Origin of the sequence: Sinorhizobium psoraleae (assembly GCF_013283645.1) — a bacterium.
In the GTDB taxonomy this organism is placed as follows: Bacteria; Pseudomonadota; Alphaproteobacteria; order Rhizobiales; family Rhizobiaceae; genus Sinorhizobium; species Sinorhizobium psoraleae.
The window spans coordinates 1,374,323-1,430,919 of the sequence record NZ_JABEKV010000001.1; the positions used below are offsets into that span (position 1 = coordinate 1,374,323).

At 62.7% G+C, this 56,597-nt stretch carries 45 protein-coding genes, 1 pseudogene and 1 riboswitch (2 of these 47 running past the window's edge); of the genes and pseudogenes, 19 read left to right on the forward strand and 27 right to left on the reverse strand.

Annotated features, from left to right (window positions below; genetic code table 11):
* Together ILFOPFJJ_RS06340 and ILFOPFJJ_RS06345 are read right to left on the reverse strand one after the other, a co-directional pair.
* On the reverse strand, nt 1-1,249 hold the 5' portion of the coding sequence (locus tag ILFOPFJJ_RS06340; protein ID WP_173509678.1) for a CocE/NonD family hydrolase. It extends 749 nt beyond the left edge of the window; only the first 1,249 of its 1,998 coding nucleotides appear in the window; it begins with the start codon at nt 1,247-1,249; its stop codon lies beyond the left edge, outside the window.
* Between the two features lie 181 nt (nt 1,250-1,430).
* Nucleotides 1,431-3,014: an ABC transporter substrate-binding protein gene (locus ILFOPFJJ_RS06345; RefSeq protein ID WP_173509679.1), complete on the reverse strand. Its 1,584-nt coding sequence runs from the start codon at nt 3,012-3,014 to the stop codon at nt 1,431-1,433.
* A gap of 129 nt (nt 3,015-3,143) precedes the next feature.
* Here ILFOPFJJ_RS06345 and ILFOPFJJ_RS06350 point away from each other — a divergent pair, with 129 nt between their 5' ends.
* A complete protein-coding gene (locus ILFOPFJJ_RS06350; RefSeq protein WP_173509680.1) occupies nt 3,144-3,938 on the forward strand; it encodes a helix-turn-helix domain-containing protein in 795 nt (264 codons plus the stop codon).
* A 111-nt stretch (nt 3,939-4,049) separates the two neighbouring features.
* On the opposite strand, the gene ILFOPFJJ_RS06355 is transcribed toward ILFOPFJJ_RS06350, so the two are convergent.
* The 9 genes from ILFOPFJJ_RS06355 to bcoG all read right to left on the reverse strand — a co-directional run bounded on the left by ILFOPFJJ_RS06355 (nt 4,050) and on the right by bcoG (nt 16,630).
* Entirely contained in the window at nt 4,050-5,681 is a 1,632-nt protein-coding gene (locus tag ILFOPFJJ_RS06355; RefSeq protein WP_173509681.1) for an ABC transporter ATP-binding protein, read from the reverse strand.
* Nucleotides 5,674-6,501, reverse strand: a complete 828-nt coding sequence (locus ILFOPFJJ_RS06360; protein WP_173509682.1) for an ABC transporter permease — start codon at nt 6,499-6,501, stop codon at nt 5,674-5,676. The genes ILFOPFJJ_RS06355 and ILFOPFJJ_RS06360 overlap by 8 nt, the downstream gene beginning before the upstream one ends.
* Entirely contained in the window at nt 6,498-7,610 is a 1,113-nt protein-coding gene (locus tag ILFOPFJJ_RS06365; protein ID WP_173509683.1) for an ABC transporter permease, read from the reverse strand. The genes ILFOPFJJ_RS06360 and ILFOPFJJ_RS06365 overlap by 4 nt, the downstream gene beginning before the upstream one ends.
* The gene (locus ILFOPFJJ_RS06370; protein ID WP_173509684.1) at nt 7,610-9,199 is read right to left on the reverse strand and encodes an ABC transporter substrate-binding protein; all 1,590 of its coding nucleotides are present in this window, start codon (nt 9,197-9,199) and stop codon (nt 7,610-7,612) included. The genes ILFOPFJJ_RS06365 and ILFOPFJJ_RS06370 overlap by 1 nt, the downstream gene beginning before the upstream one ends.
* 323 nt (nt 9,200-9,522) lie before the next feature.
* Nucleotides 9,523-10,305, reverse strand: a complete 783-nt coding sequence (locus ILFOPFJJ_RS06375) for a carnitinyl-CoA dehydratase (RefSeq protein ID WP_173509685.1) — start codon at nt 10,303-10,305, stop codon at nt 9,523-9,525.
* Between the two features lie 5 nt (nt 10,306-10,310).
* A complete protein-coding gene (locus ILFOPFJJ_RS06380) occupies nt 10,311-12,374 on the reverse strand; it encodes an acetate--CoA ligase family protein (RefSeq protein ID WP_173509686.1) in 2,064 nt (687 codons plus the stop codon).
* A 293-nt stretch (nt 12,375-12,667) separates the two neighbouring features.
* The gene (locus tag ILFOPFJJ_RS06385; protein ID WP_173509687.1) at nt 12,668-13,828 is read right to left on the reverse strand and encodes an acyl-CoA dehydrogenase family protein; all 1,161 of its coding nucleotides are present in this window, start codon (nt 13,826-13,828) and stop codon (nt 12,668-12,670) included.
* A gap of 253 nt (nt 13,829-14,081) precedes the next feature.
* A complete protein-coding gene (locus ILFOPFJJ_RS06390) occupies nt 14,082-15,572 on the reverse strand; it encodes a carnitine 3-dehydrogenase (RefSeq protein WP_173509688.1) in 1,491 nt (496 codons plus the stop codon).
* Between the two features lie 155 nt (nt 15,573-15,727).
* The gene (gene bcoG / locus ILFOPFJJ_RS06395) at nt 15,728-16,630 is read right to left on the reverse strand and encodes a 3-dehydrocarnitine:acetyl-CoA trimethylamine transferase BcoG (RefSeq protein WP_173509689.1); all 903 of its coding nucleotides are present in this window, start codon (nt 16,628-16,630) and stop codon (nt 15,728-15,730) included.
* 108 nt (nt 16,631-16,738) lie between these two features.
* Here bcoG and ILFOPFJJ_RS06400 point away from each other — a divergent pair, with 108 nt between their 5' ends.
* On the forward strand, nt 16,739-17,710 hold the full coding sequence (locus ILFOPFJJ_RS06400; protein WP_173509690.1) for a GlxA family transcriptional regulator: 972 nt from the start codon (nt 16,739-16,741) through the stop codon (nt 17,708-17,710).
* A gap of 83 nt (nt 17,711-17,793) precedes the next feature.
* Here ILFOPFJJ_RS06400 and ILFOPFJJ_RS06405 read toward each other — a convergent pair whose 3' ends face one another.
* Nucleotides 17,794-19,032, reverse strand: coding sequence for a LysR family transcriptional regulator (locus tag ILFOPFJJ_RS06405; protein WP_173509691.1), 1,239 nt, complete (start codon nt 19,030-19,032; stop codon nt 17,794-17,796).
* A gap of 50 nt (nt 19,033-19,082) precedes the next feature.
* Here ILFOPFJJ_RS06405 and ILFOPFJJ_RS06410 point away from each other — a divergent pair, with 50 nt between their 5' ends.
* The 6 genes from ILFOPFJJ_RS06410 (at nt 19,083) to ertB (ending at nt 26,595) form a co-directional block, all read left to right on the forward strand.
* On the forward strand, nt 19,083-20,648 hold the full coding sequence (locus tag ILFOPFJJ_RS06410) for an aromatic amino acid lyase (RefSeq protein WP_246299480.1): 1,566 nt from the start codon (nt 19,083-19,085) through the stop codon (nt 20,646-20,648).
* Between the two features lie 31 nt (nt 20,649-20,679).
* Entirely contained in the window at nt 20,680-22,062 is a 1,383-nt protein-coding gene (ertD, locus tag ILFOPFJJ_RS06415) for a hydantoin-5-propionate amidohydrolase (RefSeq protein WP_173509692.1), read from the forward strand.
* On the forward strand, nt 22,059-23,327 hold the full coding sequence (locus tag ILFOPFJJ_RS06420) for a Zn-dependent hydrolase (protein ID WP_173509693.1): 1,269 nt from the start codon (nt 22,059-22,061) through the stop codon (nt 23,325-23,327). The genes ertD and ILFOPFJJ_RS06420 overlap by 4 nt, the downstream gene beginning before the upstream one ends.
* Nucleotides 23,328-24,425, forward strand: a complete 1,098-nt coding sequence (gene ertC / locus ILFOPFJJ_RS06425) for a thiohydantoin desulfurase (RefSeq protein WP_173509694.1) — start codon at nt 23,328-23,330, stop codon at nt 24,423-24,425.
* 12 nt (nt 24,426-24,437) lie between these two features.
* Complete coding sequence (locus tag ILFOPFJJ_RS06430; RefSeq protein ID WP_173509695.1) at nt 24,438-24,767, forward strand: TfoX/Sxy family protein; 330 nt, start codon at nt 24,438-24,440, stop codon at nt 24,765-24,767.
* Between the two features lie 169 nt (nt 24,768-24,936).
* Complete coding sequence (gene ertB / locus ILFOPFJJ_RS06435) at nt 24,937-26,595, forward strand: thiourocanate hydratase (protein WP_173509696.1); 1,659 nt, start codon at nt 24,937-24,939, stop codon at nt 26,593-26,595.
* A gap of 240 nt (nt 26,596-26,835) precedes the next feature.
* Here ertB and ILFOPFJJ_RS06440 read toward each other — a convergent pair whose 3' ends face one another.
* The 5 genes from ILFOPFJJ_RS06440 to ILFOPFJJ_RS06460 all read right to left on the reverse strand — a co-directional run bounded on the left by ILFOPFJJ_RS06440 (nt 26,836) and on the right by ILFOPFJJ_RS06460 (nt 31,790).
* Entirely contained in the window at nt 26,836-27,597 is a 762-nt protein-coding gene (locus ILFOPFJJ_RS06440) for an SDR family NAD(P)-dependent oxidoreductase (RefSeq protein WP_173509697.1), read from the reverse strand.
* 4 nt (nt 27,598-27,601) lie between these two features.
* Entirely contained in the window at nt 27,602-28,420 is an 819-nt protein-coding gene (locus tag ILFOPFJJ_RS06445) for an ABC transporter permease (protein WP_173509698.1), read from the reverse strand.
* Nucleotides 28,420-29,286 (reverse strand): ABC transporter permease, encoded by an 867-nt coding sequence (locus ILFOPFJJ_RS06450; RefSeq protein ID WP_173509699.1) that lies wholly within the window; start codon nt 29,284-29,286, stop codon nt 28,420-28,422. The genes ILFOPFJJ_RS06445 and ILFOPFJJ_RS06450 overlap by 1 nt, the downstream gene beginning before the upstream one ends.
* A 212-nt stretch (nt 29,287-29,498) precedes the next feature.
* A complete protein-coding gene (locus ILFOPFJJ_RS06455) occupies nt 29,499-30,659 on the reverse strand; it encodes a polyamine ABC transporter substrate-binding protein (protein WP_173509700.1) in 1,161 nt (386 codons plus the stop codon).
* A gap of 51 nt (nt 30,660-30,710) precedes the next feature.
* Nucleotides 30,711-31,790 (reverse strand): ABC transporter ATP-binding protein, encoded by a 1,080-nt coding sequence (locus tag ILFOPFJJ_RS06460; RefSeq protein ID WP_173509701.1) that lies wholly within the window; start codon nt 31,788-31,790, stop codon nt 30,711-30,713.
* A gap of 186 nt (nt 31,791-31,976) precedes the next feature.
* Between ILFOPFJJ_RS06460 and ILFOPFJJ_RS06465 the strand changes: the two are divergent.
* Both ILFOPFJJ_RS06465 and ILFOPFJJ_RS06470 read left to right on the forward strand, forming a co-directional pair.
* Nucleotides 31,977-32,778, forward strand: a pseudogene (locus tag ILFOPFJJ_RS06465) (helix-turn-helix transcriptional regulator).
* Between the two features lie 203 nt (nt 32,779-32,981).
* Nucleotides 32,982-34,259, forward strand: a complete 1,278-nt coding sequence (locus tag ILFOPFJJ_RS06470; protein WP_173509702.1) for a low temperature requirement protein A — start codon at nt 32,982-32,984, stop codon at nt 34,257-34,259.
* Between the two features lie 99 nt (nt 34,260-34,358).
* On the opposite strand, the gene ILFOPFJJ_RS06475 is transcribed toward ILFOPFJJ_RS06470, so the two are convergent.
* From ILFOPFJJ_RS06475 to ILFOPFJJ_RS06510, 8 genes are all read right to left on the reverse strand, one after another.
* Nucleotides 34,359-36,584 carry a TonB-dependent siderophore receptor gene (locus tag ILFOPFJJ_RS06475; RefSeq protein WP_173509703.1) on the reverse strand — a complete coding sequence of 742 codons (2,226 nt, stop codon included), beginning with the start codon at nt 36,582-36,584 and terminating at the stop codon, nt 34,359-34,361.
* Nucleotides 36,585-36,770: 186 nt separating this feature from the next.
* Nucleotides 36,771-37,655 (reverse strand): helix-turn-helix domain-containing protein, encoded by an 885-nt coding sequence (locus ILFOPFJJ_RS06480; protein WP_173509704.1) that lies wholly within the window; start codon nt 37,653-37,655, stop codon nt 36,771-36,773.
* Between the two features lie 199 nt (nt 37,656-37,854).
* On the reverse strand, nt 37,855-38,328 hold the full coding sequence (locus tag ILFOPFJJ_RS06485) for a 6,7-dimethyl-8-ribityllumazine synthase (protein WP_173509705.1): 474 nt from the start codon (nt 38,326-38,328) through the stop codon (nt 37,855-37,857).
* A 90-nt stretch (nt 38,329-38,418) separates the two neighbouring features.
* Nucleotides 38,419-38,592, reverse strand: a riboswitch (FMN riboswitch).
* 122 nt (nt 38,593-38,714) lie between these two features.
* Nucleotides 38,715-39,776: an ABC transporter ATP-binding protein gene (locus ILFOPFJJ_RS06490; RefSeq protein WP_173509706.1), complete on the reverse strand. Its 1,062-nt coding sequence runs from the start codon at nt 39,774-39,776 to the stop codon at nt 38,715-38,717.
* Nucleotides 39,777-39,780: 4 nt separating this feature from the next.
* Entirely contained in the window at nt 39,781-40,569 is a 789-nt protein-coding gene (locus tag ILFOPFJJ_RS06495) for an ABC transporter permease (RefSeq protein ID WP_173509707.1), read from the reverse strand.
* Nucleotides 40,566-41,441, reverse strand: coding sequence for an ABC transporter permease (locus ILFOPFJJ_RS06500; RefSeq protein ID WP_173509708.1), 876 nt, complete (start codon nt 41,439-41,441; stop codon nt 40,566-40,568). The genes ILFOPFJJ_RS06495 and ILFOPFJJ_RS06500 overlap by 4 nt, the downstream gene beginning before the upstream one ends.
* Before the next feature lie 172 nt (nt 41,442-41,613).
* Nucleotides 41,614-42,717 (reverse strand): ABC transporter substrate-binding protein, encoded by a 1,104-nt coding sequence (locus ILFOPFJJ_RS06505; protein ID WP_173509709.1) that lies wholly within the window; start codon nt 42,715-42,717, stop codon nt 41,614-41,616.
* A gap of 212 nt (nt 42,718-42,929) precedes the next feature.
* Nucleotides 42,930-43,808: a MurR/RpiR family transcriptional regulator gene (locus ILFOPFJJ_RS06510; RefSeq protein ID WP_173509710.1), complete on the reverse strand. Its 879-nt coding sequence runs from the start codon at nt 43,806-43,808 to the stop codon at nt 42,930-42,932.
* 174 nt (nt 43,809-43,982) lie between these two features.
* Between ILFOPFJJ_RS06510 and ILFOPFJJ_RS06515 the strand changes: the two genes are divergently transcribed.
* The 7 genes from ILFOPFJJ_RS06515 (at nt 43,983) to ILFOPFJJ_RS06545 (ending at nt 51,778) form a co-directional block, all read left to right on the forward strand.
* Nucleotides 43,983-44,756 (forward strand): N-formylglutamate amidohydrolase, encoded by a 774-nt coding sequence (locus ILFOPFJJ_RS06515; protein WP_173510172.1) that lies wholly within the window; start codon nt 43,983-43,985, stop codon nt 44,754-44,756.
* 110 nt (nt 44,757-44,866) lie between these two features.
* On the forward strand, nt 44,867-46,414 hold the full coding sequence (locus ILFOPFJJ_RS06520; RefSeq protein WP_173509711.1) for an amino acid permease: 1,548 nt from the start codon (nt 44,867-44,869) through the stop codon (nt 46,412-46,414).
* A 93-nt stretch (nt 46,415-46,507) separates the two neighbouring features.
* Nucleotides 46,508-47,872, forward strand: a complete 1,365-nt coding sequence (locus ILFOPFJJ_RS06525) for a glutamine synthetase family protein (RefSeq protein WP_173509712.1) — start codon at nt 46,508-46,510, stop codon at nt 47,870-47,872.
* 167 nt (nt 47,873-48,039) lie between these two features.
* Complete coding sequence (locus ILFOPFJJ_RS06530; RefSeq protein ID WP_173509713.1) at nt 48,040-49,425, forward strand: aldehyde dehydrogenase family protein; 1,386 nt, start codon at nt 48,040-48,042, stop codon at nt 49,423-49,425.
* Nucleotides 49,422-50,567, forward strand: a complete 1,146-nt coding sequence (locus ILFOPFJJ_RS06535; protein WP_173509714.1) for an iron-containing alcohol dehydrogenase — start codon at nt 49,422-49,424, stop codon at nt 50,565-50,567. The genes ILFOPFJJ_RS06530 and ILFOPFJJ_RS06535 overlap by 4 nt, the downstream gene beginning before the upstream one ends.
* A gap of 195 nt (nt 50,568-50,762) precedes the next feature.
* The gene (locus tag ILFOPFJJ_RS06540; protein WP_173509715.1) at nt 50,763-51,482 is read left to right on the forward strand and encodes an AAA family ATPase; all 720 of its coding nucleotides are present in this window, start codon (nt 50,763-50,765) and stop codon (nt 51,480-51,482) included.
* A gap of 131 nt (nt 51,483-51,613) precedes the next feature.
* A complete protein-coding gene (locus ILFOPFJJ_RS06545; RefSeq protein ID WP_173509716.1) occupies nt 51,614-51,778 on the forward strand; it encodes a hypothetical protein in 165 nt (54 codons plus the stop codon).
* 260 nt (nt 51,779-52,038) lie between these two features.
* On the opposite strand, the gene ILFOPFJJ_RS06550 is transcribed toward ILFOPFJJ_RS06545, so the two are convergent.
* Both ILFOPFJJ_RS06550 and ILFOPFJJ_RS06555 read right to left on the reverse strand, forming a co-directional pair.
* Complete coding sequence (locus tag ILFOPFJJ_RS06550) at nt 52,039-53,328, reverse strand: NAD(P)/FAD-dependent oxidoreductase (protein ID WP_173509717.1); 1,290 nt, start codon at nt 53,326-53,328, stop codon at nt 52,039-52,041.
* Nucleotides 53,329-53,580: 252 nt separating this feature from the next.
* On the reverse strand, nt 53,581-54,990 hold the full coding sequence (locus ILFOPFJJ_RS06555; protein ID WP_173509718.1) for a L,D-transpeptidase family protein: 1,410 nt from the start codon (nt 54,988-54,990) through the stop codon (nt 53,581-53,583).
* Between the two features lie 383 nt (nt 54,991-55,373).
* On the opposite strand from ILFOPFJJ_RS06555, the gene ILFOPFJJ_RS06560 reads away from it, so the two are divergent.
* Together ILFOPFJJ_RS06560 and ILFOPFJJ_RS06565 are read left to right on the forward strand one after the other, a co-directional pair.
* Complete coding sequence (locus ILFOPFJJ_RS06560; RefSeq protein WP_173509719.1) at nt 55,374-56,213, forward strand: DUF4432 family protein; 840 nt, start codon at nt 55,374-55,376, stop codon at nt 56,211-56,213.
* A gap of 73 nt (nt 56,214-56,286) precedes the next feature.
* A protein-coding gene (locus ILFOPFJJ_RS06565) for a protein tyrosine phosphatase family protein (RefSeq protein WP_173509720.1) crosses the window boundary here: on the forward strand, nt 56,287-56,597 show its 5' portion. It continues 28 nt past the right edge of the window; 311 of the gene's 339 nt are visible here — the first part of the coding sequence; it begins with the start codon at nt 56,287-56,289; the stop codon falls past the right edge of the window.

The window sequence follows — 56,597 nt, forward strand, 5'->3', positions numbered from 1 at the left end:
GGACCGGCTGTCCGAGATAATCCTGCGCTTCGAGAAGCGGGTGCGTTTCGAAGGTGAGGGACCCGGCGTCATCCATGCGCTGGTCGCCTGCCATTTCGGCATCCGGCTTCAGCGTAAAATATTCGCCGGCAGCCGTGCCGGTGTCGAGCGGTGAGCGGAGGTAGACGTCGCCGACGCCCTTCGCCGAAGAAGCTCCGGCGGTCAGACTGCCGTCGCCCGCGATCGCAAAGTTGCGCATTTCCGGCGAGGTCCAGACGTCCTTGCCGATCCATCGCCCCGGATCCTCGTTTCGTCTGAGCGCAGGGCTCGGACCATCGAGGATGTAGGCGCGCATTTGCGGCAGCTGTTCTGCGTCGTTTTTCTCGTCCCTCAGCCAGCGGTTCCACCAGCGGATCGCCTCGCTGTGGAAATCGGCACGCGGCTTCGGCCAGGCGAAATGCGGGTATTTATGAACCCAGGGACCGATTAGCGCCTTTGCCTTGCCGCCGAGGCCCTCGACAGCCTTGATCGGGGTATTGCGATAGCCGTCCGCCCAACCGGCGATCACCAGGGCGGGGATCGGGAATCCGTCGAAATTCTCCGAGATCGAGCCGTGGCGCCAGAAATCGTCGCGGCGCTGGTGTTCGAGCCACTCCTCCATGAAGAAGGCCTCATTCTCCAGCCGCTCCAGCCACATCTCCTTCCATTGTTCACCGACGAGCACCGGATCCGGAGAACGCGATTGATAGGCGAGCATGGTCGCCGCCCAGGAGAGCTGCGCCGAGAGATGGCAGCCGTTCTTGTAATGGATGTCGTCATTGTAGCGATCGACGGTTGACGCGATCGAGATGACCGCCTTCAGTGCCGGCGGCTTGAGGGCGGCCACCTGCAGGCAGTTGAAGCCACCCCAGGAAATGCCCATCATGCCGACCTTGCCGTTGGACCAAGGCTGCGACGCGATCCATTCGATGATCTCGCACCCATCGGAAAGTTCGCGCGGCGTGTATTCGCCGTCGATCACGCCATCGGATTCGCCTGAGCCTCGGATGTCGACGCGCACGCCGGCGATGCCGGCAGCCGCGAAGACCGGATAGGTGGATTCGTCGCGTGCACAGGTGCCGTCGCGCTTGCGATAGGGCAGATATTCGAGCACGGCCGGCACCGGGTTCTGCTCCGTGCCTTCGGGCATCCAGATGCGCGCGGCAAGCCGCGTCCCGTCCTTGAGCGTGATCCATTCGTTCTCGATGACGGTGAAATTGCGATCGGCCACCTTGTCTACCTTCCATGCCTGACTATTGAGATGCGGGATGCGGGCGGAAAACCGCCCGCATCTTTTTCTTCATCCCGCTTTGCAGCGCCGCGCGTCCAATCGGACGCGCAAAGCTCGCTGTAGCACTTTGAATTGCTGCATTTGTGCGACGTCAGGTGATTCCACCTGACTGCAAAATGCTTTAGCTTTCGAACCAGACGCGGCTTCCGACATAGCCGTTCGAAAGGTCGTTGCCGATATCGTGCACGAAGCCCTTCAGCGAGGCGGAGGCGGCGTTCACGTAGTCGTTGAAGACGGGCAGGATCAGGCCGCCTTCGTCGCGCACCATAATCGCCATCGTATGATAGAGTTCCTTGCGCTTGGCGTCGTCAAGCTCGGACCTTGCCTGGAGCAGGAGTTTGTCGAAATCCTTCCGCTTGAAGCGCGTGTCGTTCCACTCGGCGCTGGAGAGATACGAGGTCGAGTAACGGGAATCCTGCGTCGGGCGGCCGCCCCAGTAGGAGGCGCAGAAGGGCTGGACGTTCCAGACATTGGTCCAGTAGCCGTCCTCCGGTTCACGCCGGACTTCAAGCTCGATGCCGGCCTTCTTGGCGCTTTCCTGGAAGAGAACCGCCGCATCGACGGCGCCCGGGAAGGCGGCGTCGGAAGTGCGCAGCAGGATCGGCCGGTCATGACCGGATTTCTTGTAATGGAATGCAGCCTTGTCCGGGTCATAGACGCGCTGTTCGATTCCCTCCGGCGCGAGCGCGTAGTTCTCGTTGACCGGGTAATCGTTACCGAGCTTGCCGTAACCGCCGACAGCCCGGTCCAGGATGGCCTGCCGATCGATCGCGTATTTCAGCGCCATCCTGAGGTCGTTGTTGTCGAAGGGCGCCGTGTCGCAATGCATCAGGAAGCTGTAGAAGCCCTTGCCTGGCGTCTGGAGGATCTGGACGCGCGGCGCACGCTTGAGAAGCGATACGGTTTTCGGATCCACGTTGTTGATGAAGTGCACCTGGCCGGAGGAAAGGGCCGCGATGCGCGCCGAGTTGTCGTTCATGACGATGATCTCGACGCTGTCGACATAGCCGCGGTCCGAGCGCCAGTCGGCTGCGTTCTTTTCAAAGGTGGCGCGGATGCCGGCCTCGTAGCTTACGAGCTTGTATGGACCCGTTCCGATCGGCGAGGCAGGATTTTCGACGCCGCCGCCCGGCTGGATGATCAGGTGGTAATCGGTGAGAAGCAGCGGCAGGTCGGCATTGCCTTCCGAGAGCGTCAGAACGAGATCGCCGGCCTTTTCCTCGATCGTCTTGATCGAGCGCATGAGGCCTAGCGCACCCGATTTCGAACCCTCGTCGGAATGGCGCTTCAGCGTCGCGACGACGTCCGCCACCGTCAGCTTGCGTCCGTCATGGAAGGAGATGTCGTTGCGGATCTTGAAGGTCCACACCGAAGCATCCGCGGAAGGCTCCCAGGAAGAAGCGATCGAGGGCAGGGGCGCGCCGGTCACCGGATCGGATTCGACGAGCTTGTCGCCCCAGAGATGGCCGATCACGAAGGAGACGGAGCCGGTATAGGCGGCGGGATCCAGGGAATCGGTTGTCGCGCCTCCCTTGAGGCCGAGCTTCAAGTGGCCGCCGCGTTTCGGCTCCTGTGCCTGGGCTTTGCCCGGCAAGCTACCGAGGCCGGCGGCGATGCCGAGTGCTGCGGTGCCCGCGAGGAAGCCGCGGCGGTTGATGCCGGCCGGAACGATAAGGCCGTCGGGACGCTTCGTGAATTCGGTCATTTTCGAGTTCCCCTTTGTGTGTTTGTTCAAGGAAAAACCTAGCGCCTGCCGGACAGCATGCAATTTCGCGACTTGACGTTGGTTTACGCTAGTTTACGCTGCCAGCATCAAAGGTTTGGGAATACCGACGTGGAGCAGGCCGATACATTCGTCATCAATTTGCGGTTCGCCTGCGCCACCCGGCGCTCGATCTCGCAGATTTGCCGCGAGATTGGCATCAATCGCCAGCAGTTCAATCGCTACATCAGCGGCGAGGCGCGGCCGTCGGCGCACAATGTCGCGCGGATCGCCGCCTTCTTCGGGCTTTCGGCACAGGATTTCTCATTGTCGCCGAAATTGTTCGAAGCGCGCATGACGCGCCCTGGGCGCGACCGCTCGGAGGCGCGGCTGCTGTTCGAAGGCTTTCCGGGCGACATCTCGGCGCTCAGGCGGCACATCGGCTATTACCAAACCTATCACATTTCTCCGTCGTGGCCCGGCCTTGTTGTCTGCTCTTGCGCGCGGATATACGAAGACGGCGGCTCCATCCGCGTGAAATCCATTGAACGCATCCGCGACGCCGCCAACGAAATCCAGCAGTTCTCGAAATATGTCGGTCTCGTCACTTTCTGGCGAAACCGCATCTTCATCACCGAGCGAAGCGTCGGTCGGGAGCCAATGCTTTCGCAAACGATCCTGATGCCGTTCGAAGTGCATCAGCGCATCTACCTCCGGGGTACGACCATGGGCGTTTCCTGGCGCAAGGAAAATCAGCCATACGCATCGCGCATGATCTGGCGCCATATCGGGCAGGAGCCGAATATCCGCCAGATGCTCGAGCGTTGCGGTGTGCTCGCCTTCGGCTCGCGGCAATTGCCAGCGACGGTTAGGAGCTTTCTCGACACACCGGCCGCCGAGGTGTTGACCGTACCGAGCGAATATTGAGGGGCGGTGCCGCGAGGGTGCCGACCGAACGCAGTTCCAGGAAAGCTGTCGCGGTTCCTGTCCGAGTTGCGTCTCGCCAACTTTCTCTCCCCGCGCGGGGAGAGAAAGCGATCAGTTTCCAGCGCTTTCCATGCGCCGGGTCTTCAGCACCTTTTCCAGCCAGCCGATTTCCATCTCCGGCACAGACTTCAAGAGTAGGTCGGTATAGTCGTCGAAGGGCGGCGAAAGCACCTTCGACTTCGGACCGAAACGCACCAGGCGACCGCGGTGCATAACCGCGACACTGTCCGCGATGGCCCGCACAATGGCGATGTCGTGGGTGATAAAGACATAGGAAACAGCGGTTTCCTCCTGAAGCCTGAGAAGCAGATTCAGGATGCCCTCCGCCACGAGTGGATCGAGGGCCGAGGTCGGCTCGTCGCAGAGAATGAGTTCCGGCTTGGCGGCAAGCGCCCGGGCGATGGCGACCCGCTGCTTCTGGCCGCCGGAAAGTTCGGCCGGATAACGGTCGAGGAAGCGCGGCCCCATTTCGATCTGGTCGAGCAGCTCCTTGACCCGCTCACTTTTCTCGGCGCCGTGCATGCCGAAATAGAAGGAGAGCGGCCGGCCTATGATGTCGCGCACCGTCTGGCGCGGGTTCATCGCCGTATCCGCCATCTGATAGATCATCTGGATGCGGCGCAGCTCGTCGCGCGTCCGGCCTTTGAGCGCTTTCGGCAATTCCTTGCCTTCGAAGGTGATGCGGCCCTCGCTCGGCGGCAAAAGGCCGGTAATGACGCGGGCAAGTGTCGACTTGCCGGAGCCGGATTCGCCGACGATCGCCAGCGTCTGGCCCTTCGGCAGGTGCATCGATACGTCGTGCAGCACCTTGAAGCCATTGGCATAGCCGGCATGAACATGCTCGATTTTGAGAAGCGTGCCGGACTGATCGCCCGCCTCGTCGCGCTTGGTCTGGCGGACGCTGACGAGCGCGCGGGTATAGTCTTCGACCGGTGCCTCGATCACCTGCTTGGTCGTGCCGTATTCGACGGTCTTGCCATGGCGCAGCACCATGATGTCGTCGGACACTTGCGCGACCACGGCGAGATCGTGGGTGATGTAGAGCGCCGCCGTATGCGTCTCCTCGATCGCGTGCTTGATCGCGGCAAGCACGTCGATCTGGGTGGTGACGTCTAGCGCCGTGGTCGGTTCGTCGAAGACGATCAGTTCGGGGTTCGGGCAAAGCGCCATGGCGGTCATTGCACGCTGCAATTGTCCGCCTGAAACCTGGTGGGGGTAGCGCTCGCCGAAAGTTTCGGGATTGGGAAGGCCGAGTACACGGAAGAGATAGAGCGCACGTTTCCGGGCTTCGTCCCGCGTCATGATGCCGTGTCGGAGTGAGGCCTCGATGACCTGATCGCCGAGCTTGTGGGCCGGGTTGAAGGCTGCTGCTGCGGATTGCGCCACATAGCAGACCTGGGCGCCGCGCACCGAGTTGATGCCGGAGCGATCGAGATTCAAGATGTCGCGGCCATTGAGCAGCACCTCGCCACCGATGATGCGGCAGCCGCCGCGGCCATAAGCAAGTGCCGAGAGGCCGATCGTTGATTTGCCGGCGCCGGACTCGCCGATGAGACCAAGCACCTTGCCCTTCTGCAGGTCGAAAGACACGCCTTCGACCAGGGTCACGACCTTGGGCGGCTCGCCCGGCGGATAGCTCGTCGCCTCGATCTTCAGGTTCTTGACGGAAAGCAACTCAGGCATCGCCGCGCCCTCCTTTCAGGCTCGAGGTCCGCTTCATCAGCCAGTCGACGACGAGGTTGACGCAGATCGCGAGCGTTGCGATCGCCGCGCCTGGAACGAGCGCCGCGGAAATGCCGAAGATGATGCCGTCCTTGTTGTCCTTCACCATGCCGCCCCAGTCAGCGGCCGGCGGCTGAATGCCGAGGCCGAGGAAGGAGAGGGTAGAGAGGAACAGGATCGAGAAGGCGAACCGCAGCCCGAATTCGGCAAGCAGCGGCGAAAGCGTGTTCGGCAGGATCTCCCGGAAGATGATCCAGAGCGAGCCTTCGCCGCGCAGTCGCGCCGCCTCGACGAACTCCATCACGGCGACGTCGAGCGCGACGGCGCGTCCGATGCGGAAAACGCGGGTGGAATCGAGCACCGCCATCACGAGGATCAGGATCCAAAGATGCTGCGGCAGAACGGCGAGGACGACGAGGGCGAAGATCAGCGTCGGGATCGCCATCATCAGGTCGTTGAAACGCGAGAAGAGCTGGTCGACAAAGCCGCCCATCACGGCTGCGGCGAAGCTCAGGATCATGCCGAGGCAGAACGAGAGGACGGTTGCTGCCAGCGCCACGAGAATGGTGGTGCGGGCGCCATAGATCAGGCGCGAGAGCAGGTCACGCCCGAGATTGTCGGTGCCGAGCAGAAAGTCGCCGCCGGCGGGCAGCCAGATATCGCCGACAACGTCCCGCTCGCCATAGGGCGCGATAACAGGCGCGAAAATCGCGCAGAGAATGGCGATCGCGATGCCCGCGATGCCGATCCAGGCGCTCAAGGGAATAGATCTCAGATTCATCGCGGGTGCCTCAGTCTCGGGTTGGCGAGAATGGCGAGAATGTCTGCCGCCATGTTGAGGAAGATGTAGAAGGCCGCAAAGATCAGGCCGCAGGCCTGGACGACCGGCATGTCACGCACGGTCACCGCATCCACCATGTATTGCCCCATGCCCGGATAGACGAAGACCACTTCGACGACGACGACGCCAACAACCAGATAGGCCAGGTTGAGTGCGATGACGTTGATGACCGGTGCCACGGCGTTCGGAGCGGCGTGGCGGGCAATGATGCGGAAGGTGCCGAGACCTTTGAGCTCAGCGGTCTCGACATAGGCGGAGGACATGACGTTGAGGATCGCCGCCCGCGTCATGCGCATCATGTGAGCGAGGACAACAAGAACGAGGGTTGCCACTGGAAGGGCGATCGCAGACAGTCGCTCGCCCAATGACATGCTGTCGTAGACGGTCGCCGGGAACGTCGCCACACCCCATTGGACGGCGAAGAACATGATCAGCAGGTAGCCGATGAAGAATTCAGGCAGCGAGATCGCCGCGAGCGATATCACATTGATGATCTTGTCCGGCATTCGATTGCGGAATTGCACGGCCAGCATGCCGAGCCCGACGGCGAGCGGCACCGAGATGAGCGCGGCGAAGAAGGCGAGGAACAGCGAATTGCCGAGGCGATTGCCGATCTGCTCGCTGACGGAGTTCTTGCTTGCCCAGGAGGTACCGAAGTCACCCTGGACGGCGCCGCCGAGCCAAGTGAGATAACGCTCGGTCCAGGGCCGGTCGAGGCCAAGGTCCTTGCGAATGTTTTCGACCGCCTGCGGCGTCGCCGATTGGCCGAGATAGGTGGTGGCGAAATCGCCCGGCAGGGCTTCGATGCCGCCGAAGATCATCAGCGACACGGCAAAAAGCAACCCGACACTCAGTCCGAGGCGCTGAAGGATCAGCGCCACGAGAGGACGGCGAAAGACGAAACGCCGCCAGAAGGTGCCACCGATCGCGCCAGTTGCTGCGGTGGGGTTGGGTTTTGCTGGCACTCCGGAAAGGTCGGCGGACCGCGGTTGCTCACCCGCGGTCCCATCCGTCAGAACCGGACCAGTCATTGGTCCGCTTTCCATCATCAGGCGTCCAGCCACACTCGGGTTGCGACATAGCCGTTCGACATGTCGTTGCCGATGTCGTGGACATAGCCCTTCACCTGCTTGCCAGCGGCGTTCACGAAGTCGTTGAACATGGGCAGGATCACGCCGCCCTCGTCACGCACCATCGTCGCCATGGTGCGGTACATGTCCTTGCGCTTGGCCTCGTCGAGTTCGGATCGCGCCTCGAGCAGGATCTTGTCGAAGTCGGCCCGCTGGAAGCGCGTATCGTTCCAATCAGCGTTCGAGAGGTAGGCGGTCGAATACATCTGGTCCTGGGTCGGGCGGCCACCCCAATAGGAGGTCGAGAAGGGCTGGACGTTCCAGACATTGGTCCAGTAGCCGTCACCCGGCTCGCGCTTGACCTCGATCTCGATGCCGGCCTTCTTGGCGCTTTCCTGATAAAGAACGGCCGCGTCCACCGCGCCAGGGAAGGCGACATCGGAAGTGCGCAGCAGCACCGGGCCGCTGTGACCTGATTTCTTGTAGTGGAAGGCGGCCTTGTCCGGATCATAGGCGCGTTGCTCGATCCCTTCCGGGAAGAGTGCGTAGGTGTCGTTGATCGGGAAGTCGTTGCCGACTTTGCCGTAGCCGCCGAGAATGCGCTCAACCATGGTTTCACGGTCCATCGCGTATTTCAGCGCCATGCGAAGGTCGTTATTGTCGAACGGCGCGGTGTTGCAATGCATGATGAAGACGTAATGGCCACGGCCGGACGTGTTGAGGATTTCGACGGTCGGCGCACGCTTGAGAAGGCTTACGGTCTTCGGGTCGACGCGGTTGATGTAGTGCACCTGGCCGGAAGAAAGCGCGGCGATGCGTGCCGTCGCGTCATTCATGGCGATCAGTTCGATCGAATCCACGTAGCCGCGATCCGTCCGCCAGTCGTCGGCATTCTTTTCAAAGGTGGCGCGCACACCCGGTTCGAAGCTGGCCACCTTGTACGGGCCGGTACCGATCATCGCGTCCGGATTGTCGAGGCCGCCATTCGGCTGGATGATGAGGTGGTAGTCCGTCAAAAGCAGCGGCAGGTCGGCATTGCCTTCCGTCAGCGTCAGGACAAGCTTGTCGCCATCCGCCTTGATTTCCTTGATCGACTTCATCACGCCGAGCGCGCCCGATTCCGACTTGTCGTCGGTGTGGCGCTGCAGGGTCTTGATGACGTCGTCGACTGTCAGTTCCTTGCCATCATGGAATTTGACGCCCTTACGAATCGCAAAGGTCCAGGTTGCCGCGTCGGCGGAAGGTTCCCAGGATTCGGCGAGTGCCGGAACGGGCGCACCGGTGGTCGGATGGCTTTCGACAAGCATGTCGCCCCAGTTACGGCCGACGACGAACATGAACTGCGAGAGGGCCTTAGCCGGATCCTTCGAGTCGGTTGCAGCAGCGCCTTCGAGGCCGAGCTTCAGATGACCGCCGCGTTTCGGCTCCTGCGCCGCGGCACTGGTCGCGAAAAGCGTGCCGGCGGTCGAGGCGGCAATGCCGAAAGCGGCTGTGCGTCCGAGAAACTCACGCCGGTTCATTTTGCCGAGCATGACCTGTCGTGTCAGATAATCCTTGTAATCGCTCATTCCCCTGTTCCCTTCTTTCAGTCGGCATTCGCCGTTCGTTGTGATTGGTAGAGACTGTTGCGTATCACCATCGTATGAAATGGCCTCGAGATGTCGTCCGCTTTCTCCTTCCTCCGCGATCTTTGACGGCGATACAGCTGTTCCGATCCATAAGGCTAATCGTTCGGAGCAGGCTTGTAACGTCCTAAATTATAAATCTTTTCCATAAGTTCGCCTCATGGAACGACAATGCATTCCGCGTGCGTCAATGCTCGCGGCGCGCCACGTTGAACGCCGGTTTTCGCCGGCCGAAACTTCGTTCCGCGGCCATTGGCGGCCGTGTCTCAGCGCCCCTTCCAGACGGGATCGCGCTTCTCGGCGAAGGCGCGTGCTCCTTCGAGCTGGTCTTCGCTCGAATAGAGGATGTCGACCGTCTTGAACTGCCTGCGGGTGATCTTGTTCATCGTCGTCTGGAAATCGCGGCCTTCCGCCTCGCGCACGACTTCCTTGATCGCGGCGTAGACGAGCGGCGGACCGCTTTCGAGCAGGCGGGCGAGTTCCCAGGCGCGTTCGATCAGCCGGGCGGCTGGCAGGATCTCGTTGACGAAGCCCCAGCGGTTCGCCTCGCTCGCATCGAGCCAGCGTCCAGTCAGCAGCATGTCCATGGCGATATGGTAGGGAATGCGCTTCGGCAATTTGATCGAAGCGGCATCGGCGACCGTGCCGGAACGGATTTCCGGAAGCGCGAAGGTCGCGTGTTCGGCGGCAAGGATGATGTCGGTCGAAAGCGCGATTTCCAGCCCACCACCGCAACAGATGCCGTTGACGGCGGCGATGATCGGCTTGTTGAGGTCACGCAGTTCCTGAATGCCGCCGAAACCGCCGACGCCATAATCGCCGTCGACAGCGTCACCTTCGGCGGCGGCCTTGAGATCCCAGCCGGGGCAGAAGAATTTTTCGCCCGCGCCGGTGATGATCGCCACGCGCAAGGTGGGTTCGTCGCGAAATTCGCGGAAGATTTCGCCCATGATCCGGCTCGTCTTCAGATCGATGGCATTGGCTTTCGGTCGATCGATCGTGACTTCGAGAATGCCGCCTTCGCGGCGGGTAAGGATCGGTCCGGTCATAGGCGTCATTTCCTCCGGCGGATCAGAGCGTCAGCGGCGATGGCCCCTTGGCCTTCCGCTAACACCATAACAGGATTGATATCGAGTTCGTCGAGCTTTGAAGCGTTTGAAACGACATAGAATGCCGCTGCGGCGACAGTTCTGGTCAGCGCCGCGATATCTCCCTTCGGGCCACCGCGATAGCCGTCCAGCAGCTTTCTGACTTTAAGGCTGTCGATCGCCTCCGAAATCGCCCTTTCGGTGGTCGGAAGCGTCAGGATCGCGGAATCATCGAGCAACTCCACGAGGATTCCGCCCGCGCCGATGGTGAGTACCGGGCCGGCAAAGGGATCGTGCATTGCCCCGATGATGAGCTCCGCTACCGGCTTCGCGACCATCTTTTCCACAAGATAACCGGAAGCGACGGCGGCCATCGCTGTTGCCGCGTCGTGAACCTCCTCGCGGCTCGCGAGGTTCAGCTTGACCGCACCGGCTTCGCTCTTGTGGGCAACACCGAGACCTTTGAGCACCACAGGGAAGCCGAGCGCCTCGGCGGCGGTGGCGGCTTCCTCGGGCGTGGCGGCCGTCCTGCCCCGAGGCACTTCGACGCCGGATTCGAGGAGCTCCGCCTTTGCTTCGGCCTCGGTCAGCGTGACGGCGTCGCCCGCTTCGGCGCGCACCTTGAGGAGGGGCGGTGGGACGGTCCGTGCCCAGGCGGCGCCGATCTCGGCCGCAGTTTCGGCGGCGGCGAGCGCTTCGTCGATGCCGAAGAAGGGAACAACGCCCGCCGCCATCAGTGACAGCGCGGTCGCTTCCGGCATGTTCTCGCCGAGGCTTGCGACGATGCCCGCGACAGCACCGGTCGCATTCGCCGAGGCGATGACGGCCTCGCAGGTCGTCACCCAATCGGCGGCGTCGCAACGGTCGAGACGCGGAAAATCGAGCACGATCAGGTTCAATGCGTAGTCGCCCTTCATCATCGCGGTGAAGGCGGCCGTCTGTTTCTCGCGATTGCCCCAGACGAAAGTGTGATAGTCGAGCGGATTGGCGATCGTCACCATCTCGCCCAGGCTTTCCTTGAGCGGCCGGCGCTGTTCCTCGCGAAGGGGCCGAAAATTGATTTTGCGGCGGACGCCGGCATCCGCCACCAGCGACGCTTCGCCGCCGGAGCAACTCATCGAGGAGATGTCGGCGCTGGGAAGGGGCCCGTGAAGATGCAGGAGCTTCAGCGTTTCAAGGAGCTCGGGCAGGGTGTCGACCCGGCCAATGCCGAGGCGGGCCAGCAGCGCCGATGAGACACGGTCATTGCCGGCGAGCGAGGCCGTGTGGGAGACGGTCGCAAGCTGCGCGGCCTCGGACTTGCCGACCTTCAGCGTCACGACGGGCTTGCGCAGTTCGCGGGCGCGGGTCGCCAGCCGCTCGAGCGCCTCGATGCTGTCGAAGCCTTCGATATGGAGGCCGACGGCGGTGACGCGCGGATCCTCGAGCACGGCGCAGGCGATGTCCGAGAGGCCGGTCTGGGCCTGGTTGCCGGCGGTCATGACATAGGCGAGGGGCAGCCCGCGTGTCTGCATGGAGATGTTGCAGGCAATGTTGGAGGATTGGGTGAGGATCGCCACGCCGTGATCGACGCGAAGCATGCCGTGCTGGTCCGGCCAGAGCAGGGCGCCGTCGAGCATGTTGATGAAACCGTAGCAATTCGGTCCGACGATCGGCATGTCGCCGGCAGCGGCAACCAGCGCCTCCTGTAGGTCATTGCCGTCGGCAAGCTCGCTGGCCGCCTCGCGGAAGCCCGATGCGTAGCAGACGGCGCCGCCGGCGCCGCGTGTCGCCAGATCCCGGATGATATCGATCGTCAGCGCCCGGTTGACGCCGACGAACGAGGCATCCGGCGCATCCGGCAGGTCGGCCACCGAGCGGTAGCAGCGGCGGCCGAGGATTTCTTCTTCACGCGGATGGACCGGCCAGATTTCGCCGGCAAAGCCCATCTTGTCGCATTGTTCGATGACGCGCCGCGCTTCCTTGCCGCCGAAGACAGCGATGGAGCGGGGGCGGATCAGTCGGTCGAGGGAGCGGGGGGAGGTGGTCATGCTGCGCCCTCGTTGAATGCGTCAAGGGGGCGCGATCCGCGGAATACCCCCCTCTGCCCTGCCGGGCATCTCCCCCACAAGGGGGGAGATTGGACGGGGCGCTGTCTTTGCCAGTCAGTGACCGTCGAGGAGTGGGGTGTTTTTAGTGGGCGATGGATTGCGGGAATGATGCGGCAGATGGCAGGGATGGCCTGCGGATCAAGAAGCTGGGTGGTCGCTTGCCAATCTCCCCCCTTGTGGGGGAGATGCCCGGCAGGGCAGAGGGGGGTGACTTGCGGAAACTCGCCCATCCCTCAAGCTCCCAGCGGCCGCAGCAGGTCGCGGCTGATGATGTGGCGCTGGATTTCCGACGTTCCGTCCCAGATGCGCTCGACGCGGGCATCGCGCCAGAAGCGGGCGAGCGGCAGGTCGTCCATCAGACCCATGCCGCCAAAGATCTGGATCGCCTCGTCGGTGACGCGGGCGAGCATTTCCGTCGCATAGACCTTTGCCGACGCGACCTCGCGGTTCGAGGGCAGGCCCTGGTCGAGCCGCCAGGCGGCCGAGAGCGTCAGCAGGTCGGCGGCGTCGATCTCGGTGATCATGTCGGCAAGCTTGAAGGAGACGCCCTGATTGGCGCCGATCGGCTTGCCGAACTGCTTGCGTTCGGCGGCGTAGGAGAGCGCATAGTCGAAGGCGCGGCGAGCGCGCCCGACCGAAGTGGCGGCGACCGTCAGGCGTGTCGCATAGAGCCAATCGTTGGCGAGATCAAAGCCCTTGTGGACCTCACCGAGAATCTGCGCGGAGGGCAGCCGGCAATCGTCGAAGGTCAGGATGCAATTCTTGTAGCCGCGATGCGAGACGGAGTTGTAGCCCTCGCGGATCTGGAAGCCCGGCGTGCCGCGATCGACCAGGAAACAGGTGATCTTCTTCTTCGGCCCGCGCGGCGTCTGCTCCTCGCCGGTGGCGATGAAGACGATGACGAAATCGGCGATATCGGCGTGACTGATGAAGTGCTTCGTGCCGTTGACGATCCAGTCGTCGCCGTCCTGCCTGGCGAAGCATTTCATGCCGCGAACGTCCGAGCCGGCGTCCGGTTCGGTCATGGCAAGCGCATCGAACTTTTCGCCTTTAACGGCAGGCAGCAGGTAACGCTCGCGCTGCTCATCGTTGCAGGCCATCAGGATACCGGAGGGGCGGCCGAAGAATACGGTCAAGCCCATCGAACCGCGGCCAAGCTCACGCTCGACGAGCGTAAATGTCAGGTGATCGAGCCCGGCGCCGCCGACTTCTTCCGGGAAATTGCAGGCGAAGAAGCCTAGCTCCCTGCACTTGCGGGCAATTTCCTCGCCGAGCTCGCGCGGTACGATGCCTGTACGCTCGACCTCGTTTTCATGCGGATAGATCTCGGTCTCGACGAAGGTGCGGACCGTGTCGACGATCATCTGCTGTTCTTCGGTCAGTGCGAAATTCATTGTTCTCCCTCGTATTCTTTTGGTCCGCCTGCCATCGGCCGATCTCCTCATCGGCCGGCGGCGTTTTTGGCTTTTCGCCCCTCACCCTAGCCCTCTCCCCGCGCGCGGGGAGGGAGAGGGGACGCTTTTGCTGGCCGCTCCCCACGCGCGACGGAAGAGGGGTGCGAGCGGCTGTCGCGAGTCCCTTCTCCCCGTCAGAACGGGGAGAAGGTGCCGGCAGGCGGATGAGGGGCGATCGTCCGCCCCATCACCTTCACCGTTTCTGCCCCACGTGCCGCCCAGCGCCCTCCGGCGCAGCGAGTTTGGCATGCCCTTCGGCAATCGGCTTCAGCTTCGCCAGCACTTCCGTCGGCGCCGGCACTGATTTGCCGGCCTTGGCGTCGACGTGCAGCATCATCTGCTCGGCGGTCGCGATCACTTCGCCCGATGCGGCATCGTGGATCCTGGTGAAGAATTGAATGCGCTTCTCGTCGGCGGCGAGAAGCTGCAGCGTCGTGTAAAGCGCCTGACCGAGCTTGGCCTCGCCGAGATGGCGGATATGCGTTTCTACTGTGTAGTAGCTGTGGCCGGCTTCGACATAGGCGAAGTCGACGCCGATCAGCCGCAACAGCGCATCGGAGGTGTCGCCGAAGAGCTGCAGATAGCGGTGCTCGGTCATGTGGCCGTTGTAGTCGACCCAGGCGGCGTTGACCTTGGTTTCGAGGAGACGCAGCGGGCCGGAGGCGTCATGGGTTTTCGCCTGATTGCCGCCCTTGGCCCAAAGACGCTTCTCGAAATCGGCGAGCAGCTTGCCGGCGCCCCAGCCTTCGCCGCCATTGCCGGCTTTCAGCGCATGCATGATGCCGACGAGGTTTTCGTCTCGGATGCGTTCGAGTTCGCGGATCGAGCGGCCGGCGGCTTGCGCATCCGACTGCGCGCCAATCTTTTCGACGAGCGCGTCGTCGAGATCGACGACGTCGGTAAACTTGGTCCAGGGCCATTTCAGGCACGGGCCGAACTGGGCGAGGAAGTGGCGCATGCCAGCCTCGCCACCGGCGATACGATAGGTCTCGAACAGGCCCATCTGTGCCCAGCGCATACCGAAGGAATAACGCATGACATCGTCGAGCGTCTCCGTATCGCAGATGTCGTCCTGGATCAGCCACAAAGCTTCGCGCCACAGCGCCTCGAGCAGGCGGTCGCCGACGAAAGCCTCTATCTCCTTGGCGATAACGACGCCCTTCATGCCGATTTCGGCAACGCCTTCCTCCGCCCGCTTGATCGTTTGCGCGGAGGTCTTCTTGCCGCCGACGAGTTCGACCAGCGGCAGCAGATAGACCGGGTTATAGGGATGCGCCACGAACATGCGTTCGGGGTATTTCATGTCGGCCTGCAGGTCCGACGGCAGGAGGCCCGAGGTCGAGGAACCGATGAGTGCGTCGGGGCGGGCAAAGGCGTCGATCTCGGTGATGACGCCGCGCTTCAGCTCCAGCCGCTCGGGAACGCTTTCCTGAATCCAGTCAACGCCTTCGACTGCTTGCTGGATGGTCTTGCAGAAGGTGAGCTTGCCGCGTGGCGGCAGCGGCGCCATGGTCAGCATGCCATAGGCCTTCTCGGCATTGGCCATGACCTCGCCGATAATGCGCTCGGCTTCCGGATGCGGATCGAAGATGTTGACGTCGATGCCGGCAAGCGCGAAGCGCGCCGCCCAGGCTCCGCCGATGACGCCGCCGCCGACGCAGGCGGCCTTGGTGATGATGCTCATTCCCTCTCCCCGATTTCTGAAATCTCAGTCTGCCCCTCACCCTAGCCCTCTCCCCGCAGGCGGGGAGAGGGAACTGGACGCCTACGGCTTGCATCCTTCTCCCCGTCTCTACGGGGAGAAGGTGCCGGCAGGCGGATGAGGGGCCGAACTCGCTCTTACCGCTTCTTCAGCTTCAGCTTCTCGCGGACCTCTTCCGGCCCGATGATCTTCGCGCCCATACCCTCGATGACCGAGACCGCCTTTTCGACGAGCTGGCCGTTGGTCGCGAGTTGGCCCTTGCCGACATAGAGATTGTCTTCGAGGCCGACGCGGACGTTGCCGCCGGCAAGGATCGCCGCCGCCGGGTAGGCGAGCGCATTGCGGCCGATCGAGAAGGCCGAGAAGGTCCAGTTCGCCGGTACGTTGTTGACCATCGCCATAAAGGTGTTGAGGTCGTCCGGCGCGCCCCACGGAATGCCCATGCAGAGCTGGATCAGCACCGGATCCTCGATCAGGCCTTCCTCGACGAGCTGCTTGGCGAACCAGAGATGGCCGGTATCGAAGGCCTCGATCTCGGGGCGGACGCCGAGTGCGGTCATCTGGCGCGCCATCTCGCGCAGCATCGACGGCGTGTTGGTCATGACATAGTCGCCGAGCGAGAAGTTCATCGTGCCGCAGTCGAGGGTGCAGATTTCCGGCAGGCATTCGGCAACATGGGCGACGCGCTCGGTGGCGCCGGCCATGTCCGTGCCTTTCTCGTTGACCGGCAACGGGCTTTCGACATTGCCGAACACGAGGTCCCCGCCCATGCCCGCGGTCAAATTCAGCACAACGTCGACGTCGGCGGAGCGGATACGGTCGGTGACCTCTTTGTAGAGATCGAGGCGGCGGGCCGGCGCGCCGGTTTCCGGATCGCGAACATGGCAGTGAGCGACCGCGGCACCCGCCTTGGCGGCCTCGATCGCCGCGTCGGCGATCTGTTTCGGTGTGATCGGAACGTGGCCGGATTTCGAAACGGTGTCTCCCGAACCGGTGACGGCGCAGGTGATGAATACCTCGCGGTTCATGCTGAGCGGCATTGCTGTCTCCCTTTTATTGAGAGCCATTACGAGCCAGAAAAGCCGTCTCTGCTTTTCATCATCAGCGACATTCTATACATTCTCGGAAGTTCGGGAGGAAGTTTCACAATGGATCAATCCGTTTCGCAGTCGCAGCATGTGGATCTGCTTGTCCTCCCGGAGACGAACCTGATCCTCGTCGCCTCGGTCATCGAGCCGCTGCGGGCTGCCAACCGCATTGCCGGACACGCGCTTTACACCTGGACAATCTTCAGTCCGGACGGCGAAGCAATCGAGACCAAGAGCGGCATCCCGATCCCCGTCGCCGGGCCCTTCCGGCCCCAGCGCGAGACGGCGCCGCTCTTCGTGCTGTCGAGCTACAGCTGGGAGCGCAGCGCCACCTCGCAACTCAGGATGCTGCTCTCGCAAACGGCGCGGCATCGGGAAGTCATGGCCGGGATCGAATCCGGCTCCTGGCTGCTCGCCGAGACCAGCCTGCTCGACAATTTTTCCGCCACCACCCATTGGGAGGACTTCGAGGATTTCGCCGCGGCCTATCCGCAGGTGACCATGGTGCGCGAGCGTTTCGTCATCGACGGCAAACGCATCACCACCGGCGGCTCGCTGCCGACGCTCGATCTGATGCTCGAACTGATCCGTCGTGCGCACGGCTATTCGCTGGCGCTCGAAGTCTCCCGCCTCTTTATCTACGAGCAGGAGCGCACGCGCGGCGATCTGCTGCAGGTGCCGGCGATCGGCAATATGCGCATTCTCGATGCCCGCGTCGGTGCGGCGGTCAAGCTGATGGCCGAGACGGTCGAGGCGCCGCTGACGCTCGCGCGCCTCGCACGCCGTGTCGGCGTCAGCGCCCGGCATCTGCAGGACCTCTTCAAGGAGGCGATGGGTGTGGCTCCGCACGAGCATTATCTCGCTCTCCGCCTCAATGCCGCGCGCCGCAAGGTGATCGAGACGCGGATGGAGTTTGCGGACATCGCCGCGATCGCCGGGTTCAATTCCTCGTCCTCGTTCTCACGCAGCTACCGCGCCCACTATCGCGAGAGCCCCAGCGAAACGCGCCGGCGCCTGAAGCTCAAGATTTGACCGGCAGCTTCAGGTCTTGATACACCCGGCGCCGGATCAGCGAGTCGGATCAGCGGCTTGTAGCGGCCGCGTACCAAGGTGATTCAAGTGCGGGCGGCTCCGCTTTTCATCATCCTGAACATGGCTTCGCCGGCCTGGGCCCAAAGCGCCTTTCGCGGCCAGACGAGGGTCAGGGATTGTTTGTAGGCGGGGGCGAGGCGGATCATCGCGGGCGGGCGATGGACGCGTGCGAGCGAGCTTTCCGGCAATATCGAGAGATAACCGTGATGGCTGACCAGATTGATGATCACCGGGATGGAGTCAACCTCGATCAGGGTGACGCGCCGGCGCTCGCTTTCACTGAGCGTGTCTTCCAGAAAGCGCGTCGCCTCGCGCCTCAGGCCGCTCTTGGCGCTTGGAACGGCGATCGGCGTGGTGCAGAGCAGATGGGCGAAGTCGCCGCTGATTTCGGACAATGTTGCCGCGGCGCCTGCGAGCGCCAGCGGCGTCTCCGACACGAGCCGGCCTTCGAATTCAGTCGGAAAGTCGGCGACGTCGAGGAGCGCGGCATCGAAGCGCCGGCTCTTCAGTCCGGCGATGAGTTCATCCGCAGTCGTGCTTGAAATGAAGAGGTGCTGGCGAGGGCGGGCCGCATGCCAGGCGGCCGTCAGCGCCGCCAGCATGCGCGCGATCTCGCTCTCGGGACCGAGCGGCATCACCGCACCGAGACGCCATGTCGTCGCGTCGCGGCGAAAGCGGTCGTCCGATGCGCGCATCAGGCGTCCCCAGGATTGAAGCAGCTTTTCCACGAGCGGGATGACGGCAAGCGCTTCCTCGGTGCAGACCATCCCATGATAAGCGCGCTCGAACAGCCGGTAACCGAGATGGCGTTCGAGGCCCGCCATCTGACGCGTGAGCTGGGGTTGGCCGAGACCGAGCATCCGCGCGACGGATCGTATGCTGCCGTTGCGGGCGATCTTCACGAAACGATCAAGCGCGGCCAGGCTAACCGGAGGAATTAAGCCTGTCCTCTGGCGCTCATGGCTCCCCACAAGAAGCCTTGCGGTTTCCGCTGCCTCTGCGATTTCCGCGATGCGTGCCTGGGCCTCGAGCGTCGGCACGAGCATGGCGCCTTCGCGGCGGAGCAGCGGCACGGAAATTGTCTGCTCGAAGCGCCGTACGGCGGCGCTGACACTCGACGGCGGGCGTCCGCTGTGTTTTGCCGCACGCCGTATGCCGCCTTCACGCAGCGTCGCGTCGACAAGGACGATCGTCGCAATATCCACGATATCTACCCACGCTTCGAACAGGGATGTCGATCTGCCCTGTTCGGATTTCGGCATCATTCGTTCCGAATTTGGGATATATCACGCATTGGCACTGTGCGCATAGCATGCTCGCAAAAGAGGTTCGTTCCGGCATGCTGCAATCGGTCAAGACCATCGTCCTGTGCGGAAAACCGCTCGACTTCGGGGTACTCGAAGAGATCGGCGTCGGGTTGGCGCGGCCGGTCGCCGACGATAGCGGCATGGAGCGGGTTGCCGCCGCCCACAAGGTGGTTGCCGACCGCGTCGCCATGGGGTTGCCGGTCTATGGCTCCAACACCGGCGTCGGTTCGATGAAGGACCGCCTCTGGACGGCCGACGATCTCGCCGAATTCAACACGTCGCTTGTGCGCGCCCATCACTTCGGCACGGGCGAATTCTTTGCCGCGCCGATCATCCGCAAGGCGATCGCCATCCGCGTGAACACCGCGATGCGCGGGCATACCGGATGCAGCCCCGAACTTATCAACGCCTTCCTCGCGCTTCTGGAGCGCGGAATCGTTCCGGCTGTGCGCCGCCACGGCTCGATGGGCTGCGCCGACATCGGGCTGATGGGGCAGGTGGCCTCAGTATTGACCGGTGTCGGCGACGCCTATTTCAACGGCCAGCTCATGACGGCCGAATCGGCGTTGAAAGAAGCGGGGCTGAGCCCTTTCGTCATGCGGCCGCGCGATGCGCTGGCCGCGCTGAGCGTCAATGCGATCTCCTATGCGGCCGCCGCAGATGTCCTGCGCGAGGCGGCGGCGGCGATCCGCGTCCTGCTCGTCACCGGCGTCATGTCGTCGCGCGCGCTCGGCGCCTCCGCCGATCCCTGGCTCGTTGCGGCGACGCTTTCGACCCGCGGCGAAGCGCTTGTCGGGTCCTGGCTCTACGGCCAGTCGGGCATCGCCGATTGGCCGCTGCCGACCGCGATCCACGATCCGTTGAGCCTTCGCATGACCGCCCAGGTCTTTGGCGCGGTCGTCGATACCCTGCTGGTGGCCGCCGGCCGGCTTGTCGAGGCAACCTATCTCTCGGATGACAACCCGGTGGTGCTTGGGGGGCAGGTGCATTCATCCGGCGCTTCCCTGCCATTGACGACGACGCTCTATATCGAGGCGGCGCAGGTCGCCTTCTCGCATGTGGCGCGCAATGTCTTGAACCGCTGTATCCTGCTTTCCAACGGCGGGCGGCGCAATCTCTCGGTCAATCTCGTCGCGCCCGGGGAGGTCGCCACGGGGCTTGGGCCGTTGATGAAGCTCGCGGTCGAGCTCTATATGCGCGTCCAGTCACTCGCCGTTCCCTTGTCCGCCCAATCGATCGTCGTCGCCGGAGGGCTGGAAGAGGAGGCGACCTTCCTGCCGCTGATTGTCGAGCGCATGGAAACGCAGGTCCGCGATCTCAGGCAGCTCGCGGCAATCGAGGCGATGCTGTCGGCGCAGGCGATGGATCTCGTCGGCGACGAGCCGTGGGGCGTCGTCAAGCTGGCCTACGATCGCACTCGCACGGTCAGCCCGATCTACCTCAAGGACCGGCCGCTTTCGAAGGAGATCGAAGCGCTGCAGGCGGCGTTCACTGATCACGACCTGTCGCGCGCTTTCGTCGAGACGGCGCCGATGCCGGAATTCGACGACTTTTTTGCGCTGGCCAAATAAGCGGGCAGAGTGAACGGGAAGGGAAAGAGCAATGTCCGATTTCGATCTCGTTCTGAAAGGCACCGTCGTCCTGCCGCACCGTATCGTCGAGGGCGGACACGTGGCGGTCCGCGACGGCAAGGTCGTGCATGTCGGGCAGGGCGCTGCACCGGCGGCTCGCGAACGGCACGACCTCGGCAAGGCGCTGATCCTGCCCGGCGCGATCGATGCCCAGGTGCATTCGCTGTCGCAGAAGAATCAGGAAGACTTCATCTGGTCGACGCGCTCGGCTGCCGCTGGTGGGGTGACGACGATTGTCGACATGCCCTACGACGAGGGCAATCTCGTCTCATCGGCGGAAGCGGTCAGGCGCAAGATCGCCCATGCCGCTCCGCGGGCCCGCGTCGACTTTGCGCTCTATGGCACCATTGATCCCGAGGAGGGACCGTCACGGATCGGCGAGATGGTGGAGGCAGGTGTTGCCGCCTTCAAGTTCTCGACATTTGGAACGGACCCGAAACGTTTTCCGCGAATTCCTGCCGCGCTATTGGAAGAGTGCTTCCGGGCTATCGCTCCGACGGGACTGACCGCCGGCGTTCACAATGAGGATGATGAGGCGGTGCGGGCCGCGATCGATAAGGTCAAGGCAGCAGGGATCACGGACTATCGGGCGCATGGGCTTTCGCGTCCGCCTCTGACGGAGCTGCTTGCCACCAACCAGATCTATGAAACGGGGGCGGCAACTGGCTGCCCAGCACATGTGGTGCATTGCTCGCTCGGGCGTGGCTACGAAATCGCTGCCGCCTACCGGGCGCTGGGTCATGCGGCGACGATCGAGTGCTGTATTCACTATCTGACGCTGGACGAGGAAAACGACGTGCGCCGCCTCGGCGGCAAGGCCAAGATCAACCCGCCGATCCGGCCGCGCGCGGAGGTGGAAAAACTCTGGCGGCATGTGGCTGGCGGCAATGTCACTCTGGTTTCGACCGATCATGTGAGCTGGTCGGAGGATCGCAAGACCAATCCGGATATGCTCGCCAACGCCTCCGGAGTGCCGGGCCTTGAGGTGATGGTGCCGCTTTTCGTCAAGGGTGCGCTGGAGCGCGGCATTCCGCTGACGCGCGCCGCCGAGCTTATGGCGCTCAACCCCGCACGGCACTTCCACCTCGACCATTGCAAGGGGGCACTCGAAGCCGGCAAGGATGCCGATATCATCGTCATGACGCCGGAATCCTATGTCTATGATGCGGCCGAAAGCGGTAACAATGTCGTCGGCTGGTCGCCCTATAACGGTATCCGCCTGCCGTGGCGGGTCTCCGCCACCTATCTGCGCGGCCGGCTCGCCTTCGATGGCAGCCGGGTCGTGGCCGAGCCCGGTACCGGAGCGTTCGTGCGGCCGTTGCCGAGCCTGCCACTTCAGGAGGCGCGGCAATGACCGCAACGCAAACCAATCTGCCGATCGATGCGCGGCGCATCGCCGAGATCGTCAAAGGGCTCGCGCGTATCACCGAGCCCGATCGCCCCTATACCCGGCGGGCCTTCACCCCGCTCTTCCTCGAAGGTCGTGCCTTCCTCGAAGAGCACTTCAGGGCGGCGGGCCTCGACACGAGGATCGATGCGGCCGGTAACCTCATCGGCCGGCGCAAGGGCCGCAAGCCGGCACTCGGCACGATCATGCTCGGCTCGCATTCCGACACGGTGCCGGAGGGCGGCCGCTTCGACGGGATCGCCGGCGTCGCAGCGGCGCTCGAAGTAGCGCGATCGCTCGCGGATGCCGGCATCGAGCTCGATCATGATCTGGAGATCGTTGATTTCCTTGCCGAGGAGGTGTCGATCTTCGGCGTTTCCTGCGTCGGCAGCCGCGGCATGGCCGGGCTTATTCCGGATGGCTGGCTGAGCCGCACTCACGACGAGCTGACGCTCCGCCAGGGTATCGTCGAGGCCGGCGGCGATCCTTCCCGTCTGCCGTCGTTGAAGCGGTCCGACATCAAGGCGTTTCTGGAGCTGCACATCGAACAGGGGCCGGTGCTCGAGGCCGAGCGCCTCGATATCGGCGTCGTAACGGCAATCTCCGGCATCACCCGCATCGAGATCATCGTCGAGGGGCAGGCGGATCATGCGGGCACGACCCCGATGGGCCGCCGCCGCGATGCGCTGGTCGCCGCCTCGCGGCTTGTGCTCGAGATCGAGAAGCTCGGCTTTGCCCATGCTGCAGGCGAGGGCCACTTCACCGCGACCGTCGGCGAATTCGAGATCGAACCCAATGCCGCCAATGTCGTGCCCTCGCGGGCACGGCTCTTGATCGATGCCCGCGCGGAACTGAGGTCGCAGATGGAGGTGTTCATCAGCGACATCGAGGCGCTTGCCGCCCGCATCGCCGAGGAAACCGGCGTCGCGATCACGCCGCCGAAGGTGATCTCCGACAATCACCCGACACCCGGAGACCCCTGGGTTCTTGCGACGCTGGAAGCGGCCTGTGGGCGCGTCGGCGCTCGACATCGGCTGATGGCTTCCGGCGCCGGACACGACACGGCATGGATGGGCCGGATAACGAAGGCCGCGATGATCTTCATTCCCTGTCGCGACGGCCGGTCGCATGCGCCCGAGGAATGGGCGGAGAATGACGACATCGCGCTTGGCGCGGCCGTGCTGTTCGAGGCCGTGCGACGGCTCGACGGGCAATTGCAGGAGAAGACGTAGATGGGCCGGATACTGACGGAAAAGGATGTCGAGGCGGCGGTCAAGGGCGGTTCCGTCTATGCTGCGGGCGGCGGCGGCTGGGCCGATCACGGGCGCATGCTCGGATATGCGGCCGTTTCGATCGGCAAACCGGAACTGGTTTCGATCAACGAGCTGGAGCCGGACGACTGGGTGGCGACCGCCGCTGCAATCGGCGCGCCGGCTTCGACGACGCCGTGGGAGATGCGCGGCGTCGATTACGTGAAGGCGGTGGAACTGCTTCAGGAGGCGCTCGGTGAAAAACTCACCGGCCTGATCGTCGGGCAGAACGGCAAATCCTCGACGCTGAATGGCTGGTTGCCCTCGGCGATCCTCGGAACCAAGGTGGTGGATGCCGTCGGCGATATCCGCGCCCATCCGACGGGAGATATGGGGTCGATCGGCCTTGCCGGTTCGCCCGAACCGATGATCCAGACGGCGGTCGGGGGAAACCGTGAGGAGAACCGCTATATCGAGCTCGTGGTCCGGGGTGCGACGGCAAAGGTGTCGCCGATCCTGAGGACCGCGGCAGACATGTCAGGCGGCTTCATCGCCTCCTGCCGCAATCCTGTCCACGCGTCCTACGTCAAGGCCAATGCCGCGCTCGGCGGCATTTCCATGGCGCTGACTCTGGGAGAGGCGATTATCGCTGCGGAAGGCAAGGGCGGCAGCGCCGTAATCGATGCGATCGCAAATACCACCAACGGCTCCATTCTTGCCGAGGGAACGATCACGGATAAATCCGTCGTCTATACCAAGGAGGCCTTCGACATCGGCACGGTCACGCTCGGGAGGGGCGATGACTCAACGGTACTTCATGTAATGAACGAGTACATGGCCGTGGAAACGCCGGACGGTGCGCGCCTTGCGACCTTCCCGGACGTCATCACCACGCTGTCGCCGGAGGGTGAACCTTTAAGCGTCGGGCAGTTGCAGGTGGGCATGACGGTCTTCGTGCTGCATGTGCCGAAGTCGGTGATCCCGCTCGCCTCCAGCGTACTCGACCCGTCCGTCTATCCGTCGGTCGAAAAGGCGATGGGGATCGATATTGCACGCTACGCCCTGGCGGGGAAGCGTTGACGGGAGGGCGATGTGGCGCGCGATACCGGGCTTGAGGAACTGGTGAAGCAAGACCTCGGCGATCAGCCGGGGCTTTCGGAAAAGCCGATGTTCGGTGGTTTGGCCTTTCTCCTGAACGGCAATTTGCTCTGCGGCGCCCGCGAGGATGGAATGCTGGTGCGGCTTGGCAAGGGCAACGACCACTGGGCCTTGGCGCTGCCCGGCATCGTGCAGATGGTGATGGGCGAGCGCCGGATGCACGGCTGGGTGCGCGCCGGGGTGGAGGCCTATGGCGATGATGCTTTGCGTCGGCGCCTGCTGGATGCGGCGCTCAGCTACGTGTTTTCGCTGCCGCCGAAGTGAATGAACGAGGGTGTTGTGGTGCGCCCCTCATCCGCCTGCCGGCACCTTCTCCCCGCAGGACGGGGAGAAGGGACATGCCTCGCCCTTCCCGTCCGATCTCCCCGCTCGCGGGGAGAGGGTTAGGGTGAGGGGCAAAGACACGACCGCCACGCACAAAGGAACGACCGCCATGCCCAAGCCCAATCCCCGTCATCCGAACTTTCCGATTCCCGGCGGGCCGGGCCTGCGTGCCAAGGGCTGGCGGCAGGAAGCGCTGCTGCGGCTTCTCGAAAACGTCCTTTCCGTCGGGGAGGATCCGGACAATCTCGTCGTCTACGCCGCCCTCGGCAAGGCCGCGCGCAACTGGCCGTCCCATCGGGCCATCGTCAAGACGCTCACCGAGATGGACGAGGACCAGACGCTGGTCATCCAGTCGGGCAAGCCGGTCGGTCTGTTGAGAACCCATGCCAAGGCGCCGCTCGTCATCATGGCGAATTGCAACATCGTCGGCCAATGGGCCAAAGCCGAGGTCTTCTATGAGCTGCAGCGAAAGGGGCTGATCTGCTGGGGTGGGCTGACGGCAGGCGCCTGGCAATATATTGGCAGCCAGGGGGTGATCCAGGGCACCTATGAGATCTTCATGCGGATTGCCGAGCGCCGCTTCGGCGGCGATCTTTCCGGACGTTTCGTGCTGACCGCCGGGCTCGGCGGCATGGGTGGCGCACAGCCGCTTGCCGGCCGCATGGCGGGGGCCGCCATCCTCTGCGTCGATATCGATCCGGAACGCGCAAAGAAGCGCCAGCAGGTCGGCTATCTTCAGGAGATCGCGCCTGACCTCGACGCGGCGCTCGCGATGATCGACGCGGCGGTCAGGGAGAAAAAAGCCCTCTCGGTCGGGCTCGTCGGTAATGCCGCCGAGATCTATCCGGAGATCGCCCGGCGCGGTGTCGTTCCCGACGTGGTGACCGACCAGACCTCTGCGCATGATCTCGTCTACGGCTACGTGCCGAAGGGGATGAGTCTCGACCAGGTGCGGTCGCTGCGCGAAGACGGACAGGGCCAGCTGATGGCGGCAAGCCGCGCGTCGATCGTCGAGCACGTGAAGGCGATGCTCGATTTTCAGAGAAAGGGCGCCGAGGTCTTCGACAACGGCAACCTGATCCGCACGCAGGCGCGGGAAGGGGGTGTTGCCAACGCCTTCGACATCCCGATCTTCGCCGAAGCATATCTCCGTCCGCTTTTTGCCCGCGCCATCGGCCCGTTCCGCTGGATGGCGCTTTCCGGCGAGGAGAGCGACATCGCGCGGATCGACGACCTGCTCCTCGAAATGTTCCCGGAAAACCGGATCATCACCAACTGGATCCGGCTCGCGCGGCAGCATATCCCTTTCGAGGGGCTGCCGGCGCGCATTGCCTGGCTCGGCCATGGCGAACGCACCGCGCTCGCGCGGAGCGTCAATCAACTGGTCGCCAGCGGTGAACTCAAGGGGCCGATCGCGTTTTCGCGCGATCACCTCGATGCCGGCGCGATGGCGCATCCGAACATCATGACGGAGCGGATGAGGGATGGCTCGGACGCGATCGCCGATTGGCCGCTCCTCGACGCCATGCTGCTCTGCTCCTCGATGGCCGACCTTGTCGTCGTCCATTCTGGCGGCGGTGGCTATGCCGGTTACATGACGAGCTGCGGCGTGACGGTCGTTGCCGACGGCACGAAGGCGGCCGACGAAAGGCTCGACCACGCGCTGACCAACGACACGTCGCTAGGGGTCATCCGTTATGCCGATGCCGGCTATGACGAGAGTTTCGAGGAGATCGCCAGCAAGGGCATCGGCCACGTGCGGGTGTGAGGGCCTCCGCAACATGCCGGCCCTCACCCCTCTGCTTATCACAGGGATCCAGCGGCGCCGCGTCGGCGGCGCGGGAGGCTCTGTCCTGTCCTGCAGCAAGTCATTCACGGCGCGGACGCGCCGTGGCTGGATTCCTGTGACAAGCACAGGAATGAGGAGGGGGCGGGCGGCCACGTTGCCCCATTTCAGGCCTCGCCAGCGGCATCGGAGCGATGGGCTGTAGCCGTGTGCGTCTGAAAATCAGACCACAGTCTCCCCGCCATCGACCACCAGAATCTGCCCGGTCATGTAGGACGAGCGGTCGGAGACCAGGAAGAGGATCGACTCGGCAATTTCGTCGACGCTTGCCCATCGGCCGAGCGGCACCTTCTCGCGGATATAGGCCTCGATGGCACTCCGTCCGCCCATCTGGGCGATGAAAGGTTCGTTGAAGGGCGTATCCACCCAGCCGGGGCAGAGCGCGTTCACCCTGATACCGTATTTCGCATAGTCGCCGGCCATCTGCCGCGTCATGGCGATGACGGCGTGTTTGGTCGTCGTATAGGCGATCATCTCGCGATCGTAGAGCACGCCGGAGGAAGAGGACGTATTGACGATCACGCCGCTGCCAGCCGCCTTCATCGACGGCATGACGAGGCGGGCGGCCATGAAGTGGGCGCGGACATTGAGGCTCCAGGAGCGGTCGAAGCCTGCCACTTCGACTCCTTCAAGGTCGCCGGCTACCTGCGCGCCGGCATGATTATGCAGGATGTCGATGCCGCCGTGGCGGTAGAGAATGTCGGCGATGCCGTCCGATAGCGCCACGTCGTCGGTGACGTCCAATGGGAGCGCCTCGGCGCTGCCTCCCTTTGCTGCGATCGCCCCGACCGTTGCTTCCGCGGCCTTCCGGCTGCGGTCGACGACAATCACATGGGCGCCTTCGCGCGCCATGATGGCGGCGCCCGCCTGACCGATGCCGGAGCCTGCTCCGGTGACGACCGCGACCCGGTCTTTCAGGATCATTGTTTCACTCCCCGGATTTGCTTTTCTTTTCGCGCATCAGAAGGCGCGCTGTCAGGATCAGGAGCAGCGAGGCGACCAGAACCAGGGTCGCGATCGCATTGATTTCCGGCGTCACGCCGCGGCGGATCGAGGCGAAGACATAGATCGGCAGGGTCGTCTTCGAACCCGCGACGAAGAAGGCGATGATGAAATCGTCGAAGGAGAAGGTGAAGGCGAGCAGGAAGCCGGCGAGGATCGACGGCAGGATCTGCGGCAGCACAATCAGGCGGAAGGTGGTGAGTGGCGTCGCGTAGAGGTCGCTCGACGCCTCGACGATGTCGCGGCCTAGGCTCGCGATCCGCGCCTTGACGATCATGGTCACCAGCGCCATCGAGAAGAGACCGTGGGCGGCGATGATCGAGCCGTAGCCGAGACCGAGCTGCGGTGGCCGATTGCCCGGCCAGATCGTCGCGAGGGCGGGATTGACGAAGGAGAAGACGGCGACCAACGCAACCAGCGTGGCAATGCCGATGACCACGCCTGGCACAACGATCGCCGCAGCGAACAGGGCATCGAAGACGGCGCGTGTGCGCGGCCCGAGCCGCTCCATGCCGAGTGCTGCCATGGTGCCGAAGATGGCGGCGAGCGCAGCACTCGTAAAGGCGATCATCAGGCTGTTTTGCAGGGCTGCGACCAGGAACGTATTGCCGAGGGCCTTGCCATACCAGGCTGTCGAGAAGCCGGTGAACTCGCTCGCATTGCGGCCGGCATTGAAGGAGAACAGCACGACCGGCGCGATCGGCGCGTAGAGAAAGAGATAGACGGAGAAGACGAAGGCGCGCATCAGACGAGATCCACCTGTCTTGTGCCGGCGACTTTCCAGGCGATCCGCATCGCCACCATCAGCACCACGACGACCACGGCGACGAGCGTGACGGCGATCGCGGACCCGAAAGGCCAGTTGCGCGATTGCAGGAAGAGGTCGACCAGCGCATTACCGATGAAGAAGACCTTGCCGCCGCCGAGGAGCTGCGGGATCAGGTATTCGCCAAGGAGCAGGATGGTGACGAGCGCGACTCCGGTCATCACGCCCGGCAGGGAGAGCGGCAGCGTGACGCCGAGGAAGGTGGAGACCGGTCTGCCGCCAAGATCGGCGGAGGCCTCGAGCAGCCGGCGGTCGAGCTTTTCCAGGCTTACATAAATCGGCATGATCATCAGCGGCAGATAGCCGTAAACGATGCCGAGCAGCACGGCGCCTGGCGTGTTCAGCATACGAACATCCTCGATGCCGATCATCGAGAGGAGATTGGGGATGCCGCGCGAACCGAGGATGTACATCCATGCGTAGGTGCGCACGAGCAGGCTCGTCCAGAACGGCACGACCACAAGCGAAACGAGGATGAGGCGATAGCGCGGGTTCGCCTTGACGGCGAGGTAATAGGCGACGGGGTAGGCGACCAGCAGGCAGAGCAGGGCGCCGGCGGGCGCCAGCACCAGCGTATTCCAGAAGGCTGCCGCCCGCGTTGGCAGGTTGGCGAACTGCGCGAAGGTGAAGGCGGCCTGGTAACCACCCTCCGGTGCGCGCTCGCCGAAGGCAAAGACCAGCATGGCGATGAAGGGGAGTACGAGAAAGACCGAAAGCCACGCCGCCGCCGGCGCCACCAGCGCCGCCGTCACCAGGTTTCTCTTCGTGTTCATTGCCGCTTGCATGAGATCCGGTCCGTCAGAATGCACTTGAAAGCCCCTCATCCGGCCTGCCGGCCACCTTCTCCCCGCAAGCGGGGCGAAGGGGACTCGTCGCGCCGCTTCGTTTCCTCTCGTCGCTGGCGTGAAGAGGGCTCTCGCGGCTTGTCCCTTCTCCCCGTCAGAACGGGGAGAAGGTCGCGGCAGCGGGATGAGGGGCAAACGCGCCCTATTCTCGCTCACGCCGACTTGAAGCGCGCCATCAGCTCGGCGCGGCCAGGGTCGGTCAACGTCACGGCGGCGCCAAATTCGAGCGGGGTCAGCGCCGCTTCGTCCGGATAGACGATCTTGTTCGAGGTTACCTCGGCCGGCAGCAGCTTCAGGACGCGACTGTCGGTCGTCGGTGCGCCGTTGGCGATGTGTTCCTTGACGGCGTTTTCCGGCGTCATCAGGTAGTTGAGCAGCGCATAGCCGGCGGCCTTGTTGGCGGCGCTCTTCGGGATGGCATAGAAATCCGACCAGATCTCGCCGCCGTCCTTGCCGAGCACGAACTGAATTTCCGGCATGTCACGGTTGAGCTGGGCGCCGTCATTGGTCCAGCACATGGTCATCCAGGCGTCGGTCGCGCGCATCGACGGCTGGTAATCGCTGTTGATCGCATAAAGATGCGGCTTCACCTTGATCAGGAGTTCCTCGGCCTTGGCAAGTTCGTCCGGCTTGACGGAGTTGAAGGAGTAGCCGAGCGAAACGAGCGCATTGCCGATAGTGGTGAGCTGGTAGTCGTGCACCATGGCGCGGCCGTCCGCCTCGGTCATCGCCACTTCGAAGAACTCCTTCCAGCTCGTGACCGGCGCCTTGATCTTGGAAGAGTTCACCGCGATGCCGGTCGTGCCCCAGTTCTTCGGCACGGCATAGGTCTTGCCGTCGACGATGCCTTCGTTGGTGAAGCGCGCGGTCTCGGTCGAGGCGTCATAGTTCGGCAGTTTCGACATATCGAGCTCATCGATGAGGCCGAGCTTCACATAGGTCGAAATCGTGTAGTTCGTCGGCACGAAGAGATCCCAGCCGGTGCCGCCCGCCTGGAGCTTCGCCAGCATTTCCTCGTTCGAGCCGAAGACATTGACCTCGACGGCAACGCCGGTCGCGGCCGTAAAGGCCTCGAAGGTGGCGGGATCGTGGTAGTTCGGCCAGGTCGCGATCGACATCTGCGTGCCGAGATCGCCGGCGAAGGCGGTGGAATTGAAGAGGCCGGGCTGGCGCGCGAAGACGGCGGTCGCAAGGCCGAGGCCGGTGACGCCGAGGAAGTGCCGGCGGGTGACCGAACCGCGCTTCAGACGCATCAACTCGTCGGCAAGCTTGTCGGCGGTAACCGGGGCATTCTCTCTGTACCACTTGGTCATGATGCTGTTCCCTTATCGTTGACGTGCAGTGATGGCAGCAGATCCGGCAGCTCAGGCCGGGAAGACGTGAAGCGCGTTCGGGTCGAAGGCGAGCCCGATTCTTTCGCCGGGTTCCGCGAGATCGTTTTCGTTGAGGCTCCGGCGGTCGGCAGTCACCAGAAAGTCGCCGAGGCCATCGACCTCAATCGAGTATTCAACCGACGAGCCCAGGAAGATGCGGTGCGTCACGGTGCCTTGAAGCGTCGCTCTCCCATTGCGGACGAGGCTGATCGCTTCCGGGCGGAGTGCAACCATGGCCGCGCCGAGCGTACCGTTTGCGCTCGCTGGTTTCGCAAGGCCGACGCCGTTCGCCAGCCGGATCGAATTCGTGCCGGCGTCAATGGTGGCGGCAATGCGGTTGGTCTTGCCGACGAAGTCGGCGACGAAGAGGCTCGCCGGGCGGTCGTATATCTCCTCCGGCGGGCCGATCTGGACGATCCGGCCGGTGCTCATGACGCAGACGAGATCACTCATCGACAGCGCCTCTTCCTGATCATGGGTGACCAGCACGAAGGTGATGCCGAGTTCACGTTGTAGGCTCTGGAGCTCGATCTGCATGGCCGTCCGCAGCTTCTTGTCGAGAGCGGCTAGCGGTTCGTCGAGGAGCAGCACCTTCGGCTTGTTGACGATGGCGCGGGCGAGCGCCACGCGCTGCTGCTGTCCGCCTGACATTTCGTGAATGCGGCGCTTGCCGAAGCCGCCGAGGCGGACCATCTCCAGCGCCTCCTGCGCCCGGCGGGCAATTTCGGCGGCGGCGATGCGCGGGCGCATCTGCTTCAAGCCATAGGCGACGTTCTGTTCGACATCGAGGTGCGGGAACAGCGCATATTGCTGGAACACCATGTTGACCGGCCGCCGATAGGCAGGCACGCCGTTCATCGGATGACCGCCGATAAAGACCGTGCCCTCGCTCGGTTGCTCGAAGCCGCCGATCATGCGCAGGCATGTCGTCTTGCCGCAGCCGGAGGGGCCAAGCAGCGCAACGAACGCACCCTTTGGTACAGCGAGGTTGATGTCCGATACGGCCGTGACGCTGCCATAGCGTTTGGCGACCGAACGGAATTCGATGTCGTTCGTCGAAGCGGATGTCACGTTTGTTCCCTGCGGTTATCTTTGGAGATCGCTTGCGGTTCTTACGCCGCTTCTTCCCGCCGCTATTACCATGCAGCCTAGTCAAAGGCGGCCGCGCCGGTATATACCCCAAGAGAGGTATTTCAACCCGGATTGCCCTGTGGAAGGAGTATACCCCGAAGCGGGAAAATCGGCCGGGAGCGCGATTTGAGTATCGACCTCGATGGACTTTTTCAGGCACTCGCACCCTTGATCGACGGTATGCCGATGGACGATGGGGCCGTCGGCGGCGCATTTCGCCGGCTGATGTCGACGCTGATGAATTTCGACTATGTCGTCGTCTTCGCCTATCGCGGCAAGGAGCGCCCGATCGATCTCTACAGCACCTTCGACGCGAAGGACCATGTCCTCTTCGTCAGCCTCTATCAGGCCGGGCCCTATCTGCTCGATCCTCTATCATGCCGCATGCGCACCGAAGCCCGGCGTCTGGCGGATGCGGGAGCTTGCGCCCGATCGATTCTTCTCCAGCGAATACTATCGGACCTACTATGTTCAGACAGGGCTCGCGGAGGAGATCGGCTTCTTTGTGCCGATCAGCGATCAGATCACCGTCGTTCTCTCGCTGATGCGGCGCGAGGCGACCGGCACCTTCAGCGCGGCGGAATTCGCGCTTCTCAAGAAGGCCGAGCCGCTGGTGGCGGCGCTGGTGCGCCACCACTGGGCCGATCTCGGCCGCCGCTTCGACGCGGCGCTGGCAAAAACGGGACGGAGCCGCCGCAAAGCGTCGCATCCGCCCGCCGATGGCGTCTGGCAACATCTGAACCTGACGGAAAGGGAGGCTGCGATCATTGAGCTGGTGCTCCAGGGGCATTCGTCGGAATCGATCGGCCTCAAGCTCGGCATCTCGACCGGAACGGTCAAGGTTCACCGGCGCAATGTCTATCGCAAGCTAGGCATCTCCTCGCAGACCCAGCTTCTTTCGCTCTACATCAAGAATCTCGGCCATTGAGGCGTTACACGCGTTTCGACGCCATTTCAAATGTGCGGCCTTGACTGGTTTCCGATGAATAATTGAGGATGGTCGCATTCCCTTCTGCTGTCTCCTCGAATCGGAGCCGATTTAAGGAAGAAACATGCAGTAATTCAAAGTGCTACAGCGAACTTTGTGCGTCTGAAAGATGCGCGGCGCCGTAGAAAAGCCGGAGCGCTTCAATGTCCGAGACCCCGCCGCCCAAGCCGCATTCGATTGCCCACCATGTCGCCAGGATGAGCGGGCGGGATCCGCACGAGGGGCATCGCGCCGCCACGCCGCTGGAGCTGCTCTTTGACCTGACCTTCGTCATCGCTTTCAGTCTTGCTGCCGCGCAGCTCGCCCATCTCCTGGCCGAGGGACATTTCAAAGCCGGCCTGATCGGCTTCGGCTTCGCGAGTTTCGCGATCTGCTGGGCTTGGGTGAATTTCTCCTGGTTCGCTTCCGCCTATGACACCGACGACTCGGCGTTTCGTTGCGTCACCATGGTGCAGATGGCCGGCGTCCTCATTCTCGCCATCGGGCTGCCGCCGATGTTCGAGTCGATCGACAAGGGAGAATATCTCGACAATCGCATCATGGTGCTAGGCTATGTCGTGATGCGGGTCGCCATGGTGTTTCAGTGGCTCAGGGCGGCGCGACAGGACCCGCACCGTCGTAAGGCCTGCACCACCTACGCCACAGCGGTCTCCATCGCCCAGATTGGCTGGATCGTGCTGATCTTCATCGATTTCTCCCTGCTGGTGACGCTTGCGTTCGTGGTCGTGCTGACGGCGATCGAAATGGCGGGGCCAGTGATCGCGGAGTCGCGGCAGGGCGGAACGCCGTGGCATGCGCACCACATCGCCGAGCGCTACGGCCTGCTCGCCATCATCGCGCTCGGCGAAGGGGTGGTCGGAACGGTCGCCTCGGTCACGGCGGTGGTCGAGGGGCGGGGATGGAACCTTGACGTGGCGCTTGTCTGCATCGCAGGCACCGGGCTGACCTTCGGCATGTGGTGGATCTATTTCACGCTCCCGAGCGCGGAAATCCTTCACAAGTTTCGCAAGCGCGCCTTCGTCTGGGGTTACGGGCACATGCTGATCTTCGCCGCAGTCGTGGCGACGGGCGCCGGGCTGCACGTCGCTGCCTACTATATCGAGCACAAGGCGCATATCTCGTCCGTCGCGACGGTGTTGACCGTTGCCGTTCCCGTCGCGATCTACATAGGCCTGATCTACGCCATGTACGTCTATCTGGTCAGGGCGATGGAGCGTCGCCACGTCTGGCAGTTCTGCGCGACGGTCCTTGTGCTGGCCGCATCGGTGGGAGCGGCGATGGCAGGCATCGACATGGCGACCTGCCTTATCATCCTGATGTTCGCGCCGGTGATCACCGTCATCGGTTACGAACGCGCCGGCCATCGGCATAAAGCGCGGGCACTCGAACGCGCGCTCGGTGGCGGGCAGAGCGCGCATTGAGGTCCTGCTTCGGCATGCAATTGCCTAAGTCGCATCAAGGCTTTGCGTGAGGCGCCTGACGATCCGATTCAAGCGCTTCACGAGGCGATTCAACAGCGCTTACCACGTCTTGCTGAGCTTCAGCGTGAAGGTGCGGCTTTCCCCGTAGCCGCAGGTCAGGAGTCCCTGGCATCCCTTGACATATTCCTTGTCGAAGAGGTTGGCGACGTTGAGGGAGGCCGCCCAGTCGTTCTTCTCGTAGCGGATCGCGGCATCGACGAGCGTCGCCGCCGGGACTTTCTTCGTGTTCTCGGCGTCAGCCCAGGACTCGCCCTGGCGGCGTACGCCTGCGCCGAGGCTCACGCCTTCGAACGTGCCGCTGGTCACCGTGTAGTCGAGCCACAAGGCAGCCTGGGTTTCAGGGATGAGGTAGGGCGACTTGCCGGTGAGCGCGGGGTTGGCGTCCTCCGTAACCTCGAGGTCCGTATAGCTGAAAGCGGAAATAATCTTCCAGTTTTCGTCCAGGTTGATCTTGCCCTCGAGCTCGATCCCGCGGGAGCGCACCTCGCCCAGCTGCGTGGAGATCCCAAGGGTGGGGCTCGTCACCTGGACATTCTGCTTGGTTATCTCGAATATGGAGGCGGTGAACAATCCGTCGACGAACGACGGCTCGTATTTGATTCCCGCTTCGTACTGATAGCCTTCTTCGGGTTTCAAGGGTACCAAAGTCGTAATCGCGGCATCCGGGTTCGAGTCACGTGAGCCCACGAGCGGGTTGAAGAAGGTGGCGACGCTCACATAAGGCGTAATGCCGTTGTCGAACTCGTAAGCGAGGCCGGCCCGGCCGCTGAGCGCGACGTCATCATATCCGAAGTTGGACGGACCGGACCAGGCGGTGGGGCCGTTCTTGAGATCGGTATCGACGTAGTCGTAGCGACCGTTGAGCGTGAGGAGCCAACCGTCGCCGAAGCGAACCTGGTCTTGAGCGTAAACGCCGATCTGCTGTTGCGTGAAAATCTGATTAACGTAGACAGATTTCGGCCCCTGCGGGACGCCATAAACCGGATCGGTGGGGCTGATAGGGTTCGCGCCTCCCGTGGCGCCTATATGGTCGAGCCGGTAGTATTTGTAGTCCAGGCCGACGAGAAAAGCATGGTTCGTCGCGCCGATTTCAAAGTCCGTCTCCGCCCGGTTGTCGATCGCGAAGCTGTCGACCTTCGACGTCGCCTCGAAGCCGATGCGGTTCAGGAGGTAGTCCGGAGCGAGAGGCTCTGGGTTTTCGAACGTCGGCCCCACATAGCCGAAGGGATACGGATAGTTCTCATGCTTGTGCAGATGAGCGTAGCGGGCGTTCTGGGTGAGACTCCAACCGTTGTCAAAATCGTGCTTGAACTCATAGCCGAGCATCTGCTGGGCGTAGGTTCCCTCATCGATATCGGGTTCGCCGAAGTAGGCATCCCGATCGATCTTGCCGAAGGGGGCGTCGACCACCGTTCCGACATAGGGCAGGAAGCCGTTGCCGACATGGACCTGGTCGAGCCCTTGCAGCAGTCCGAATACCGTCAGGCTAGTCGCATCGTCGGGGGCATAGGTGACTTGCGGAAGGATGAAGCCCCGCAGGTCTTCGGAGAAATCTGAGTAATTGTCGCCGCCGGCGATCTTGCCGGTCAGACGGTAGCGAACAGTCCCGTCTTCGGTCAGCCGGTCGTTAACGTCGAAGCCGGTGAAGGCGTTGCCATCACTGTTGATGCCGACTTCCGTGTAGTAGAGCGGCTCGTCAAGCGGCCGCTTGCTGATCAGATTGATGATGCCGCCGGGATTGGCGCCGCCATAGAGCACGGAGGCCGGCCCCTTCAGCACCTCGATCCGCTCCAGCATGAAGGGGTCGATCTGGAAGTTGCCGAAGGCGTAGCTGAAGAGGGAGAGCCCGTCGAGAAAAACGCCGGTCTGTGCCGCATCGAAGCCGCGGATATAGAACCAGTCCGTATCGGCGTCGACGCCGAAGGGCGCGGCCATGACGCCGGGCGTATAGCGCAAGGCTTCATCGACCTTGTTGACCACGGCGCGATCGTCCATTTCCTCGCGACCGACGACGGAGACCGACTGGGGGATTTCGCTCAGCGGCGTGGCGGTCTTCGACCCGGTTGCGGTCGCCTTGGCCACGTAGCCGTCAACCGGGCCGGTGGCGCTGCCGTTCGCCTGCGCCCCGCCTTCGACCACCAATCTTTCAAGCTCGGTGGCGCCGCCGTCCTGAGCCTGCGCCGTACTGGCGATCAGCAGTGCGGCAAATGCCGCCCCGCCTGCCAATAGGTCTTTCAAACGCGCCCCGCTGCCATTGCTTTGCATCGTACTTCTGCCCCGAAATCAGCCGTCCGGCGCCCCATCCCCGGAGAACGCGGCACGGCCAGTCTTCACCTTGATAAGATGAGCGTTTATCTCAAGTATGCCGGCCGGGCTTGTCCGGACTCTGGAAAATTGAACGATCCTGGGCAAATTTCCGCACCGCACACAGGCAGCGCGGGCACTATCTCGTCAGGAGAGACGGCTCTTTTTCCAGAGCGCCGGCGTCGTGCCGACCGTCTTGCGGAACACGCGGGTGAAGTGTGCCTGATCGGCGAAACCTGTTTCCGCCGCCACTGTGGTCAGCGATGCGTTGTTCTCAAGCAGCATCTCTTTTGCGCGCTCGATCCGGGCGCTTGTCTGCCACTGATGCGGCGCCATGCCGGTAGATGCCTTGAAGGCGTGGCTGAAATGCGATTGCGATAGGCCGGTGAGGTTTGCCAGTTCTTCCAGCCGGACGTTGCGGGCGACGTTCTCCCCGATGTAGTCCACCGCGCGGCGCAGCTGCCAGGCCGCCAGCTGGCTGCGCTTGCGACCGGCGCTCCGGTTGATCTTCATCAGGTCGATGAACAGCGCCAGCGTCAGCCCGTCGCCGTAGAGGTCGTGCAGCGGCTGCGGATTGAGGCATTCGGCGGCGATCAATTCTGCAAGCTGGAGAAAACGAGGGTCCTGGAACATCAGCCGCGGCGTTTCGATCGCGCTGGGGTGGAGATCTTCCATCAGACGGCGGCTGAGCACATCGACATCGAAATGCAGGTCGAGATGCCGCAGGTATTGGATATCGACGACATCGGTCCAGAGCTCCACGCCGGCCGGTATGTAGGAGAGAGCCTGCCGATGATAGTTCTGGACAGCGCTTCTGCCGTTCGAGGCTAGCTTGACGCGGCAATTGCCTCCGCCCCTGGCGTCGAGCACGATAAACATACGCGGATCTTCCGCGACGTAATATCCGCCGGCGTGAGGAACGCACTCGACATCCCACACGTCGGCGACAACGCCGTTCCAATGACGCCGGTGCAGCCCGCCTATGACAGAGAAACCGCTGATCTTGTTTTGCATGCGCGGCTGAAATGTCATCGTCGCATTCCCGTGAGCAGGGGCCTTCGGCCCCGGCGCAGTTCTTAATCTTTCATCTTATAGTCAAGTTTCCATACTGCAGGAGATCGGGATTTTCAATCGCGCCAATTGCGTTTGCATCGCTCCGATTCAATGAAACATGCAGCAGGGGCACGACCGCCGCCGGTCGCGCCCCTGCTCATGACTGCAAAGGTCGTCGTCAGGCGTCGATCAATGCGAGCTTGGCGCGGGCGTCGAGGATCTGGGCGCAGGCATTGGCGGCCTCTTCGCCCTTAACGACGAAATGGTCGCGGAAGAAGGCGATCAGGGGTTCGCTTTCCTGAAAGTTGTGGGGGGTGAGCACGGCGGAGAGGACCGGCACATCAGTGTCGAGCTGCACCCGCATCATGCCGTCGAGCACGGTACCGGCGACGAAGTCGTGGCGGTAGATGCCGCCGTCGACCACGAAGGCCGTTCCGAGAATCGCCGAATAGCGCCCGGTCCTCGCGAGCGTCTGTGCATGAAGCGGGATTTCGAGAGCACCCGGGACGTCGAAGATCTCGACGTCGGCCGCATTGCCCCCGAGCGTCGTCCACTGCGCGACGAAAGCATCGACGCACCGATCGACGATGTCGGCGTGCCAGCGGGCGCGGACGATTGCAATTCTGGCGGAGGGTTGGGAAAGAATGGTCATGGTCTCAAGCCTTTCAGGGTTTGGCGCTTTTCCAATGATCCCGTCGGGCGAACATGCACGCGCGGAGAGCCCGGAAGGGACTCCGCTCCTGCTTGCTCTCTTCCATCCGGACTGTAACCGTCGGCTCCGGAATTCGACCGGATCTGCTGACCTTCGAACACCTTTGTGCGTCCAATTGGACGCGCGGCTTCCGAAGCGCTCGCGGGCTTCGATCGGATGATCGCTACCGCCGGTGGGGAATTTCGCCCCGCCCTGAGAACGCTTGCGACTATATAGATCGGCCGGTGGCGGTCAAACGCGCGCAACGACGCCGAAGTGAAAAAACGCGACAGATTTTTCCAAAGCAGGCGCGTTGCCGAACAATTCATTCCGGCAATCAGCGGCCCCTATTCACGGATGACGAGCAGGTCCTTGGCGGCGAAGCGCAGGGTGACGTTTTCACCCGAGACCGGCAGCGTGAGACCGGGGTCGTTGAACGTGTCGAATGAGATGATGTCGCTGCCGACACGCAATTTTGTCCGGATGACCGAGCCGAGGAAGCTCGTGGAGACGACTTCGCCGATAAGCGCGGTATCGCCCCTGGCGCCTTCGGCAATCGAGCCCGCTTCCGGGCGCAGTGCAAGCGAGATGCTGTCGCCGCCCTTCAGGCCGGCGATCGACTCCTTCAGCGAAATCCTCTGGCCGCCAATTGTGACTGCGCCGGCGGAGGGGTCTGCGACCTTGCCCTCGATGATGTTCAGCGTCCCGACGAAAGATGCGACGAAACGGGTTGCCGGCGTGTTGTAGATCTCGAAGGGGGTGCCGATCTGGTCGGCGTGGCCGGCGTTCATGACGACGATGCGGTCGGAGATCGACAGCGCCTCCTCCTGGTCGTGCGTCACGAAGACGGTGGTAATGCCGAGCTGCTGCTGGATCTGCCGGATCTCTTCGCGCAGCGACACGCGGATCTTCGCGTCGAGTGCGGAGAGGGGCTCGTCGAGCAGCAGCACTTGCGGCTTGACCGCAAGCGCGCGGGCAAGCGCCACGCGTTGCTGCTGGCCGCCGGATAATTGATAGGGGAAGCGGTCCGCCAGGTGCTCGAGCTTGATCAGCCCGAGCATCTGCTTCACCCGTTGATCAATTTCCGTTTTGGAAGCGCCCGCGACCTTGAGGCCGAAGGCGACATTGTCGTGCACGTTCATGTTCGGGAACAGCGCATAGGCCTGAAACACCATGCCGATATTGCGCTGGTTCGGCTTCAGTGAGCCCTGGTTCTTGCCGTCGATGATAACGGAGCCGCCGGACGGGGTCTCGAAGCCGGCAATCATCCGCAGGATCGTGGTCTTGCCGCAGCCGGAGGGCCCGAGAAAGGAAACGAACTCGCCCTTGTTGATGCCCATGTTGAAGTTGTGCACGACCTGAACCGGGCCGAAGGACTTCTGGATGTTGGTCAGTGTCAGGAATGCCATGTGATCAAGCCTTGGCCGGAGCGGATTTCTGGAAACGGGAGACGAGCTGGATCAGACCCATGCTGAGCCAGGTGATGGCAAACGCGATAACGGCGAGCGCCGAGGGCTCGTAGGCCTTGTTGGCGCCGACGAGCTGCAGGTAGGGACCGAATGCCGGCCGGTTGAGCAGCGCGGCCATGGTGAATTCGCCCATCACGATCGCGAAGGTGATGAAGGAGCCGGACAGCACGCCGCTCATCACGTTCGGGAAGATGCAGCGGAAGAGGACTGTCGGCCATTTGGCGCCAAGGCTCTCGGCCGCTTCCGTCAGCGTCCTGACGTCGATCGCCCGCATGGCTGTATCGACCGCACGATACATGTAGGGAAGCGACAGCGTCATGTAGGAAAACATCAGGAGCGCATTCGTCCCCGAGGTCGAGCCGGTCAGCGGCAGCACCGAGGAGGAGTTGTAAAGGCGCAGATAGCCGAAGACGATGACGATTGCCGGAATGACGAGCGGCAGCAGCGTGATGAATTCGACGACCGGGCGGACCTGCGGCAGGCGCAGCCGCACCCAGTAGGCGGTCGGCACGACGAGCAGCATGCCGAAGATGATGGTCAGCAGCGCCATCAGCATCGAATAGCCGAAGGTCTCGCGGAACTGGATATCGGCGAAAACCGACTGGTAGGCGTCGAAGGAATATTCGCCGCGGCGCATGCGCAGCGAGAATTCCAGTGTGCCGAGCAGCGGAATGATGAAGTAGCTCGCTCCGATGGCGATGGCGATCCAGGCGCCGAGGCGTTGTGCTTTCATTTCTGCCACCGTTCGGCGCGCATCCGCAGCCAGATGTAGAGAATGTTGGAGATGCCGGTGATGACGATCATGCCGAGCGCCAGCGCATAGCCAAGATTGGGGTTGTGCAGCACGTCGCCGCGGATCTGCGCATAGAGCAGGATCGGCACGATGTTGAGCGAGCTGCCGGTCAGCGCATATGCCGTTGCGATGGCGCCGAAGGCGTTGGCGAAAAGCAGAAGTGTCGTGCCGAGCAAGCTCGGCCAGAGGATCGGCAGGGCCACCATGCGCCAGTATTGCCATGTCGAGGCGCCGAGGATCTCGGAGGCTTCACGCCACTCCTTCTTCAAGCCATCGAGCGCCGGCGTCAGGATGAGTACCATCAGCGGGATCTGGAAATACATGTAGGTGATGGTGAGACCGAAGAAACTCAGGAGATTAAAACCGGTCGAGTAGAGATTGAAACCGAACCAGTCGCGCAGGAAAACCGTGACAAGGCCGGTCCGGCCGAGCGTCGCCAGAAAGGCAAAGGCGAGCGGCACGCCGGCGAAGTTCGAGGCGACCCCGGAAAAGGTGAGAAGGCCGGAACGGACCCAGGTCGGCACGCCGCCGAGCACGACAGCCCAGGCGAGGAAGAAGCCGATCAGCGCTCCCCCGAGCGACGAAGCGACCGATACCCGGATCGAGATCCAGTAGGCGCTGAGGATCGAGGGCGTGAAGAGATCGGCGAGGTTCTTGAAGGTGAATTCGCCTTCCGGCGTCAGGAAGGCGCCGGTAACGAGATAGAGCGTCGGCACCACCAGGAACATCAGCGCGAAAATCATGAAGGGCGCAATGCCGAGCCAATCGATGATGGCGCGTCTGCTGATCAAGGGCGTTGCAACGGTGCTCATATGGTTCGGTTGTCCCGGCATCGGAAAAGAAATGCCTCCCCGCCCACTGCCTGGCTCCTTAAATCGGAACGATTTAACGACAAAGCCATGCAGCATTCAAAGTGCTACAGCGACCTTTGTGCGTCTGACAAGACGCACGGCGCTGTAGATCGCGGGGAGGCGATGACAGTGACTACTGCACGTTGGCGCCGACGACGCTGTCCCACTTGGTGGTGATCGCCTCCTTGCCGGCTGCCTGCTCTTCGAGCGTCGGGAAGACGGCCTTTTCATAGGCCGCTGCCGGCGGCAGCTTGTCGAGCATCTCCTGCGGGATCTTGCCGTTCTTGGCGAGATCGTTGAAGCGGATCGGATGGCAATAGCCCTTCAGCCAGCCGAGCTGGCCTTCGTCCGAATAGAGATATTCCATCCAGAGCTTGGCAGCGTTCGGATGCGGAGCGAAGGCCGAGATCGCCTGCACGTAGACGCCGGCGACGACGCCCGAAGCCGGAACGACGACTTCGACCGGCGGGTTGCCGTTGAGGCTGTCGCGCCAGGAGAGGCCGTTATAATCCCAGGCGATGATGATCGGGGTGGAGCCTTGCGCCAGCGAGGCGGACTTGCCGATGACCGGAACGAAGTTGCCAGCCTTGTTGACTTCGGCGAAGAAGGCGAGGCCGGCTTCGCCAGCTTTTGCAGCGTCTTTTTCGCCGGCAGCGAGACCGGCTGCGTAGACGGCCTGCACAGCCTGGTTCGACGCACGCGGATCACCGGCCATGGCGATCGAGTTCGCGTAGTCCGACTTCTTGAGATCGGCCCAATCCTCCGGTACTTCCTTGACGATATCGGTGTTCACCACGAAGGACAGAACACCGTAATAATCGCCGTACCAGAAGCCTTCAGGATCCTTGGCGCTATCCGGGATCGTGTCCCAGGTCGAGACCTTGTAGGGCTGGATGAGGCCTTCGGCCTTGGCCGACGGACCGAAGGACAGACCGACGTCGATCACGTCGGGCGCCTGCGGGCCGGTGTTGCCCTTGTTGGCCTTGATGGCTTCGATTTCGTCACCTGAACCTGCGTCCGGGTTCAGTTCGTTGACCTCCAGACCGTACTTGGCCTTGAAGCCGGCGATCACGTCGCCGTATCCGCACCAGCTGTGCGGAAGCGCGATGGTGGTCAGCGTGCCTTCCTTCTTGGCGGCGGCGATGAGCTCCTCGCTCGGCTCGGCGACGGCAATCGCCGTCGTTGCGAGCAGCATGGCGCTGGAAAGCGAGAGCAGGCGTTGAGTCTTTGAAATCACTGACGTTCTCCTTGTGTGCTTTCAACTAAATCGTGCGTTGTAATTTCGGCGATGCTGTTAAAGAGGCGCGATGAAGCTTGTGTGACAGGTCCTGTCCCGTTCGCGCCATACGTGTCGGCGGCGAGACGGCGGTCGCCTCCATCTGCCAACCGCTCGCAGCATCGCGGTGAATTCCGCTTCCCGGCGGGACCTGTAATCACAGCCGGTTCCTCCTAGACCGGCTTGCGAAAGATGCGCGTCGAATCGAACAGGCCTTCAAGCATCTTCATTCGATCCCGTGTTTCGTCCCAGTTCATGTTCTGCACGGCCTCGATCAGCGCCTCGACGAGAAAGAGCAGCATGACCGAACTGTCCCAGGCCGAGGGCACTTCGATGTGCACGCGGAAGACCTTGGAAGCGGCCTTGGCGACGGGCGAACCCCACTGGTCTGTGAAAAGGATGATTTCGACGCCCCGATCGCGGGCGAAGCGGGCAAGCGTTTCCATCTCCTGCTCGTAGCGGCGGATGTCGAACAGGATCAGGACATCGCCCTGTTTCATGTCCAGCACGTAGTGCGGCCAGGAACTCGGATTGGCCGCGATCTGCGTCACGCCGGTGCGGATGACCTGGAGATGGGTGAAGAAGTAGTCCGCCATCGAGCGGGTGATGCGTCCACCGGCAAGATAGATATTGCGCTTGCAATCGGCGATGAGGGTAGCCGCCTGATCGAATTCGCGCGGCTCTATCTGGGACAGCGTCTGGCGCATATTTCCCATGACAGCGTCGGCGAAGCGATTGAGCGTGTGCGTGCCGGGCGCGCTCGCGGCCCAACGATCATGCTTGGCGATCGGGTTGGAGATCGTCGCCTCGAGTTCCTGGTGGAGCCGTGATTGAAAGTCGGGAAATCCGCGGAAGCCCAGCTTCTGGACCATGCGCGCCACGGTCGGCGTGGAAACTCCGGCGTTCTCGGCGACCGTGGTGATCGAGCCGAGCCCGGAGACGGGATAGTTATCGAGAAGTGTCTCCGCCAATCGCTTCTCGGCGCGCGTCAGCGCCCCGAAATGTGCGTTGATCACATCCGACACCGTCATGGATGCCGTTTTGCTGGTCAATGTCGTGCCCCTGAGCTGGTCTCCGCCAGCTTGTGAGGAATTAAACATCGCTGTCACAATCGGAGTCAATCGCCTTTTTGAAGAGATCGTTTCAGATTTTCGTTGACACCCACTGATTCGTGAAGAATTCTTTTCATTAAGATCGTCTGACGAGGCAATTTGGGGGTGCCGGTTTTGACGGGACTTTTGACGCGCGTAGAGGGTGATCCGGTCGCCATCGACAATGCGGACGCGGAGGGAGAGTTCCTCTTCGTCTGCGAACACGCGTCGCCCCGCCTGCCGGAGCGTCTTGGGACGCTCGGCCTTTCAAAGGAAGCACTGGAGAGCCATATCGCCTGGGACCCCGGCGCGCTGGCGGTCGCCAGGCATCTCGCCGAGAAGCTCGATGGTACGCTCATCCATCAGCGCTTTTCGCGCCTTGCCTATGACTGCAACCGGCCGCCCGAGTCCGACGCGGCGATGCCGGCTGTCAGCGAAGTCTACGAGGTGCCGGGAAACAGGGCGATGTCGGCAGCAGAACGGGAGGCGCGGGTCAATGAGATCTACCGACCGTTCCACGACGCGATATTGCGGTTCGTTTCCGACCGCAAGGCGGCCGGGCGGCACCCGGTCCTTGTTACCATGCACAGTTTCACGCCGGTCTATTTCGGCAAGCCGCGCACTGTCGAAATCGGCATCCTGCACGATGCCGACAGCCGGCTCGCGGACCGCATGCTGGCGATCGCGACGGATGGAGAGGTCGCCTACGACATACGCCGGAACGAACCCTATGGGCCGGCCGACGGCGTAACGCACAGCCTGGTGGAATACGGCGTGCGAAACGGACTGCCGAACGTGATGATCGAGATCAGAAACGATCTCATCCGGGACGAGGTCAGCCAAAGGGTCATGGCTGACTATCTGGAGGGGCTGCTCGTGAAGAGCATGGCCGCCCTTCCGGCACGATAAAAAGACCCTGGGGAGCGGCAAAGCCGCGGTCCCGTTCCGGAGACCGGAGCGGGTGTGATGGGGCCTCCTGCAATAGCGCGCGAGGTCAAGGAGAAAACAGGGGAAAGAAGATGTCAGACTACACCGATATCGATAAGAAGCAGGACCTGCAGGTCTTGCATTCGATGGGCTACGCCCAGGAACTCGAGCGGCGCATGAGCCAGTTCTCGAACTTCGCCGTGTCATTCTCGATCATTTGCATTCTGTCTGGCGGCATCAACTCGCTGGCGCAGGCGACATCCGGTGCGGGTGGCGCGGCGATCGGCATCGGGTGGCCGCTCGGATGCTTCATCTCGCTGGTCTTCGCCGTCGCCATGGCGCAGATCGGCTCGGCCTATCCGACCGCCGGCGGCCTCTATCACTGGGGCTCGATCCTCGGCAACCGCTTCACCGGCTGGTTGACGGCCTGGTTCAATCTCCTTGGCCTGGTGACGGTCCTCGGCGCCATCAACGTCGGCACCTACTACTTCTTCATGGGGTCGTTCGGCGCACCTTATTTCGGTCTGGAAGACACGACGACCACTCGCATCGTCTTCCTGGCGATCATTACCGGCGCGCAGGCGCTGGTGAACCATATGGGTATCGGATTGACGGCGAAGCTTACCGACTTTTCCGGCTACCTGATCTTCGCGACATCGATCCTGCTTGCCATCGTTTGCCTTGCTGCTGCCGACAGCTACGAGATCGGCAGGCTCTTCACCTTCTCCAACTATTCGGGCGAAACGGGCGGCAACGTCTGGCCGCAGACATCCGGAACCTGGGTCTTCCTGCTCGGCCTCCTGCTGCCGATCTATACGATCACTGGCTACGACGCTTCGGCGCACACGTCGGAGGAAACGGTCAAGGCCGCGCATTCCGTGCCGCGCGGCATGGTTTCGTCGGTCCTCTGGTCGGCGCTTTTCGGCTACATCATGCTGTGCTCCTTCGTCCTGATGATCCCGAACATGGACGAGGCAGCAAAGCAGGGCTGGAACGTGTTCTTCTGGGCGATGGACGCGCAGGTGAACCCTGTCATCAAGGACATTCTCTATCTCGCTATCTTCGTCAGCCAGTGGCTGTGCGGTCTTGCGACGGTGACCTCGGTCTCGCGTATGATCTTCGCCTTCTCGCGTGACGGCGGCCTTCCGGCCTCAAAGGCGCTTGCCAAGGTCAGCCCGAACTATCGTACGCCGGTAGCGGCGATCTGGACCGGGTCGATCCTCGCGGTGCTCTTCGTCTGGGGCTCGTCGCTGGTCTCGATCGGCGATACGCCGGTCTACACCATCGTCGTCTCGTGCACGGTCATCTTCCTGTTCTTCTCCTTCGCGATCCCGATCACGCTCGGCTTTTTCGCCTGGGGCACTTCGAAGTGGGACAAGATGGGGCCATGGAACCTCGGCGAGGGTACATTCAAGCTCTTTGCCATCCTGTCGCTCATCGCGATGGTGCTGATCTTCGTGCTCGGCATCCAGCCGCCGAACGATTGGGCGCTCTACATCACCGTCGGCTTCCTGATCGTGACCGGCATCGTCTGGTTCGGTTTCGAGAGCCGCCGGTTCCGTGGCCCGCCGATCGGCGAGGAAGTTGCGCGCCGCCAGGCCGAAATCGTCGCTGCCGAAAAGGCTGTCGGCGAAGCTTGACCAACAACAAGAGGGCGGGGCCGCGGCTGCGGCTTCCGCCTCATTATTTTGCGGCCATGGGAACGGCCGCACCGAACATGGGATGACACTTTCATGAGCTATTCGTTCGAGGAACTGAAAGAGGATGTGGCCGCCGGCCGCATCGATACCGTGCTCGCCTGCCAGGTGGACATGCAGGGACGTTTGATGGGCAAGCGCTTCCATGCGGAATATTTCGTCGACAGCGCATGGAAGGAAACGCATAGCTGCAACTATCTGCTTGCGACCGACATGGAGATGGAAACGGTCTCCGGCTACAAGGCGACAAGCTGGGAGAAGGGCTACGGCGACTATACGATGAAGCCGGACCTTGCGACGCTCCGGCGCATCCCGTGGCTGGAAGGCACGGCGCTGGTCATCTGCGACGTGCTCGATCACCACACGCACGAAGAGGTGCCGCATTCACCCCGGGCCATCCTCAAGAAGCAGATTGCACGCCTCGAGGCGATGGGCCTCAAGGCCTTCATGGCAAGCGAGCTCGAATTCTTTCTCTTCGACCAGTCCTATGACGACGCACGCCAGTCCGGCTATCGCGACCTGCAGCTCGCCAGCGGCTACAACGAGGATTACCACATCTTCCAGACGACGAAGGAAGAGGATGTGATGCGGGCGATCCGCAACGGCCTTCAGGGCGCCGAGATCCCGGTCGAGAATTCCAAGGGTGAGGCTTCTGCCGGTCAGGAAGAAATCAACGTCCGTTACGCCGATGCGCTGACCATGGCCGACCGCCATGCGATCATCAAGAACGGCTGCAAGGAAATCGCCTGGCAGCGCGGCAAGGCCATCACTTTCCTCGCTAAGTGGAACTATTCGGCTGCCGGCTCTTCCTCGCATATCCATCAGTCGCTCTGGAGTGCCGATGGCGAGACGCCGCTCTTCTTCGACAAGAGCGCGCGTTACGGCATGTCCGAGCTGATGCGGCATTACGTGGCCGGTCTTCTGACCCATGCGAGCGAGATCACCTATTTCCTCGCGCCTTACATCAACTCCTACAAGCGTTTCATGGCCGGTACCTTCGCGCCGACCAAGGCGATCTGGAGCAAGGACAACCGCACCGCCGGCTATCGCCTTTGCGGCGAAGACACCAAGGCGATCCGCATCGAATGCCGCGTCGGGGGTTCCGACCTCAACCCGTATCTTGCCTTTGCCGCTTTGATCGCGGCGGGGATATCCGGTATCGAAGGCAAGATGGAACTCGAAGCGCCCTTCGTCGGCGATGCCTATCACGGCAAGGACATACGCGAGATCCCGCACACGCTGAGGGACGCGACCGAGGCATTGACCGGCTCGAAAATGCTGCGCGCCGCCTTCGGCGACGATGTGATCGACCATTACACCCGCGCGGCGCGGTGGGAGCAGGAGGAATATGACCGGCGCGTCACCGACTGGGAGGTCGCGCGCGGTTTCGAACGGGCATAAGAAGTTCCCCTCCTCACGGGCGAGGGCTTCCCGTCGGCAGCCTCCTCACTCAATCTGGGCTGTTGCCAGTTGCGGGGGGCTGAACTGGCGCCGGGCGGTGACGCCAGCGAGCCCCTTCCTCTTGTGGGGAGGGGACAGTCAATTGAAATGAAAACAGGATGACGATCATGACGATGATCAAATGCATTTCCCCGGTAAACGGCGAGGTCTACGCCGAACGTCCCGCGATGCCGCTGGAGCTTGCCAAGCAGGCGGTGGCGCACGCGCGTCTGGCGCAGAAGAACTGGGCGAGGCGCCCCATCGAAGAGCGGGTCAAGCTGGTGCTCGCCGGCGTTGCGCGACTCAACGAGATGGTCGACGAGGTGGTGCCCGAGCTTGCCTGGCAGATGGGCCGGCCGGTGCGCTACGGCGGCGAGTTCAAGGGCTTCAACGAGCGTTCGAACTATGTCGCCTCCATCGCCGCCGATGCGCTGAAGCCGATTATCGTCGAAGAGAGCGATCGCTTCGAGCGGCGCATTGAGCGCGAGCCGCATGGTGTCGTCTTCGTCATTGCGCCGTGGAACTACCCTTACATGACGGCGATCAACACGGTCGCCCCGGCCTTGATGGCCGGCAACACGGTCATCATCAAGCACGCGAGCCAGACGATCCTCGTTGGCGAGCGCATGGTGCGCGCGTTCATAGAAGCGGGCGTGCCGGCTGATGTGTTCCAGAACCTTTTCCTGGATCACGACACGACGGCGGCGCTGATCGCTGCGAAGAGCTTCGATTTCATCAATTTCACCGGCTCTGTAGAAGGCGGGCGCTCGATCGAGCGTGCAGCGGCCGGCACCTTTACCGGGCTCGGCCTCGAGCTCGGCGGCAAGGACCCCGGCTATGTGATGGAGGATGCCGATCTCGACGCCGCCGTCGATACGCTGATGGACGGCGCGACCTACAATTCCGGCCAGTGCTGCTGCGGCATCGAGCGCATCTATGTGCATGAATCGCTCTACGATGCCTTCGTCGAAAAATCGGTCGCCTGGGTTTCCAACTACAAGCTCGGCAACCCGCTCGATCCGGAGACGACGCTCGGACCCATGGCCAACAAGCGCTTCGCCGCCACGGTTCGCCAGCAGGTCGCCGATGCCGTTTCGAAGGGCGCCAAGGCGCTGATCGATCCCAAGCTCTTCCCGCAGGATGACGGCGGTGCCTATCTCGCGCCGCAGGTCCTCGTCGACGTCGATCATTCGATGGAGTTCATGCGGGAGGAAACCTTCGGGCCAGCGGTCGGCATTATGAAGGTGAAGAATGACGCCGAGGCCATCGAGCTGATGAACGATTGCCAGTATGGCCTGACGGTTTCGCTCTGGACGAACGATGCGGACCGCGCGTCGCGCATCGGCCGCGACCTTGAAACCGGCACCGTCTTCATGAACCGCGCGGATTATCTCGACCCGGCGCTCTGCTGGACGGGTGTCAAGGAAACGGGCCGTGGCGGCTCGCTTTCGATCCTCGGCTTCCACAATCTCACTCGTCCGAAATCCTATCATCTGAAGAAAGTAACCGCATGACGATCACCGCCAACTGGAGCTATCCGACCGCCGTCAAGTTCGGCGCCGGCCGAGTCAAGGAGCTTGCCGACCATTGCAGGGCTCTCGGCATGAGGAAGCCGCTGCTCGTGACCGATCGTGGCCTTGCGCCGATGGCGATCACGCAGAATGCGCTCGATATCCTGGAAGCAGGCGGCCTTGGCCGCGCCATCTTCGCCGATGTCGATCCGAACCCGAACGACAAGAACCTGGATGCAGGCGTGAAGGCGTTCAAAGACGGCGGCCATGACGGTGTCGTCGCCTTCGGCGGCGGTTCCGGTCTCGATCTCGGCAAGTGCGTCGCCTTCATGGTCGGCCAGACGCGGCCGGTCTGGGACTTCGAGGATATCGGCGACTGGTGGACACGCGCGAGCGTCGAAGGCATCGCACCGATCGTTGCGGTGCCGACGACCGCCGGCACCGGTTCTGAGGTCGGTCGCGCCAGCGTCATCACCAATTCGGCAAGTCATGTAAAGAAGGTGATCTTCCACCCGAAGTTCCTGCCGGGGGTAACGATCTGCGATCCGGAGCTGACGGTCGGCATGCCGAAGGTCATCACCGCCGGCACCGGCATGGATGCCTTCGCCCATTGCCTGGAGGCCTATTCCTCGCCCTTCTATCATCCGATGTCGGCGGGCATTGCGCTCGAGGGCATGCGGCTCGTCAAGGAATATTTGCCGCGCGCCTACAAGGACGGCACGGATATCGAAGCGCGCGCGAACATGATGAGTGCCGCGGCGATGGGTGCTGTGGCATTCCAGAAGGGGCTCGGCGCAATCCATTCGCTCTCCCACCCGGTCGGCGCGATCTACAACACCCATCACGGCATGACCAATGCTGTGGTGATGCCGCCGGTGCTGCGCTTCAACCGCCCGGCGATCGAAGACAAGATCGCGCGTGCTGCGGCCTATCTCGGCATCGCCGGAGGTTTCGACGGATTTTATGACTACGTCTTGAAGTTGCGTGAAGCGCTCGGCGTGCCGGACAGGCTTTCCGCACTCGGGGTCGGCACCGATCGCATCGATGAAATGTCGGAAATGGCGATCGTCGACCCCACCGCCGGCGGCAACCCGGTGGAGCTGACGCTCGACGCGGCGAAGAAGCTCTTCAGAGAGTGCATCTGAGCCGGATCGCGTTAATTTTCTGGAGCCCGGAAGACCTTGGTTTTTCGGGCTTTTTCATTGATGTGCGGCGCTGCGGTTAATCTTTGCCTTCCAAAATTTCCATTTCGTTAACCATGTTCTGAAAGGCTTTGTTAAGGGCGCCGCCTGCTGAAGCATCGGTCGGAGCCTCGAAACAATGACGGAATGAGGTGGAAGATGGCGGTCATCACATTTGCCAACGCAAAGGGCGGCGCCGGCAAGACGACGGCGGCACTGATCCTGTCGACGGAATTGGCGAGACAGGGCAACAGGGTGGTGGTGCTCGACGCGGACCCGCAGCGCTGGATCACGCGCTGGTCGGAAGTCTCCGGCCATGTCGCCAATCTCGAAGTGATCTCGCATATCACGCCCGCGTCGCTGCCCTGCCACATCCGTGAACTGAAAGACGCGGCTGATTTCATCGTGATCGATCTCGCCGGCGCCAAGGATGCAATCGTCGCGCTGGCACTGGGCCTGTCCGATCAGGTGCTGATCCCGGTCCAGGGCTGCGCGATGGACGCGCAAGGGGCGGTTCAGATCCTGGAACTGATCCGCCATATCGAACAAAAGACAACGGTTCGCATCAGGCATTCGGTCGTGCTCACGCGGGTCAACTCGCTGGTGACCACGCGCGCGCTCCAAGCGATCAAGACGCTGCTTGCTTCGCGCAACGTTTCGATGCTCGATACTCCGATCGTCGAACGCGCCGCCTATCGCGAGATTTTCGAATGCGGCGGAACGCTGCAGACGATGGATGCGGGCCGCGTCAGTAATCTCGACAAGGCGCGCGAGAACGCCCTTGCGCTCGCTCAGGAGGTTCTGGCGCTCCTGCCCGTTTCCTATCAGCGGTCCTGGGCTGCGCGGGTGCCGTCCTGGGCGCGGTTGCGCGCCGCGTAGTCGCTTTGCCGGCCGGCGCATTTGATCCGCCTCGGCTCATCGTCATTCAACCGGAATTGACATTCGTCAGTTCCGGTTGAATCTTTTGTCGCACCTGCACCAAATGGCTGGTAAACACCGCTATCAGCCAGATGGACCGGATCACCCAGCAGAATGCGGCAATGGTGGAGCAGGCGAATGCCTCGTGCCAGGCGCTAACGGCCGAAGCCGAGCAGATTGCGCGACGTCTCCGCGCCTTCAAGACGTCTGGCAGCGGCACGGCGGGCGCGACATTCGGCTATCAGGTCGCTGCTTAGTTACCGCCGGAATGACAGCCACACGCTCCTCATCCCTGTGCTCGTCACAGGGAACCAGCCACGGCGCGTCCGCGCCGTGAATGACCTTGGCTTGTCGAGGGGAGCGGTTGCTGAGGCAACAATGCTGGCCCTCGGAGTGGTACAAAGCGCCAGATGGAGTCTCTCGCACTGCCGACGCGGTGCGGCTGGATTCCTGTGACAAGCACAGGAATGACGGGGGAGAGAACAACCGGCAGGCAGGAGGTGAAGAGCAGCGGAGCTCAGAAGCGCCGGTCGACAAAATGCTTCGCCTGCGCGCCGGCGTGATAGAAGGCGGATTTTACCGTCCGCCACGGATCCGGCGTAATCGGTGTTTCAGCAAGCGGAATTGCCGAGGCATCGCCCATGACGTGGTGGGCGAGCGCTCGTCCGAAGACGGTTCCGGGCGCAATGCCACGGCCGTTGTAGCCGCTCACCGACACGACATTCGGCGCGAGCACGTGCATGGCGGGCAGGTTGTTGGTCGTCATGCCGATGCGGCCATCCCACCAGTATTCGAAGCGGAAATCGCCGATATTCGGGAAGAGTTTGCGCAGCGAGCGGGCCGCGAAGGCGCGATGCGTGCCCTCGGCCATGGCATCGAGCCGGCCGATCGAACCGAAGATCATCCGGTTCTGCTGATCCATGCGGAAGGAAGTCATGACGAGCCCCGTATCCCAGGCGCCCTGACGCTCCGGCAGGATCCGCGCTGCGACCTTTTCGGGCAGCGGATTGGTGGCGAACTGGAAATAGGGGAGAATCGTCAGTTCCTGGGTATGCGCCTTCCACGGCACGTCGGGAACGAGCGCTCCATAGGCGTTGGTCGCTAGAATGATGTGGCGGGCGGTAAGACTGCCGTGGCCTGCCTTAAGCCTCCACTGATCGCCCTGGCGCTCGGCGGCAAGGAGAGGGGTGTCGGTGAAGATCTTGGCGCCGGCGGCGAGTGCTGCCCGCGCCAGCCCTCTTGCGTAGGCAAGCGGCTGGATCGTTCCGGCGCGGCGGTCGAGCAACGCGCCGGCAAAGCCCTCGGCGCCGGAGAGCACGTGGGTTCTGTCAGCCGAGAGCACTTCGACCGGCGCGCCGCGTTTCTTCCACTGCGCCTCGCGATCCCGGATGTCCTTCAGGCCCTCGGCACCGACGGCCATGTGGAGCGTACCGTTGCGTACGGCCTCGCATTGCATACCGTGTTTCGCGACGAGATCGTAGACGAGAGACGGACCGTCGCCGAGCTCGTTCAACAACCGGTTTCCGGCCTCAGTGCCGAGGGTTGCGACGAGATCGTCCGGCTTTACCCACATGCCGGCGTTGACGAGGCCGACATTGCGGCCGGAACCGCCGAAGCCGATCATACGCGCTTCGACCACGGTTGCTTTCACACCCTTTTCCGCAAGATGCAGCGCGGCGGAGAGGCCGGTGAAACCGCCGCCGATGATTGCCACGTCGGTGCTCAGCTCGCCGGTAAGCGGACCGGTTTCAGGCGCGGCGGGTGCCGTCGCATGCCAGAGGTTGGGGAGAGCACGCTCCGTTGCCATTGCGGACATTCCTTGTCTTCGGTGCGGATGTGGAAGGCATAGCGCGTCCGCCCATCCTGCGCCGACCGATCGTGATGGAAAATACTTCGTCAGTGATAGAACCATTGCCGCAAAGTTTTTCATGACAATGTTTCATGAGGTCATGAAGGCGCGCAATACCGAATGGCCGCCGCAGAAGCGTTCAGGATCGATTGCGGCGCTGTGAAAAACGGGAGCGGCCGCTTGGCCGGAGGCGCGAGCGGCGGTCCCGGATCAGTCGACGAATTCCACCGTCACGCCCTTGCTCACCATCTTGCCGAGTTCGGTCGCGTCCCAGTTGGTCAGGCGAATGCAGCCGTGGCTCTGGGTCTTGCCGATCTTCGATGGATCGGGGGTGCCGTGAATGCCGTAGGTCGGCTTCGAAAGTGCGATCCAGACGGTGCCGACGGGCCCGTTTGGTCCGGGCTGCAGGGTCAGAATCTTGTCGTTCGCGCCCTGCTGGAAGTTGATCTTCGGATTGTAGGTGTAGCCCGGATCGAAGGCGATCCGTTCGACCGACACGATGCCCGACGGGGAGGGCGTGTCCGACGAGCCGATCGTAGAAGGATAAGCGGCAATGAGCTTGTCGGCCGCATCGTAGGCGAGCACCTGCTTGCGACTCTTGTCGGCCACGATCCGCGCGACCTTGCCCGCCTTGTTCGGGCCCGGATTGATGACCTTGATGATCGTACCCGGAATGGAAAAATCGACACCGGGGTTGAGTTCGCGCAGGTAGTTCTCGTCCATGTGGAATTTCTCGCCGAGCATCTCGGTGGTGGACGTGAAGGACAGATGCGGAAGCATCGCCTTGTGGGCATAGTCTTCGGGGATCGAGGCAACATAGGGGCCAGCCGCGTCGGCAGCGGTGATCGTGTAGGTCGTGATCGGCAGCCCGCCGTTGAAACGCAGCCGTTCGAGGATGTCCTCGGTGTTGTTCGGGTCGAGCGTTTCGCCGGTTGCCTGCTGCCAGGCTTCGATGGCCTTGGTGACATTGGAGCCCATCTTGCCGTCGATGACGCCCGGCGAGAAACCCTCGCGGTCGAGAAACACCTGCAGCGCGGCGATTTCCGCGCGCGACTTGCCCTTCACCGAGAGCGCCGGAGGCATCGGCTGCCTGAGCGGCTCGTCATATTGCGGATCGTAGGCCGCCTGCTCGCTGCCATCGATCAGGCCCGGCAGGTTGTCCCGCAGCTCCTCGCGCTCGACCGGGGCCGGTTCGCGGTAGTCCGGGACCGTGCCCGTAAACTCGCCGGGCTCGGAATAGCCGTAGCCGCGGTCGCCGTAGTCAGCGTAGCCGTCGTTCGAATAGACGTCGACGTCGCTTTGCCTGCGGCGGGCTCTGCCGTAACCGTCCGACGGCATCACTGTGGCGACGACATTGCCCCAGGGATCGACGAGAACAGTGCGGCCACGGTGGTCACGCATTGCGCGGACCTCGTCCTGCCCCGGCATATAGTCGAGAATTTCGCCATTCGGCGTAACCAGGATCACGTCGCCGCCGCCGCGATAATAGCCTTCCTGCGCGGAAGCAGGGGTAAGCTCCACGGCCAAAAGGCCGGCTGCGGCAAGAAGCGAGAGGCCGGTGCGGGTCGCAGTCGTCACGATAGAACCTGTTTTCATGGTAGTTGATCCGCGGCGGTACATGCCGATTTCGACGTTAATGTGAAAAAAGTGAATCCATCGTGAACGGTTGGTTAAAATTCATCCTGACCGATTGGTTAACCGTAGTTAGATCGATCCGGCGTCTGTTTCAACCGGGAGAAGGCCGGGCCGAGGCCTTGGAACAATCCTCGCACCGTATTCCCCGACCGTCTACGTCGATAGCGCGCGCGAAAGCCGGATTGTTCGATCGGGATTCGTCGTTCTCGACGCATTTTACTTTGCTTTTCATGCATTTGTGGCCATCTCGCTTCGCGCATGTTCCCTGCAAGGGAATCGATTTAAGAATGAGCCAAGCGGCAGTTCAATGAATTGCAGCCCACCGTTTGCACCGAAGAGACGCGTGGGGCCGACTGCGGGAGATACGTATGGAAACGACCTTGACCAGCACGCACGACGGCGTCCCCGGTCATCTCCTGTTCGACCGCTCGTCTGCGCTCGACATTGCCGCCTTCGTGGTCGATGGCACGGATCTTTCTCCCGGCTCCGCTATTCCCTCGGACGGCGACCCGCGGATCGACCGGGCGCTTGCCGGCTTTTTCTTCACCTGCGGTCCCGATCACATTCGCCATCCCGAGCCGGTCGAAGGTCAAGACGGGAGGCGCTACCCCCTGCATGGTTCGCTTGCAGGCACGCCCGTCGTCCGGACGGAGATGTCCGCCGACGCCACCCGTTGTGAGGCTCTGACCGCGGTGGATCTTGCCTGTGGCGGCAAGGCGACGGTCGAGCGTCGGTGGCATATGAGCGAAGGCGGGCAATGCGTAGTGCTTGAGGACCGCGTGACCAATATCGGCGCGTCGGCCTTCGCGCCGATGATGATGTATCACATGAACATTGGCGGCCGGCTGCTTGGCCAGGAAACGCGGGTCGTCAGTCCATCGCTCGAAAGCGGATCACTGGAGTGGCGCTTCGGCGAAGGCGAGAGCGCCCACTTGTGCACTCCCGCTCACGCAGAGGACGGCTGGTCGGAGGTCGCGCTCGGGCCATTGCCGGGGCTTGGCGGGCGGCGGCTTATCGTTCGGTTTCGCGTGGACACGCTACCGTTCTTGCAGATGTGGCGCTGCCAGCGCGGCGGCGCCAACGTCATCAGCATCGAACCCGCATCGCACCGTCTGGCGAAGCGAGGAGAACTCGCCGCATCAGGCGAACTCAGCCTCATCGAGCCCGGGCAGTCGCGCGGCTACGCGCTCGCCTTTGCCGTTTCCTGAAGGTTGCTTCGCGATTGACGCCGCCTCATGCCCGGCCTACATCAGGCCAACGCAGTTCAGAGGAAGCATCATCATGGACATTCGCCAGATCAACGATGAATACTCGGTCTCCGGCCAGATCACGGTCGAGGACCTGGATGAGATCAAGGCGCTCGGTTTCAAGTCCATCGTCTGCCATCGTCCGGATTTCGAGGCGCCCGATCAACCGACTTTCGATGCGATCGCCGCACGCGCTGCTGAGCTGGGCCTGGAGATTACCCATATTCCGGTGGGCCCGATGGGCGTGACCGCCGATGCCGTGACGCGCATGGTGGATGCGCTCGACGAATTCCAGCGCCCGATGCTCGGCTATTGCCGTTCCGGCGCCCGCTCCACCGCAGTCTA

What these genes read in the sequence shown, in the direction of transcription:
- ILFOPFJJ_RS06355 (WP_173509681.1), bottom strand. Translation starts at nt 5,681, where the DNA reads ATGCCTGAGTTGCTTTCCGTCAAGAACCTGAAGATCGAGGCGACGAGC.
- ILFOPFJJ_RS06365 (WP_173509683.1), bottom strand. Translation starts at nt 7,610, where the DNA reads ATGATGGAAAGCGGACCAATGACTGGTCCGGTTCTGACGGATGGGACC.
- ILFOPFJJ_RS06475 (WP_173509703.1), bottom strand. Translation starts at nt 36,584, where the DNA reads ATGCAAAGCAATGGCAGCGGGGCGCGTTTGAAAGACCTATTGGCAGGC.
- ILFOPFJJ_RS06485 (WP_173509705.1), bottom strand. Translation starts at nt 38,328, where the DNA reads ATGACCATTCTTTCCCAACCCTCCGCCAGAATTGCAATCGTCCGCGCC.
- ILFOPFJJ_RS06545 (WP_173509716.1), top strand. Translation starts at nt 51,614, where the DNA reads ATGGACCGGATCACCCAGCAGAATGCGGCAATGGTGGAGCAGGCGAAT.
- ILFOPFJJ_RS06550 (WP_173509717.1), bottom strand. Translation starts at nt 53,328, where the DNA reads ATGGCAACGGAGCGTGCTCTCCCCAACCTCTGGCATGCGACGGCACCC.
- ILFOPFJJ_RS06540 (WP_173509715.1), top strand. Translation starts at nt 50,763, where the DNA reads ATGGCGGTCATCACATTTGCCAACGCAAAGGGCGGCGCCGGCAAGACG.
- ILFOPFJJ_RS06445 (WP_173509698.1), bottom strand. Translation starts at nt 28,420, where the DNA reads ATGCGCGCCTTCGTCTTCTCCGTCTATCTCTTTCTCTACGCGCCGATC.
- ertB (WP_173509696.1), top strand. Translation starts at nt 24,937, where the DNA reads ATGCCCAAGCCCAATCCCCGTCATCCGAACTTTCCGATTCCCGGCGGG.
- ILFOPFJJ_RS06400 (WP_173509690.1), top strand. Translation starts at nt 16,739, where the DNA reads ATGGATCAATCCGTTTCGCAGTCGCAGCATGTGGATCTGCTTGTCCTC.
- ILFOPFJJ_RS06375 (WP_173509685.1), bottom strand. Translation starts at nt 10,305, where the DNA reads ATGACCGGACCGATCCTTACCCGCCGCGAAGGCGGCATTCTCGAAGTC.
- ILFOPFJJ_RS06495 (WP_173509707.1), bottom strand. Translation starts at nt 40,569, where the DNA reads ATGAAAGCACAACGCCTCGGCGCCTGGATCGCCATCGCCATCGGAGCG.
- bcoG (WP_173509689.1), bottom strand. Translation starts at nt 16,630, where the DNA reads ATGCCGCTCAGCATGAACCGCGAGGTATTCATCACCTGCGCCGTCACC.
- ILFOPFJJ_RS06500 (WP_173509708.1), bottom strand. Translation starts at nt 41,441, where the DNA reads ATGAGCACCGTTGCAACGCCCTTGATCAGCAGACGCGCCATCATCGAT.
- ILFOPFJJ_RS06490 (WP_173509706.1), bottom strand. Translation starts at nt 39,776, where the DNA reads ATGGCATTCCTGACACTGACCAACATCCAGAAGTCCTTCGGCCCGGTT.
- ILFOPFJJ_RS06480 (WP_173509704.1), bottom strand. Translation starts at nt 37,655, where the DNA reads ATGACATTTCAGCCGCGCATGCAAAACAAGATCAGCGGTTTCTCTGTC.
- ILFOPFJJ_RS06455 (WP_173509700.1), bottom strand. Translation starts at nt 30,659, where the DNA reads ATGACCAAGTGGTACAGAGAGAATGCCCCGGTTACCGCCGACAAGCTT.
- ILFOPFJJ_RS06535 (WP_173509714.1), top strand. Translation starts at nt 49,422, where the DNA reads ATGACGATCACCGCCAACTGGAGCTATCCGACCGCCGTCAAGTTCGGC.
- ILFOPFJJ_RS06420 (WP_173509693.1), top strand. Translation starts at nt 22,059, where the DNA reads ATGACCGCAACGCAAACCAATCTGCCGATCGATGCGCGGCGCATCGCC.
- ILFOPFJJ_RS06345 (WP_173509679.1), bottom strand. Translation starts at nt 3,014, where the DNA reads ATGACCGAATTCACGAAGCGTCCCGACGGCCTTATCGTTCCGGCCGGC.
- ILFOPFJJ_RS06555 (WP_173509718.1), bottom strand. Translation starts at nt 54,990, where the DNA reads ATGTACCGCCGCGGATCAACTACCATGAAAACAGGTTCTATCGTGACG.
- ILFOPFJJ_RS06360 (WP_173509682.1), bottom strand. Translation starts at nt 6,501, where the DNA reads ATGAATCTGAGATCTATTCCCTTGAGCGCCTGGATCGGCATCGCGGGC.
- ILFOPFJJ_RS06520 (WP_173509711.1), top strand. Translation starts at nt 44,867, where the DNA reads ATGTCAGACTACACCGATATCGATAAGAAGCAGGACCTGCAGGTCTTG.
- ILFOPFJJ_RS06525 (WP_173509712.1), top strand. Translation starts at nt 46,508, where the DNA reads ATGAGCTATTCGTTCGAGGAACTGAAAGAGGATGTGGCCGCCGGCCGC.
- ILFOPFJJ_RS06390 (WP_173509688.1), bottom strand. Translation starts at nt 15,572, where the DNA reads ATGAGCATCATCACCAAGGCCGCCTGCGTCGGCGGCGGCGTCATCGGC.
- ILFOPFJJ_RS06370 (WP_173509684.1), bottom strand. Translation starts at nt 9,199, where the DNA reads ATGAGCGATTACAAGGATTATCTGACACGACAGGTCATGCTCGGCAAA.
- ILFOPFJJ_RS06530 (WP_173509713.1), top strand. Translation starts at nt 48,040, where the DNA reads ATGACGATGATCAAATGCATTTCCCCGGTAAACGGCGAGGTCTACGCC.
- ILFOPFJJ_RS06380 (WP_173509686.1), bottom strand. Translation starts at nt 12,374, where the DNA reads ATGACCACCTCCCCCCGCTCCCTCGACCGACTGATCCGCCCCCGCTCC.
- ILFOPFJJ_RS06450 (WP_173509699.1), bottom strand. Translation starts at nt 29,286, where the DNA reads ATGCAAGCGGCAATGAACACGAAGAGAAACCTGGTGACGGCGGCGCTG.
- ILFOPFJJ_RS06410 (WP_246299480.1), top strand. Translation starts at nt 19,083, where the DNA reads ATGCTCGCAAAAGAGGTTCGTTCCGGCATGCTGCAATCGGTCAAGACC.
- ILFOPFJJ_RS06470 (WP_173509702.1), top strand. Translation starts at nt 32,982, where the DNA reads ATGTCCGAGACCCCGCCGCCCAAGCCGCATTCGATTGCCCACCATGTC.
- ILFOPFJJ_RS06440 (WP_173509697.1), bottom strand. Translation starts at nt 27,597, where the DNA reads ATGATCCTGAAAGACCGGGTCGCGGTCGTCACCGGAGCAGGCTCCGGC.
- ILFOPFJJ_RS06405 (WP_173509691.1), bottom strand. Translation starts at nt 19,032, where the DNA reads ATGCCGAAATCCGAACAGGGCAGATCGACATCCCTGTTCGAAGCGTGG.
- ertC (WP_173509694.1), top strand. Translation starts at nt 23,328, where the DNA reads ATGGGCCGGATACTGACGGAAAAGGATGTCGAGGCGGCGGTCAAGGGC.
- ILFOPFJJ_RS06385 (WP_173509687.1), bottom strand. Translation starts at nt 13,828, where the DNA reads ATGAATTTCGCACTGACCGAAGAACAGCAGATGATCGTCGACACGGTC.
- ILFOPFJJ_RS06560 (WP_173509719.1), top strand. Translation starts at nt 55,374, where the DNA reads ATGGAAACGACCTTGACCAGCACGCACGACGGCGTCCCCGGTCATCTC.
- ertD (WP_173509692.1), top strand. Translation starts at nt 20,680, where the DNA reads ATGTCCGATTTCGATCTCGTTCTGAAAGGCACCGTCGTCCTGCCGCAC.